Source organism: Pseudoxanthomonas mexicana (genome assembly GCF_010093385.1).
Taxonomy (GTDB): domain Bacteria; phylum Pseudomonadota; class Gammaproteobacteria; order Xanthomonadales; family Xanthomonadaceae; genus Pseudoxanthomonas_A; species Pseudoxanthomonas_A mexicana.
In genome coordinates this window covers 1-56,698 of sequence record NZ_PDWV01000010.1, presented here as the reverse complement: position 1 = coordinate 56,698, position 56,698 = coordinate 1, and the positions used below count along the sequence as shown (strand labels likewise).

The following is a 56,698-nucleotide window of genomic DNA, read 5'->3' as shown; positions in this document are numbered from 1 at the left end:
CGGTGGGCTGCATGGCGAAGTGGAACTCGATTTCCGCGCGGCGCGACGCCGCCGGCACGTCGGCCAGGCGCACGCCTTCCGGCAGCGTGGTGCACAGCGTCTGTCCCACCAGCGGCACCAGCACCGCGAGGCCGTCGTCGACGTCGGCCTCGGCGTAGCCGCCTTCGCGCAGGGCCCGCACGATGACATCGGCCTGGCCGTCGGGCGCGGGATCGCCCGGCTGCCAGTCGCGCCATGCAGCGAAGTCCGCGTTCTCCAGTGCGGCGTGCATCACCACGCCGAAACGGCTGCCGGCGAAACGCGGATCGGCCTGCACCAAAGGCGTGACGGCCGCATCGGGCAGTACGTCGGCATCGGACGCGGGCGCTTCGTCTTCACCACCGGGATCGGCCTGGGTGGCGGCAGCCAGCGGATCGGCGCCTTCGGCATGCGCGAGCTGGGTGAAGCTGTAGACCCACCAGTCGGCGGCAGCGCGGCCGCGGGCGGGGCGGGCCGGCGCGACGACGGTCGCACCGTCCTGCGCCAAGCGCGGCGGCGGCGGCTCGGCAGGGCCGTCGACGATGCGCACGTCGGCCTGCGCACGCAGGCCGGCGATGCCGGCAAGCAATGGCGCAAGGCGGCTCCTGTCGAAATCCTTCACATCGCCCGCCGCGATCCACAGCGCATGCGCCGCGCGGGTCAGGCCGACATAGAGCAGCCGCGCATCCTCGGCGATGGCATCGCGCCTGGCCGCCTCACCGGCCGCTTTCCATGCGGCATCCTCCTTGTCGATCTTCCACTGCAGCACGCGGCGGCCATCGTCGTCGTGCACGATGCGGTGACGGCTGGTGTCGGGACGGTGGGTGCCCAGCCCGGCGAACGGCAGGTAGACCAGCGGATATTCCAGGCCCTTGCTCTTGTGCAGAGTGACGATCTGCACACGCAGCGCATCGCTTTCCAGCCGCAGCAGCTGCGCTTCATCGCCGGGATCGGCACGGGCGATGCGCATCTGCAGCCAGTCGAGCAGACCCTGCAGGCCCAGCGTGCGGGAGGCGGCCTCCTGCAGGTGCTCGCCCAGTTGCAGGTAGTTCGTCAGCCGCCGCTCGCCGTCCAGCAGGCCGAGCAGCCGCGTGGCCTGTTCGGCGCACAGTTCGGACACCAGTGCGAACGGGCCGCTGCGCTGCCAGCGTTCGCGCCAGTGCAGCAGCTTCGCCTGGTGGTCGCGCTGCGCATCGCCTCCGTCTTCCAGGGCGGCGATGGCGGCGGCGTCCTGGCCGAACAGCACCGTGGACAGTGCCGCACGCAGCCGGCCGCTGTCGGAGGGGTGCAGCAGAGCGAGCAGCAGGGTGCGCAGCTCGCCGGCCTCGGCGGTCTCGAACAGGCTCTGCCTGCCCGCAGCGACCGCCGGCACGCCGGCGCGCGCCAGGGCGTGCTGCACACGCGTGGCGTCCTTGTGGTTGCGCACCAGCACGGCGATGTCGCCGGGCTGCACGCGCCGACCCCTGATCAGGGCGCGATCCTCGCGGGCCGCGGAGAGGACGGCGTGGATGTCCGCCACGCAGGCGGCGACGGCGGCTTCCCGCGAGGCGTCGGCGTCGAGGGGTCCAGCATCACCGCGCAGCAGCCGCAGCGTCAGTGCCGGTGCGGGCGTGCCATCGCGCAGGTAATGGTCGTCGCGCTGCGCCCCCCCGGGCTCGACCGCCTCGAAGTGGATGCCGGGATGCGCGAAGGCCTCCTGGCCCGCCGCCGCCGCGCCGGTGTACAGCGCCTGCACCGCGCGCAGCACGGCAGGTCGCGAGCGGAAGTTGTGGGTCAGCGGATCGGCGTGGACGGTGGCGGGATGGTGCTTGGCGGACAGGTACGTGGCGACATCACCGCCCCGGAAGCCGTAGATGGCCTGCTTCGGATCTCCGATCAGGAACAGGGCGGGCACGTCGCCGATCGCACGGACGGCGTCGGAATCGCCGAACACGCGGGCGAAGATCTGCCACTGGCGCTCGTCCGTGTCCTGGAACTCGTCGACCAGTGCGATCCGGTACTGCGCGCGCAGGCGGGACACCAGCGTCAGCGTGTCCGGACCGCCAGCCAGGGCGTCGGCGACGCGGTCGATCAGGTCGTCGTAGGTCTGCACGCGCCGCGTGCGCTTGAGCAGCTGCAGGCGCTGGCGCGCTTCGTCGCGCAGGCGGTGGAGCAGGGCGGCACGCCGGGCGAGTTGCATCTGCTGCCAGGCATCGTCGGCCTCGCACCAGTCGCGCAAGGCGTCGAACAGCGGCGATACCGGCACGCGCGCCTCCTGCCCTTCCTTGCAGTAGCCCAGCAGGGCATCCGGCAGCAGCTTCTGCAGGTGCGTCTTGTCGGTGCGCGGCCAATCGGCGAGGACGGCACCGGCCTGCAGTTCGTGGAACGCCTTGTCGAAGCTCGGTCGGCGCGCGCGGCGGCCATCGAACACCTTGGCGTCGAACGCCGTCGCGATCACGGCGCGCGCCTCCGCCAGGTACAGGCCGATCGCCTCGACCAGGTGCGCGGCACGTCCCGCCCGCGTCGCATCGACGGCGACCTGCCGTTCCTCGTCCCCTTCCGCCGGCGCCACCGGATACAACGGCAATGGCTTGCACAGTGCGGGCAGGTCTTCGGCCAGGGTGTCGGGATCCTTCCACACGCCGATGAGCGCGTCGGCGGTCTCCGGATCGGCGGCATGCACGCGCCAGAGGTCGGCGGCGACCTCGGCATACAGGTCGCGCGCGTTGCCGAGCAGTTCGACGGCGGCCAGGCCCTGCCCCGCTTCCAGCGCATGTTCGCGCAGCACGCGAGCGCAGAAGCCGTGGATGGTGAAGATGGCGGCGAGGTCGGTTTCCTCCACCGCGGTGCGCAGGCGGCGCGCCAGCTGCGCCGGCGTCTCGGTGCCGCCGGCGAGATGGCGGTCCAGGATGAAGCGCGTCAGCGCGATCTCATGGTCCTCGTCGTCTCGCACCGGCATGCCGATCACGTTCGTCGCCAGCGCCAGCCGCTCCCGGATGCGCTTGCGCAGCTCCTGGGTGGCGGCTTCGGTATAGGTCACCGCCAGCACCTGGCCCATGCGCAGCCGCTGTTCGACGATCAGGCGGGTGAACAGCGTCGCCAGCGTGTAGGTCTTGCCGGTACCGGCACTGGCCTCGATCAGTTGCACGCCGTCCAGGGCGCGCGCCAGATAAGGCTCCTCCGCCAGGTCGGGGGCACTCATGCCGCACCTCCGGCGTGGCGCGTACGGCCGTGGCGAAGCAGGTCGTAGACGTCCAGGCTGGTGCGCTCGAGTTCGGCATAGTCGTCGTCGCGCGCAAAGGGATCGCGACCGCGCAGGGCGAGCCGGATCGCCTCGCCCTCGCCTTCCGCCCAACCGCCGTTGCCATCGCCGTGCCAGCGCTTCCAGCCGGCGGCGCGGCGCTTTCCGGGCTCGGCGTTCCAGATATCCCAGCCGGTGGAGGGGGCGAACAGCAGTGGCGCCTGCAGGCCTCGCGCGTGCAGAGCCAGCAGGCAGCGCAATGCCGTGCGCGCCTGCTCCGGCGCCAGCGCCTCGGTCAGGTGCGGCCCCGGGTGGTCGCCGTCGTGGAACTGCACCAGTGGCAGGCGCGCACCCGCCGCATTGGCCAGCAGCCAGTCCAATCCCCAGCGCAGCGCTGCGCTGCCGTTGAGTGCGTCCGCGCGCAGGCGCACCAGCCCGCGCGCGGTCACGTCGGCGACGCGGCCGTGCAGGCGGCGGCCATCGAGCTCGATGGCATAGGCCGCAGAGGCCGCCGTCTCGCCCGCCAGCCACGCGCGACGCGCCCGCGCGAACGGAGACGCCTGCGCCAGCATGGCCTCGAACTGGCGGGTGCCGAGCGCACCCGATGGCAGCAGCGCGCGTGCACGCAGGCGCTCGCGCAGGCCGGCTTCCTGGCCGGCATCCATCGCGTCGATCAACGCCTGTTGCAGCCGCGCGCGTTCAAGCCCGCGACCGGGGACGACCAGCGGCTCGACATCCTCGCCCTGGTCGACCGGCTCGGGCAGGCGCAGACCCAGGCGCTGTTGCAGGAAGCGTCCCTGGGGATCTGCGAAGAAGCGCCGCAGCGCATCGAGCGACAGGTCGGTCGTGCCCGCGTCCTCCGGCGGCAGCGGCTGCAACAGCCAGGGCGCCAGGGCGTGTCGTGCTTCGCCCAGACGCTGGCTAGCCTCGCGCCAGCGCGCACGGTAGCTGAAGCGGCGCGGTTCATCGCCGCTGCCGAATGCCTCCGGCGCGAACGGCTGCAGCGTGTGGCGCACGACCAGTCGCGTCCTCGCGCCGGGATCGGCGTGGTAGCGCGCGGCGACGTCGAGCAGTTCGCTGACCAGCACCGACGGCTCGCGCACGCTGCCGTCGCGCGGGTCGTTGCCGAGGTGGCTGAGGTAGAACACCTCCTGCGCGGCGGCGAACAGCTGCAGGAACAGGAAACGGTCGTCCTCCCGCGTCGAACGGTCGCCGGGCAGGCGCCGTCCCGCATGCAGTTCGGCGGTCAGCTTGTTGAGGCCGGCGGCGGGATCACGCCGGGGGAAGTCGCCGTCGTTCATGCCCAGCAGGCAGATGACCCGGAATGGCAGCAGGCGCATCGGTACCATGCGGCCCACGCTGATGCCGCCGGTCAGCAGCGGTGCGCGCGTGTCCGCCTGGGACAGCAGGTCGGCGAAGTGCGCACGCACCACCTCCGGCGGCACGGTACCGCCATAGCCGGCGGTCTCCGCGTCGCGGGCGAAGCGGTCGATGAGGGTGCGCAGGCGGTCCAGCGCGCGGTGCGCGCGTGGGGCGGCCGGCCGGTCCGGCAACAACGCGTCGAGCAGGGGCAGCAGGCGCTCGCGCCATCGCGCAGGCGTCTGTGCTTCGCCGAGCACGCGCCGCTGGCGGGCAAGTTCGCGCAGCAGGCGCACCAGCGTATCGAGCGCGTCCAGGCCGCTGCCTTCCAGCTCCGGCCAGGGCGCGACACCGGCGATCTCGTCTTCGCTGCCGCTCGCGTGGCCCAGCAGCAGACGGTCCAGCGCGAACTGCCAGGTGTAGGCGTCGTCGGCCGGCGCGTCCGAGGCGACGCGGTGCGCGGCATCCAGGCCCCAACGCGCGCCTGCCTGGCGCAGCCAGCATGCAGGCGGTCGATGGCGTCGCTGTCCAGCCCGGAGGCTTCGGCCATGGGCGCGCTGGCCAGCAGGTCGAGCACCTCATCCAGGCCGAAGCGCGACACCGGCAGGTCCAGCAGGCGCAGGAACACCTCGGCCAACGGTTCGCTCGCCAGCGGGCTGGTATCGGCCAGCGCCCAGGGCAGCGCATCGTCGTGGCCGGTGCCGCCGAACACCGCATCCAGGTAGGGCACGTACGGATCGATGTCCGGCGCCAGCACCGCGATCTCGCGCGGCTGCAGCGGCGGATCGAAGCGCGGGTCGTCCAGCAGGGCGCGCAGCTGGTCGTGCAGCACCTGCAGCTCGCGCAGGCGGGTGTGACAGGCGTGGACCTGCAGGCTGGCATCGGCCAGGTCGAGCACGGTGCGCGGCGGCGGCACGGCCGGCGCGCGACGGTGGAACAGGTCCGACTGCAGGCGCCGCAGCAGCGTGTCGGGGCCCTGCGTGGACAGCGGATCGGCGTAGACGTCGATCTCGGCGCGCGGGTGCACCACTTCGTAGTCCCCCAGCAGCGCCATGAAGTCGCGGCCGGCGGCGCCCCAGGCCTGCAGCAACGGGTTCTCCTGCACGTCGTCGGCGAACAGCGCGCTGTCGCCACTGCGGCGGCGCTCGCGCAGCGTCTGCAGGTCTCCCCAGTAGCCGCGCGCCGGCGTGGGCAGGTAGAAATGCAGCGTGCCCACGCGCGCCTGGGTGGCCAGCACGCGGAGCACGTCGGGCGAGATGTTGAGGGTGGCGAACACCAGGAGGCGCTTCGGCAGGCCCTGCGGGAGCGGGCCGTCGTCGCGGCCGAAGCGCGCGAGGTAGTCATGGATGCGGCGTGCACGGTAGTCGCGCCCGGCGGCGACCGCGCGCCACAGTCGCGCCTGGGCGTCGTCCGGGTCGGCGCCCGCTTCCCAGCGCAGCAGCCAGTCGCGGCGCCAGGCCTGGTACTTCTCGTACACGCCGGCCAGTTCGCCGGCCAGCGCCCAGGGCTTCAGCGGGTCGCCATCGCCCAGCCAGGCATCCATCGATGCCATCGCGGGCGTGCCGCGCAGCGTCGGATCGCCCAGCGCGCCGTACAGGCGCCACTGCAGGGCCGCCATGTCCAGGTCATCGGTGCTCGGACCGAGATTGGCGTCCAGCGCGCGGGCGACGAACTCGCCGGGGGTGAGAAATTCCAGGTTGGCGGCCACACCGTACCGGGTCGCCAGCGTGGCCTGCAGCCAACGTCGCATCGCCACTTGAGGGATCAGCACGACATCCGGCGCAAGCGGCGACTGGCCCGGCACCGGATTGCGCAGCTCCTCGGCCAGCAACGCCGCCAGCAACTCCAGTGCGTTGGAGGGATACAGGCGGAAGTCGGGCGCGGCGTCGGCGGTCATCGTCACCGTCATTGTGCCGGATGGCGGTCGCAGCACCGGAGACCGGACGGTTTGGGCCACAGCATCCCGCACGGCCGTGCGCGCGGGCGCTGCCCGGGTGCCACAATAATCAAACTGCGCGGTACGGTTTATGTTCAGCCGCTGGCCGCGAAGCTACGCCGTTGTTTTTCCGTTAACCCGTTGACCCCGGTCCACGGACCCGCTCGCCGACGACGCCCATGACGCCTGCCGACGCCCCTGCCGTGCACCTGTCCGGCCTCCGCCTTGACCGCGGCGGCCGCACCATCCTGCGCGGCATCGACCTGACGGTGCCGCGCGGCAGCATTACTGCCGTCCTTGGCCCGTCCGGCAGCGGCAAATCGACGCTGCTGGCCGCGCTGACCGGTGAGCTGCCGCCTGCCGCGGGTACGGTGGAGGTGTTCGGCCAGCCCGTGCCGCACGGCAGTCGCGCGCTGCTGGAGATGCGCAAGGGCATCGGCGTGCTGCTGCAGGGCAACGGCCTGCTGACGGACCTGACCACGGCGGAGAACGTGGCGCTGCCGCTGCGCACGCATACCAAGCTGCCCGAGGCACTGATCCGCCGGCTGGTGGACCTGAAGTTGAACGCGGTCGGCCTGCGTGCCGCCGCCGACGCCTACCCGCGCGAGTTGTCCGGCGGCATGGCGCGCCGTGTGGCGCTGGCGCGCGCGCTGGCGCTGGACCCGCCGCTGATGCTCTACGACGAGCCGCTGACCGGCCTGGACCCCATCGCCTCGGGCGTGATCATGAGCCTGATCCAGCGCCTCAACGACACGTTGGGCCTGACCAGCATCATCGTCAGCCACCACGTGCACGAGACCCTGCCGATCGCCGACCAGGCGGTGGTGATCGCCAATGGTGGCCTGGTGTTCTCGGGCACCCCCGCCGAACTCGACGCCACGTCGGACCCGCTGGTGAAGCAGTTCCTGCGTGGCGAGCCGGACGGTCCGATCGCGTTCGACACGGTCAAGCGCGGGGAGGCCGCCTGATGGCCTTCGCCGCCGCCATCCGGTCGCTGGGCCGCGCCGGCCTGTTCTCGCTGTCGGTGTTCCGCGCGTCCACGCCGACCCGCGACTTCCTGGCCGAACTGACCCGCGAGATCTACAAGATCGGCGGCCGTTCCCTGCCGATCATCGCCGTCGGCGGCGCGTTCGTGGGCCTGGTGCTGACGCTGCAGGGCTATCGCACGCTGACCACGTTCGGCGCCAGCGACGCGCTGTCCACGCTGCTGGGCCTGTCGCTGTACCGCGAACTGGGCCCGGTGCTGACCGCGTTGCTGTTCATCGGCCGCGCCGGCAGCTCCATCGCCGCCGAACTGGGCCTGATGCGCGCCACCGACCAGATCAAGGCGCTGGAACTGATGGCGATCGACCCGGTGGCCAAGGCCGTGGCGCCGCGCTTCTGGGCGGCGGTGCTGACGGTGCCGCTGCTGACCGGCTTCTTCTGCTCGCTGGCGATCAGCGCCAGCTACTTCGAGGCCGTGCACGTGCTCGGCCTGGACAACGGCACGTTCTGGTCGGCGCTGCAGAACAGCGTAGATTTCTGGGACGACTTCGGCGTGGCGCTGCTGAAGTCCGCCGTGTTCGGCGGCACCGCCGCGCTGGTGGCCGCCTACGTGGGCTTCCACGCCGAGCCGACCATCGAGGGCACCTCCGTGGCCACCACCCGTGCGGTGGTGAACGCCTCGCTGCTGGTGCTGATGTTCAATTTCGTCATGTCTGCATTGCTGTTCAGGAGCTGACCCATGTCCATCCGTGGACCCCGACTCGAATTCGCCGTCGGCGCCTTCCTGCTGCTGGCCCTGGCCTCGCTGCTGGTGCTGGCACTGGCTTCCACCAACAAGCGTTTCGGCGTGGGCGGCGGCAGCTACGAGCTGACCGCGCGCTTCTCCAACCTGGGCCAGCTGCGAAAGCAGGCGCCGGTGAAGATCGGCGGCGTGGTGATCGGCCAGGTGGCCGACATTCAGCTGGATCAGGTCAAGTTCGACTCCATCGTCACCCTGTCCATCGACAGCCGCTACAAGGACCTGCCGGCCGATACCGCGGCGGGCATCTTCACCAGCGGCCTGCTGGGCGAGAACTACATCGGCCTGTCGCCTGGCGGCGATCCCGAGCCGCTGAAGGACGGCGACGAGATCGCTTTCACCCAGCCTGCGGTGGACCTGCTGCAGCTGGCCGGCAAGTACATGTTCAGCGGCGGCGCCAACAATGCCGGCGCAGGCTCCGGGGAAACCCCGGCCAGCGGCGAGACCGCGCCCCCCGTTACGGAAGAACCCACGCCATGAAGACCCTGACCAAGCATTCCCTTCTGTCCATCGCCCTGTCGGCGGCCCTGCTGGCGGCCGCGCCGGCCACCGTGTCCGCGCAGGGCGCCGTCCCGGCCGCCGCCGCGAAGGAGAACAGCGCCAGCCAGGTGGTACTGGGCAGCAGCACGCGCATCCTGGCCACGCTCGACCAGCGCCGCGCCGAGTTCAAGGCGAACCCGGCCGCGCTGCGCCAGTACGTCACCAGCGAGTTCAACACGCTGTTCGATGGCGACTATTCGGCCCGTCTGGTGCTGGGCGTGCATGGCCGTGGCGCCTCCGACGCCGACGTGAAGCTGTTCGGCCAGGCCCTGACCGAGCGCCTGCTGTCGGCCTACGGTGCGCGGCTGGCCGACTTCAACGCACGGCTGAAGGTGCGGGTGAAGTCCGAGTCGCCGTTGCCGGGCGGCAAGGGCGTGAAGGTCGAGACCGAGTTCGTGCAGCCCGACCAGACGGTCACCCCGATCACGTTCTATGCGCGCAACGTCGGGGGCCAGTGGAAGGTGTTCGACGTGCTGCCGGAAGGCGTGTCCTTCGTGCAGACCTTCAAGACCCAGTTCGACACCCCGCTGCGCCAGAAGTCCATCGCGCAGGTGGCCTCGGACCTGAAGTCCGGCAAGCTGCAGGTCAATGGCAGTGCCAGCGGCAAGTGACGCCCACATCAGGCGGGACGGCGACGCGCTGGTGTTCGCCGGCGCGCTGGACCGCGCCGCGGCCGCGGCGCTGTGGGTGCAGGCCGCGGCGCAGCTGGCAGGCGTGCAACGCTTCGTCCTGACCAACGTCACTACCGTCGCCAGCGCCGGACTGGCACTGTTGGCGGAACTGGCCGCGCGCGCGCGCGCCGCCGGCGCGGTACCCCGCGTCGAAGGCCAGCCCGCCGGCCTGGCCGATCTGCAGGCCGCGTACCGCCTCACGCCGGAGCTGGATTTCCCGGCGTAACCCCCACCCGCAGTTTCCAGGAATCAGGATGAATCTGTTCCGCCTCAGTACCGTGGTCCTGCTGGCCGCCCTGGCGAGCGCCTGCGCGTCGGCACCCAAGCCGTCGGCGGCCGCGCCGGCTGAGGCCACGGTGATCGACAGCACCGCCACGGCGGCGGCTCCGTTGCCCCCCGAGCCGCCGATCGACCCCGCCAGTATCGATGCACCCGCACCGATGGCGGACAACGCCACGGCGTCTGAAGGCGAGGACGATTTCGCCGCCATCTACGGCCAGAGCGCCACCTACGACCCGGTCGCCGATCCCACCCTGCCCGCGCCGGTGCAGGCGCCGGTCGCGTACGACCCGTGGGAGAAGTTCAATCGCCAGGTCCCCCGCTTCAACAACGCCGTCGACCGCACCGTCGCCCGCCCGCTCGCCCGTGCCTACGTGGCGGCGGTGCCGCGCCCGGTTCGGCTGGGCGTGGGCAACTTCTTCGACAACCTGCGCCAGCCGCTGACCATGGTGAACCAGCTGCTGCAGGGCCGCCCGCGCGATGCCACACAGACGTTCGGGCGCTTCGTGGTGAATTCCACGCTGGGCATCGGCGGCCTGTTCGACCCGGCCAGCGACCTGAAGATGAAGCGCCGCAGCGAGGATTTCGGGCAGACGCTGGGCACGTGGGGTTGGCGCCGTTCGCGCTACATCGAACTGCCATTCTTCGGCCCGCGCACGGTCCGCGATGTGCTGGGGATGGCCGGCGACATGCCGCTCAGTCCGGTGCGCCAGATCGAGGACGACAAGACCCGCATTTTCCTGCAGGGCCTGAACCTGGTGGACACGCGCGCGCAGCTGCTCTCGCTGGACAGCCTGCGCGAGGGCGCGGTGGACGACTACGCGCTGGTCCGCGACTCGTGGCTGCAGCGCCGCAACTACCAGATCGAAAGCCACCGCACCCCGCAGCAACCGTCCGAAGGCGAGTTGCCGGAGTACATGCAGGACGAGACCGACCCCACCGTGCCGGTCGACGCCATGCCGATGCCGGAGATCAATGGCGGCGGTTGAGGATTACTTCCCGGTCCGGACAGCGAAACGGCGCCCCAGGGCGCCGTTTCGTTTTTCTGCGGAAGCGAGCTCACTCCGCCTCGTCGCCGCCCAACAGCTTTGTGGGTTCGCCGCCGCTGGGCAGCGATTCGACCTCGCGCAGGCTGCGCTCGATGGCGCGCGTGCGCACGCCGGTCTGGTCGATCTGCTTGCTGGCCTGCTCGCGCTTGGTCTTCACCGAATCCATCACGTCGCCGAACTTGCCGAACTCGCGCTTGGCGTTCGCCAGGATGTTCCACACCTCCGCCGATCGCTTCTCGATCGCCACCGTGCGGAATCCGACCTGCAGGCTGGTCAGCAGCGCCAGCAGAGTGGTCGGCCCGGCAATGGTGATGCGCTGGTCGCGCTGGATCGCTTCGAACAACCCGGGCCGGCGGAGCACTTCGGCATACAGGCCCTCGGTCGGCAGGAACATGATCGCGAATTCGGTGGTGTGCGGCACTGCGATGTACTTGCGGATCTCCTGGGCCTGCTTGCGCACGGCGCGCTCCAATGCATCGCCCGCCTGCTTGACCGACTCGGCGTCCGCACGCTCCTGCGCGTCGAGCAGGCGTTCGTAGTCCTCACGCGGGAACTTGGCATCGATCGGCAGCCATACCACGGCATCGTTGGAGGAGCCGGGGAAGCGCACCGCAAACTCCACACGCTCGCCACTGCCCGGCACCGTGGCCACGTTGCCGGCGTACTGGTCGGGTGCGAACACCTGCTCCAGCAATCCCGCCAACTGCACTTCACCGAATACGCCCCGGCTCTTCACGTTGGTCAACACGCGCTGCAGGCCCCCGACATCGGCTGCCAGCTTGTTCATGTCGCCCAGGCCCTGGTGCACCTGCGCGAGCATGCGCGTGACGTTGCCGAAACTCTCGGTCAGGCGGGTTTCCAGCGTGGTGTGCAGCTTCTCGTCCACCGTCGCGCGCATCTGCTCCAGCTTCTGCGCGTTGTCGGCCTGCAGTTCCTTCAGGCGGCCTTCCAGCGTGGCGCGCATCTCGCCGATGCGCTGCTCGTTGCGCTGGGTGAGCTCGTTGAGGCGTTGGCCGAGCGCATCGGCGAAGCGCTGCTGCGATTCCGCGGATTCCAACCGGCCCTTGCGCGCGTCTTCGCTGAGCGTGTCGCGCAGCACGTCCAGGCGCTGGTCGGTGCGGGTGCTCAGGTCGGCCAGGCTGCGCGCGAAGCCGTCGATGCGGACTTCCTGCGCGCGCGACAGGCCCTCCAGCTGCTCACGCAGCTCGCTGCGCCCCTCGCGCTGTTCATCGCGCAGCGCGCGCTCCAGCAGGTCGCCGATCCGGGCTTCGGGGCGGCGCAGCACCAGCACCGCCAGCAGCACGACGGCGATGGCGACGAGAATCAACAGCAGGACGAGCAGGGTCTGGGAATCCATGCCGACAGTGTAGCCGCTGGCGTCTCAGCGCCTGAGCCGGGCGCAGCGCGAACCGCCTCGCACGGGAAGCGCGCGCCACGTCACGGGACGCGGATGCGCGGCTTGACCCCCGGGGGGCGGCAACGCACAGTCGCGGCGCACTGACCGCTTGGGGAAGGCCGGCATGCTGCAACGTCTCCGCACACTGATGGGCGCCGCGCCCGATCCCGCGCCTGCGCTGGCGGCCGCGCGCGACGCCGCCCTGCTGGCGGCATTGGGCGAACCCGAGCGCATCGACCGCGACGGCGACCGGCGCCATCGAGTGGACGTGCACGTGTACGCCCGCGATTTCGCCGCGGATCGCGCCTCGGGGCGGGACGAGGGCTGCGTCCTGGTCACCAGCGGCATGAGCGACCGGCTGATGGCGATGCCCGAGGGTTACGACGGCGACGAGTCCGCTGCGCGGGAGCTGCTGTGGTACGTGCGCGCACCGCATCCAGCCTTCATCGAACGGCTGCGCTGGCTGGCCAAGCTGCCGTTCGCCGAAGGCAGCTGGCTGGGCTACGGCCACTCCGTGCCGCTGCCGGACCCTCCGCTGGCGGGCTCGCCGTTCTCCACTTTCCTGCTGCTGCCGCCGGTCGTGGCGGCCGACCGCCACCTGTTCGACAACCTGCACCTGCATGGCCAGGGCGTGGAGCCACTGGCGGTGCACCTGGTATCCGATGCCGAATATGACCTGGTGCGTTCGGACGAGGGCCTGGACGTATTCCTCGACCTGCTGGACGTGCACCGCTACCCGCTGGTGTTCGACCCGGCGCGACCCTCGTATCTCTGAAGCACCCCGCGTCGTGCGACGTGGTGCACCGCCGATTGCCAGCCGCGCCGCGCGCGCATAGGCTGCTGGCGGCCCCCCGGGGCGGGGAGCGCCCGCGGGTCATGCCCCCTCACCTTTCCATGCCGACCTGTCGCCGGCATGCCGCCCCATTGACGCATTCGAGGAGTTCCCATGACCTGGCTACGGCGCAAATCCATCGACCGGATCACCCAGCATGAAGAAGGGCGCCGGCTGGTGCCCACGCTGAGCTGGCCGCACCTGGTCGCGCTGGGCATCGGCGCCATCGTGGGCACGGGCATCTACACGCTGATCGGCGTGGGCGCGGACAAGGCCGGTCCCGCCGTGCTGCTGTCCTTCGTCATCGCCGGCGTTGTCTGCGCCTGCGCAGCACTGGCCTATGCGGAACTTTCGACGATGATGCCGGCCGCCGGCAGCGCCTACACCTACAGCTACGGCGTGCTGGGCGAGTCCATCGCCTGGATCGTCGGTTGGAGCCTGATCCTGGAGTATTCACTGGTGGTCAGCACCGTGGCCGTGGGCTGGTCCGGCTACTTCGTCGGGTTCCTGCAATGGGTGCAGCAGAACTTCGGCTGGAACGTCCCCTGCCCGCCGCCCTTGCCGCAGGTCCGCACGCCGGCGGCGTCATCAATCTCCCGGCCATCGTCATCACGTTCATGGTCGCCGGTCTGCTGATGGCCGGCACGCGCGGGAGCGCCACGCTCAACGCGATCCTGGGGGTGTTCAAGCTGATCGCCCTGGCGGTGTTCATCGCCGTCGCGCTGCCGGCGTTCAATCCGGACAACCTGCAGCCGTTCATGCCGTTCGGCTTCCCGAAATCGCTGGATGCGGCCGGCGTCGAGCGCGGCGTGATGGCGGCCGCGGCGATCATCTTCTTCGCCTTCTACGGCTTCGACGCGATCTCCACCGCGGCGGAGGAGACCAAGAACCCCGGCCGCGACCTGTCGATCGGCTTCATCGGCTCGATGATCGGCTGCACGCTGATCTACCTGCTGGTGGCGCTGGCCGCGGTGGGCGCGATGAGCTACACGGTGTTCGGCAAGAGCGCCGAACCGCTGGCGCTGATCATGCGCGAACTGGGCCACGGCACCGCCGCGCTGGTGATCGGCATCGTGGCGATCATCGCCCTGCCCACCGTGCTGCTGGCGTTCTTCTACGGACAAAGCCGCATCTTCTTCGTGATGTCGCGCGACGGCCTGCTGCCGCGCGGCCTTTCGAAGGTCAACGCGCGCACCGGCCCCCCGGTGGCCATCACCGTGTTCACCGCCATCCTGGTGGCGGCGCTGGCCGGCGTGGCGCGGCTGGACGAGATTGCCGCCCTGGCGAATGCGGGCACGCTGGCCGCCTTCGTCGCGGTCGGCGTCTGCCTGCTGGTGCTGCGCAGCCGCGAACCGGAGCGCCCGCGCGTGTTCCGCACGCCGCTGGCATGGATCGTCGGCCCCGTCGCCATCCTCGGCTGTCTGTACCTGTTCTGGAGCCTGCCGCAGAGGACGCAGCTGTGGTTCCTGGTGTGGAACGCTGTCGGCTTCGTCGTCTACCTGGCCTACAGCCGGCGCAACAGCGTGCTGGCGAAAGGCGGCGATGCGTGATGGCAGCTCGGCATGCATGACGACAAGGCGGGCTTCGGCCCGCCTTTTCTTTGTCCACGCGCCGGCCATGGCGCCATCCCATACGCCGGCGTGTGCATGCACAGCGCTTCATTCCCGGCGCCTGCGGCACTAAGATGCCGCGCAGGCACACCATCCCCCGGGTTACGACGTTGATCATCCATCCCAAAGTCCGCGGCTTCATCTGCACCACCACCCATCCGCTCGGCTGCGAGCTCAACGTGCGTGACCAGATCGCCGCCACGCGCGCGCAGGGCGTGCGCAACGACGGACCGAAGAAGGTGCTGGTGATCGGTGCATCCAGCGGCTACGGCCTGGCGGCGCGGATCAGCGCGGCGTTCGGTTTCGGCGCGGACACGCTGGGCGTGTTCTTCGAGAAGCCCGGCAGCGAGAAGAAGGCCGGCACCGCGGGCTGGTACAACTCGGCCGCGTTCGACAAGTTCGCGAAGGAAGCCGGCCTGTACAGCAAGTCGATCAACGGCGATGCGTTCTCCGACGAGGCGCGCGCCAAGGTGATCGAGCTGATCAAGACGGAAATGGGCGGCCAGGTGGACCTGGTGGTCTATTCGCTGGCCTCGCCGGTACGCAAGCTGCCCACCACGGGCGAAGTGAAGCGCTCGGCGCTGAAGCCGATCGGCGCGCCGTACACCTCCACCGCGATCGACACCAACAAGGACGCCATCGTCCAGGCCACCATCGAGCCGGCGACCGAGCAGGAGATCGAAGACACCGTCACCGTGATGGGCGGGCAGGACTGGGAGCTGTGGATCGATGCGCTGGACCAGGCCGGCGTGCTGGCCGACGGTGCGCGCACGGTGGCGTTCAGCTACATCGGCACCGACATCACCTGGCCGATCTACTGGCACGGCGCGCTGGGGCGCGCCAAGGTGGACCTGGACCAGACCGCGCAGCGCCTGGACGCGCGCCTGCAGAAGACAGGCGGCACCGCGAATGTGGCGGTGCTGAAATCGGTGGTGACGCAGGCCAGTTCGGCCATCCCGGTGATGCCGCTGTACATCAGCATCGTGTTCAAGGTGATGAAGGAACTGGGCCTGCATGAAGGCACCATCGAGCAGCTGGACCGCCTGTTCCGCGACCGCATGTACCGCACCGACGGCGCTCCGGCCGCGACCGACGACGAGAACCGCCTGCGCCTGGACGATTGGGAGCTGAAGCCCGAGGTACAGACGCAGGCCAAGGCGCTGTGGCCGCAGGTGACCAGCGAGAACCTCTTCCAGCTGACCGACTACGCGAACTACAAGCACGAGTTCCTGAAACTGTTCGGCTTCGAGCGCGACGACGTGGACTACGACGCCGACGTGAACCCGGACGTGCAGTTCGACTGCATCGAGCTGTCGCCGGAGGGCTGATCGCCGCGCATGGCGCATGAAGAGGCGGGCTTCAGCCCGCCTTTTTTTGTTCTTTCTGTAGGAGCGACGTCAGTCGCGACCGGACGGCCGGACAGCAGCGGCACCATCAACAAGCGCAGATTCGCCGGGATGCATCATCCGGCGCCATCGACATCTGTCAGCGCGCGGTCGCGACTGACGTCGCTCCTACAGTGAAGCCGGCTTGCAATCCTTCCGCAGCGCGCGGATCCGCATGCCACGCAGGTACACGGCGTTGCCATGGTCCTGCAGCGCGAGATGGCCGCGGCGCGCCGTCGCGAAGTCCGCCTGCCCGGCGAACTTGCTGGCGGCGACGCGACGTTTCCAGTCATCGCTGTCGAGGTCGTAGGTCGCCACGCGCACGCCATTGAGCCAGTGCTCCGCGTGCGGTCCGCAGGCGACGATGCGCGCGTGGTTATATGCATCGATGGGACGAAGCGCGTCCTGTCCCGGCGCGATCAGGTCGTACACCGCACCGGCGCGATGGCTCGGCACGATGCGGTCTTCGGCTTCGCGGTCGTCCAGCAGCTGGTACTCGGCCGCACGTGCCCACACGGGCGAGGCATCGACGGCGCGATAGAACACACCGCTGTTGCCGCCCGCAGGCAGGCGCCATTCGAATTCGAGTTCGAAGTCGTCATAAGCAGCGACACTGATGATGTCGCCACCCCCCGCAGCCGTCAGCGCGAGTTCGCCATCGCTGGCCTGCCAGCGCGGATCCAGTGCGGACTCACCGACGCTGCGCCACTGCGCGACATCGGCCAGCGACTGCCACGGTACGGCCGGTGTGGACGCGCAGCCGGCTGCCAGTGCGGCGAGCAGGATCGGAACGATCCGCGCACCGTGCATGCTCAGTCGACCACCCGGCAGAACACCGCTTTCAGGTAGCGCGATTCCTGCACGTGCGCCATGAAGGGATGGTCGGGGCCGGCGCCGGCGACCTTCAGGATCTGGATCGTGCGGCCTGAGAAATACGCGGCGCGGCGCAGCATGTCGAGGAACTGCTCCTCGCTGACCAGGCCGGTGCACGAGAACGTCGCGAACAGGCCGCCGGGCTTCACCACGCCGAGCGCCAGCTTGTTCATGTCCAGGTACTTCTTCAGCGCGGCGATCACCTGCTCGCGGTCGCGCGTCATCTTGGCCGGGTCCAGGATCACCACGTCGTACTGTTCGCCGCGGTTCGCCGCGTCGCGCAGGTACGGGAAGATGTCGGCCTGCACGAACTTGGGCCGCACGTTGTTGAGCCGGGCGTTGCCCTTGGCGATCTGGATGACGTCCTGGTCGATGTCCACGCCGACGACCTCACTGGCGCCGCGAGCCGCCGCGTACACCGCGAAGCCGCCGGTGTTGCAGCACAAGTCCAGCACGGTCTTGCCGTCCACCTGGCGGCTGAGCCATTCGCGGTTCTCGCGCTGGTCGGCGAAGAAGCCGGTCTTGTGCGCGCCGGCGGGATCGGCGCGGAACTTCACGCCGTACTCGGTGATGACGGCCGCTTCGGTGGTGGTGTTGCCGTGGAAGTCGAAGCTCTCCTGCTTCTGCACGTGTTCGTCGGCGAAGCTGTGGAAGCGGCAGCCGGGGAACTGATCGCGCAGGGCCTCGTAGATCCATTCGCGGTGGCGGAACATGCCGGCGGCGAAGAACTCCACCACGATCAGGTCGCCGTAACGGTCCACCACCAGGCCGGACAGCCCGTCGCCCTCGCTGTGCACCACGCGCCAGGCATCGCTGACGGCATCCAGCTTCAGTACGTCCCGGCGCAGGGAGACCGCATCGGCGATCTTGCGCGAGAACCAGCCGGCATCCACCGGAATGTCGGGGTGGGTTTCGAGGATGCGCACGGCGATGCGCGAATGGCCGTTGTAGAAGCCGCGGCCGATCCACTCCCCGTCCACGCCGACCACCTCGACGAGGGTGCCGGACTTGGGCTTGGCGGCGGGCTTCTCGACCAGCTTCTGGAAGATCCACGGGTGGCTGGAACGCCAGGCGTTCTTCAGGCGTACGGTCGGGTTGGGCGTATTCATGAACGGCATTTTACCTGCCCCGTTGACCTGGCCGGGCGCCATCCGGACAATCCGCGCCAGAAGGGGAGTAGCTCCCAACGTGTCGGCCGTCATTTCGAGCAGCGATGCTCCGGTCCCACGGCAGCCCACCGGGCTGTGAGCGAGACCTTCGCCGCGATGGCGAAGGCACCCCCGGATCCCCCGTTTCCCGGTTCCGAGTTGTCCGCGCCTGCGGCCGTCCTCCACTTTTTTCGGGAATCTCGATGGAAACGATTGGCAACCCCTGGTTGTGGGCCGGCTTCGGCGGCCTGGTGGTGATCGCGCTGCTGGTCGACCTGGTGCTGATGCGCCACGGCGGCGCGCACAAGGTGACGTTCAAGGAAGCGGCCTGGTGGAGCCTGGGCTGGATCGCCCTGGCGATGATCTTCAACGGCGCCCTGTGGTGGTATGTCGGCCAGACCTCGGGTGCGGCCGAAGCCAACCGCGTGGGCCTGGAATTCCTGACCGGCTACCTGGTCGAGAAGGCGCTGGCGGTCGACAACATCTTCGTGTTCCTGATGCTGTTCACCTACTTCGCCGTACCCGAAGAGCAGCGCCAGCGCGTGCTGGTGATTGGCATCCTGGGCGCCATCGTCCTGCGCGCGATCCTGATCTTCGTGGGCGCCGCGCTGCTGGCCAAGTTCCACTGGCTGCTGTACCTGTTCGGTGCGTTCCTGCTGCTGACCGGCATCAAGATGTGGTTCGCCGCCGGCAAGGAGCCCGACCTGGACAAGAATCCGGTGCTGCGCTGGATCACCGGCCACCTGCCGTTGATCAACCGCTATTACGGGGCGGCGCTGTGGCTGGGCCGCGGCAAGCGCCGTCGTTACACGCCGCTGTTCGTGGTGCTGGTGATGATCGCGGTGACCGACGTGATCTTCGCCGTGGACAGCATCCCGGCGATCTTCGCCATCACCTCGGACCCGTTCATCGTGCTGACCTCTAACGTGTTCGCGGTGCTGGGCCTGCGCGCCATGTTCTTCCTGCTGGCCGGCATGGCGGACCGCTTCCACCTGCTGCCCTACGGCCTGGCCGTGGTGCTGGCCTTCATCGGCAGCAAGATGCTGCTGGTGGATGTGTACAAGATCCCGGTGCTGTGGTCGCTGGGCACGGTGGCGATGATCCTGGCCGTGACCGTGGCGCTGAGCCTGGCGCGGCCGCAGAAGGCCGACACGGCGGCCTGACGGCGATCCCGGCAGACCATCCCGTGCGCGGGATGGTCTGTCCAGGGTGGGCGGGCCTTGCATTCGTCTGCCCCGTCGCCAGAACTGGACCATGGACCTGCATCCCGACGATCCGGCCTTCGATCCGGAAACCCAACGACTCCACGACCGCCGCCGCCTGTTCCGCGCCCTCAATCTGAGCCTGGCCTTCGTGCTGCTGCTGGCGATGGTGTATTCGGCGCAGGGCAGCTTCGACGTGCGGCCCTTCACCATCGCGCCGCTGTCGGCGGACGGCCTGCTCGGCATCCTCACCGCACCGCTGCTGCACGGCTCGCTGGAGCACATCGCCGCCAACGCGTCGGCACTGCTGATCCTCGGCACGCTGGCCGGTGCGGTCTATCCGCGGGCCACGCTGTGGGCGATCCCACTGGTGTGGCTGGGGGCCGGGCTGGGGCCGTGGCTGCTGGCCGATCCCGGCACGCATACGCTGGGTGCCAGCGGCCTGACCCACGGGCTGATGTTCATGGTCTTCATGCTGGGCCTGCTGCGTCGCGACCGCGCCGCGATCGCCGCCGGCATGATCGCGTTCCTGTTCTACGGCGGCATGGTGCTGACCGTGCTGCCGCGCGAGGCCGGCGTGTCGTGGCAGGCGCACATGGGCGGCGCAGTGGCGGGCCTGGTCGCCGCGTTCCTGTTCCGGCGCCTGGACCCCGAACTGCCGAAGAAGAAATACAGCTGGGAGATCGAGGAAGAGGAAGCCGCCGCGCGTGGCGACGACGAGCTCGAACTGCCGGCTCCCCGCGAGGTGCCGCTGCTGTGGGTGCGCCCGGAGCATCCGGAAGAGGAGCCGCGTGGGGTGGTGCTGCGTTTCCCGCCCCGGGAGCCGCCGACGTCCTGACGCTGCCTATGGGAGCGATGTGAGTCGCGATCCCAAGCTGCGTTGTCGACGGCAGAAAAGAAAAAGGCAGACCGTTCCGGTCTGCCTTTCCTTCTTCCGGACAAGGATTCGGCGTCCTTTCGCGACTCACGTCGCTCCCACGAAGGACGCCCTGTGCATCAGAACTTCGCGCTGAATTCCACGCCCACCGTGCGCGGCTCGTTGATGAAGCCGGTCAGGTTGTTGAAGTCGATGCCGCCGACGATGCGCGTCTGGTCGGTGATGTTGCGGCCGAACAGCGCCACTTCGTAGTCGCCGTAGTTCCACGCGTAGCCGATGCGCAGGCCGCCTTCCAGCGACGACTTGCCGCGGAACTCCAGCGACTCGTACAGGAAGAAGTTCACTTCGCTGCGGTAGGCCCAGTCGGTGTAGATGTACAGCTCGGCGCCTTCGCCCATGCCGATGCCGTAGCGCGCGGTCAGGTTGTGCACCCACTTCGGCGCCTGCGGCAGCGGATTGCCGTCGATCGAGTAGCCCGTCGGCGTGAGCGGATCGGTCACGGTGCAGCCGCCGCCGCATCCCGGCACGGTCAGGTTGGCGTCCTTGATCTCGGTGTCGTTGTAGCTGCTGCCCAGGGTGACCAGCAGGCTGTCGGTCAGGTAGGCCTCCAGGTCCAGCTCGAAACCCTGGCCCACGCTCTTGTCGGCGTTGAGCAGGGTCGCGATGTTGGAGCCGCCGCCGACGGCGATGATCTGCTGGTTGTCCACGTTGTAGCGGAACACGTTGAAACCCAGGCGCGCACGCTTGTCCCACAGGTCGGCCTTCACGCCGATCTCGTAGGAGATGACTTCTTCCGAGTCGGCCGTGGACACGCCGCCGTTGGGTGCGGTCGGTGCGGCGAACAGCAGGCGACCCTGCACCGACGGCGCGCGGAAACCCTTGGCCACGCGGCCGTAGAAGTTCACGTCGTCATTGAGCGCGTACACGGCGCTCAGGTCCCAGCTGACGTCGTTGACGTCGGTGCTGACGCGGTACGGGCCACCGACCGGGGCACCGAACGGCGCGGCTTCCAGCACGCTGGCGCTGAAGTCCTTCTTGTCCTGCGTATAGCGCACGCCGCCGCGCAGCTTGAGCTGTTCGGTCACGTCGTACTCGCCCGACGCGAACGCGGCCCATGCGGTGTTCTCCTGCTCCTGCACGGCATGGCCGGCGCGCGGGTTGCCCGGCGCCAGCGAGTCGTAGTTGAAGCTGTCGATGGTGATGTCTTCCTTGAAATAGAACACGCCCGCCTGCCAGTTGAACTTGCCGGCGTAGTCGGACTCCAGGCGGAACTCCTGGGTGATCTGCTTGTGGTCGGGCAGGCCGTCGGCCGACTCGGACGCGAACGGGATCACGCCCGGGCCGGAATCCGGCAGGAACACGGCACCGTAGCCACCGTCGATGTCGCCGCGGTTGAGCGACTCGGCGGTCTCGTAGCCGGTGATCGAGTACAGGCTGAGATCGCCGAAATCCCAGCGCAGGCGCGCGCTGCCGCCCCAGGTGTCCAGCCAGGAGAAGTTCTGGCCGTCGACCGACACCTCGTCCTTGTCGAAGCCCGGCACGAAGTTGTTGCTGCCCGGATCGATGATGTTGGCGCGGAACAGGCGCGCGGTGCCGTTGAGGTGGCGCTTGTGCAGGTTGAACAGTCCCTCGAACGCCTCGCCTTCGTAAAGGAACTGCACGCGGGCGGCGGACTCGTCGTAGCCCTCGAAGCCGTCGCTGGTGCCGGCGGCGTAGGTGTTGGTCACCCAGTCGTCCTTGCGCTGGTACAGCGCGGACACGCGGGCCGACCAGCGCTCGCTCAGCGGGCCGCCGACCGCGCCCTCGAAGTTCCACATGTTGTCGGTGCCGTAAGCGAGCTGGGCGTAGCCGCTCAGTTCACGGGTCGGCTTGGCCGATTCGAACTTCACCACGCCCGCCGGCGTGTTGCGGCCGAACAGGGTGCCCTGCGGGCCGCGCAGCACTTCGATGCGTTCCAGGTCGAACACCGGGAAGCCCTTCAGCAGCGGGCTTTCCTGCACGACTTCGTCGTAGATCAGCGAGACCGGCTGCGACGCGTTGAGGTCGAAGTCGGTATTGCCCAGGCCGCGGATGTAGAAACGCGGGAAGGCGCGGCCATAGGAGGATTCGATGTTCAGGCTCGGCACGCGGCCGGAGAGGAAGCGCACGTCGTTGCCGCCCGAACCCAGTACGTCCAGCTTCTCGGCGCTGACGCTGGAAATCGAGACCGGCACATCCTGGATGTTCTCCACCTTGCGCTGCGCCGTGACTTCCACGGTGTCGAGGGTGGCGGCTTCCTTTTCCGCCGTCGTCGTGGCGGCATCCTGGGCGAAGGCGGTGCCGAACGGCAGCAGGGCGGCGATGGCAAAGGCAAGGCGATGCGGCCGGACGACGGCCGGGCAGAGTCGGGACATGGCGGTGGGCTTCCGGGTGGGTGGTGGCGGGGCGCGCCGGGGCGCTAGCACGCGAATGTTGCATTACAGCAACAAGGGGGGCAATGGCCGGAAGTCCCATTCCGGCGAAGGTAATCGCCGTTGCCGTACGCCCGCGCCGGCGCCCGTACGTTCAGCCTGCCGGTGTGACGGCTGGCAGGTGACGGCGCGCCCGGTCCGCGGGCTAGACTCGGCGCCCTTCCCCGCCGCCGGATCGCCGCCATGAGCCAATGGTTCTTCCATACCCCTGCCGACAACCAGCGCCATGGCCCCCTGGATGAGGCCGCCGCGCAGGCCTTCGCCCAGCGGACCCCGGGCGCGCTGGCCTGGCGCGAGGGCATGCGCGAATGGAAGCCCGTGCGCGAGTTGCCCGAACTGGCCGGCGCCGCCACACCCCCACCGCACCTGCCGCCGCTGCCGGGCGCCGGTGGCCGCCGCGGCGCGGACGAGATCGATTTCCGCATCGTCGGCCACGAAATGCAGTTCGTCGAAGTGGAACTGGACCCCGGCGAGAGCGCCATCGCCGAAGCCGGCGCGCTGATGTTCAAGGACAGCGCCGTGCAGATGGATACGGTGTTCGGCGACGGCTCGCACAGCGGCCAGGGCGGCGGCCTGATGGACAAGCTGTTCTCGGCCGGCAAGCGCGTGCTGACCGGCGAAAGCCTGTTCACCACCATGTACACGCATACCGGCCAGGGCAAGGCCAAGGTCGCCTTCGCCGCGCCTTACCCCGGTACCGTGCTGGCGATGAAGCTGGACGAACACGGCGGACGCCTGATCTGCCAGAAGGACAGCTTCCTGGCCGGCGCACGGGGCGTGACCGTGGGCATCCACCTGCAGCGCAAGATCCTGACCGGCCTGTTCGGCGGCGAGGGTTTCATCATGCAGAAGCTGGAAGGCGACGGCTGGGTGTTCGTGCATGCCGGCGGCTGCGTGGTCGAGCGCGAACTCAAGGCCGGCGAGCGCATCGATGTGGATACCGGCTGCGTGGTGGCCTACCACGCCAGCGTCAACATGGAGGTGCGCCCGGTCAGCGGCATCAAGAGCATGTTCTTCGGCGGCGAAGGCGTGTTCCTGGCCACGCTGACCGGCCCCGGCAAGGTGTGGCTGCAGTCGCTGCCGTTCTCGCGCCTGGCCGGCCGCATGCTGCAGGCCGCGCCGCAGGGCGGCGGCCAGGCCCGCGGCGAGGGTTCGGTGCTGGGCGGCCTGGGCCGCATCCTGGACGGCGACAACAGCTTCTGAGGACGCGAGGCGGTTGGCGTCCATTGCGGCGGCGCACGCTATGCTCCGCCGCTGATCGCCCCCCATCCTGCCCCGCCCCATGCACCTGATCCCGCGTCCCCTGCTGCTCGCCGCCTGCGTCACCCTGCTTGCCGCGTGCGGCGGCGACAACGTCAAGCCCACGCCACCGCCGGCGGCGGTGAAGCCGACGCCCGCCGCGCCGAAAGTGAAGGTGGGCATCGCGCTGGGCGGCGGCGCGGCGAAGGGGTTCGCCCACATCGGCGTGATCAAGATGCTCGAGGCAAACGGCATCGAGCCGCAGGTCGTGTCCGGCACCAGCGCCGGCAGCGTGGTCGGCGCGCTGTACGCCAGCGGCATGGACCCCTTCCGGATGCAGACCCAGGCGTTCGCGCTGGACGAAGCGAAGATCCGCGACGTGCGCCTGTTCTCCGGCGGACTGGTGCAGGGCCAGAAGCTGCAGGATTACGTCAACGATCTGGTCGGCAAGCGCACCATCCAGCAGTTGAAGAAGCCCTTCGCGGCCGTATCCACGCAGCTGGAGAACGGCGAGCGGACGGTGTTCGTGCGCGGCAACACGGGCCAGGCGGTGCGCGCGTCCAGCAGTATCCCGGGCGTGTTCGAACCGGTGGTGATCGGCAAGGCCAGCTACGTCGACGGCGGCGTGGTCAGTCCGGTGCCTGTGGACGCGGCGCGCCAGCTGGGCGCGGACTTCGTCATCGCCGTGGACATCTCCACCAAGGCGCCGGGCACCAAGCCCGGCAGCATGCTGGGCATCGTCAACCAGTCCATCAGCATCATGGGCCAGCGCCTGGGCGAACAGGAACTGGCGCGCGCCGACATCGTCATCCGGCCCAAGGTCAACGACATCGGCCCGGCCGATTTCGAACAGAAGAACACCGCCATCCTGGAAGGCGAACGTGCCGCGCTGGCGGCGATGCCGCAGATCAAGGCCAAGCTCGCCGAACTGCAGCGCACCCGCAACGCCGCACACGCGGCGCGCCACGCGCCGCCGAAGCCCGACCCGCGCTGCCTGGAAGAGCCCTCGCGACTGGGCCGCCTGTTCGGCCGTGACGTGAAATGCGACGCCGCCGGTCAGCCCGTGAAACAGTAGCGCGGCGCTCGCTCCGCTGCGCCTGTCCCCAGTACTTCGCGATGCCTGACATCGTGGTGGAGCCGGGTAAGCCCGGCGCTACGCTTCGGTAACGCGGCGCAGGTTGTCGCGCGCCCTCGCCTCCAGCCTGTCGTGGAAATGCGGCGTGCTGTAGATCGCGGGCCGGTCGAGGAAACCCTTGAGGATCTCGCGGCGCTTGCGGCGGAACAGGAAGCCGGGCACGTACGCATATTCCCTGCGGATCTGCTGCTCGTACTCGCCGAAGCGAGCCCGCTCTGCACCCAGGATGGACAGGTCGATGTCGACCAGCAGCCGTTCGTCCTGTCCCGACGGCACCGCGGTATGCCTTGTCGCCATCACCAGGTCATGCACGCGCTGCGCCGATCCGGTGTCGACGCCCGCATCGCGAAGCGCATCGCGTGCCCAGTCCGCGCTGCGTTGCTCGTTGTGGTGGCCCTTGATGTCGTAGACCGCGTCATGGAACCACAGCGCGATTTCGACTTCGGCGGGGTGCTCGGCCAACGCACACGCGCCGTCGAATGCCGACAGACATTCGCCGAGGTGTTGCTGCGTGTGGTAGTGGCGCTGCGGTTCGGCGTAGGCCGCCATCAGCCGCGCGAACAGCGCACCGCCCTCGCCTGCCGCGCCGATGCCGGCCCAGGCGCGTTGCCAGGAGTGGGAGAACAGGTCCATGCGGCAGTCTAGATCGAACGCGTCGGTTCGAGTGGATCGTGGGAGCGACGTCAGTCGCGATGACAGATCAGCGGCACATCATCGCGACTGACGTCGCTCCCACATCGGTGCTCCATGGCTCACCGCGGAGACAGCAACCCCTGCCCACACACCGGCACCGTTTCGATGTGGTGGTCGAATCCCGCGATCAGCGGCCGCGCCTTCGCGATCGCCTGCTGCACCGCCGGCAGCGAGAGCGAGGCGGTGTGGCTGGCCGCATCGGTCCAGACTTCGGTAATCCAGATCGCGTCCGCCTCGGCGGGATCCTGCGCGATGACGTAACTCAGGCAGCCGGGCATGGCCTCGGTGCCTTCCAGCAGGATCGCGAGCAACGCGTCGCGCTGGCCGGGCGTGGCGCGCATCTTGCCGATCAGTCCGTACATGGCATGTCCTCATGGAAACTGCGCGCGTTGTAGCACGCGTCGCGGACAGGCGATGTCCTCGTCAGGCGCCGGGCAGCGGCAGCCCGCCGTCGGTCTTCACCGCGCGCAGGACGAAGCTGGAGTTCACGTCGGCCACGCCACTGGCGTTGAGCAGGTTGTCGAGCAGGAAGCGGGAGAAGTGCTCCAGGTCCTGCACCACCACGTGCAGCAGGTAATCCATGTCGCCGGTCAGCGCATAGCAGGCGACCACCTCGTCCCAGGCCTGCACGCGGTCGCCGAACTGCTGGACGCTGGCCGGGTCATGCCGTTCCAGCTGTACGCGTACGAACGCCTGCAGGCCCAGCCCCACTGCCTTGGGGTCGACGCGGGCCGCGTAGCCGGCGATCACCCCGGTGGCCTCCAGCCGCTGGATGCGGCGCAGGCAGGCCGAGGGCGACAGGTTCACTTGGGCGGCGATGTCGGCATTGGTCGCCCGGCCGTTGCGCTGCAGCAGGGCCAGCAGGCGCAGGTCGGTACGGTCGAGAACGGGTGATTCGGTCATTTGATGCAAAGAATAGCCTGTTCACGCTGGATGATTGCGCCGCGGGTCGGATCTAGCGCAACTTTGCAAGCCTGTTGCGCGGCTCTGCCGCTAGCATCGTCCCATCACCCGCCTATCGAAGGGAATCGCCATGAACGAGCCGCGCCGCGTCGAGCACCAGCAGACCGACAAGGGCTACGTGCCGGTCTACACGACCGCCGTCGTGGACCAGCCGGCGGACTATCCCGCCGACGACCATGCCACCTGGGGCGCGCTGTACGAGCGCCAGCGGGCGCTGCTGGTAGGACGCGCGTGCGACGAGTTCCTGCAGGCCCAGGACGCCATGGGCATGACGCCGGACCGCATCCCGCGCTTCGATGAATTGAACGACGTCCTGCGTGCCACTACCGGCTGGCAGCTGGTTGGCGTGGAAGGCCTGCTGCCGGAGCTGGAGTTCTTCGACCATCTGGCCAACCGCCGCTTCCCGGTGACCTGGTGGATCCGCCGCCCGGACCAGATCGACTACATCGCCGAACCCGACCTGTTCCACGACCTGTTCGGCCATGTGCCGCTACTCATGAACCCCGTGTTCGCCGACTACATGGAGGCGTACGGCAAGGGCGGCGTGAAGGCGCATGGGATCGGCCCGGATGCGCTGCAGCACCTGACACGGCTTTACTGGTACACGGTGGAGTTCGGCCTGATCGACACGAAGGACGGCCTGCGCATCTACGGCGCGGGCATCGTGTCGTCGAAGGGCGAGTCGCTGTATTCGCTGGAATCGGACGCGCCCAACCGCATCGGCTTCGACCTGGAGCGGATCATGCGCACGCGCTACCGCATCGATACGTTCCAGAAGACCTACTTCGTCATCGACAGCTTCGAGCAGCTGATGGACGCCACCGCGCCGGACTTCACCCCAATCTACGCGCGGCTGGAGGCGCAGGACGCGATCCCGGCCGGCGATGTGCGCGACGGCGACCGCGTGTTCCACCGCGGCACGGGCGAGGGCTGGGCGGACGGCGGCGACGTCTGACCCGCACCGTACAATCGCGGGCATCCCCTCCGGTCCGGATGCCCCATGCTGCAACGCCTGTTACCGCTGATCGTCCTCTGCGCGCTGGGGTGCGCCTCCAGCGCCGCCTTCGCCCGCAACTGCGCGATCACGGTGGAAGCCACGGACATGATGACCTTCAACCTGAAGACCCTCCGCGTGCCCGGCGACTGCGCCCAGCTGCGGGTCACGCTGAAGCACGTGGGCCGCATGCCGGCCCAGGCGATGGGGCACAACTGGGTGCTGACCGAGACGCGCCACCACCGCGACGTGGGCCTGGCGGGTGGCCGCATGAAGCTCTCCGACGACTACCTGCCGCGCAACGATGCGCGGGTGATCGCGCATACGCCGGTGATCGGCGGCGGCCAGTCCACCGAGGTGGTGTTCCCCACCTCGCGGTTGCGCAAGGGTGGGGCGTACACGTTCTTCTGCTCGTTTCCGGGTCACTGGAACATGATGAAGGGCACGCTGGTCTTCGGATGAGGTAAGCGGGCCGCCTCGGGGCGCCGTGCCGCTCCGCCGCCATTGGTATGATGCGCGCCGGTTCCGTGACGGAGTTCTCACGATGGCCTCTGCCGAAGCGTTGTGGCGCTGGCTGCGCCAATGGCGGCGCGAACACCTGCAGGTCGATCGGGCCGCGGTGTTGCGCAACGTCGACGAGGGTGGACAGCTGGGGCCGCGCTATGCCTTCATGACCGTGATGGCCTGCGGCATCGCCACGCTGGGCCTGCTGCAGAATTCGGTCGCGGTCATCATCGGCGCGATGCTGATCTCCCCGCTGATGGGTCCGATCGTCGAACTGGGCATGTCCCTGGCCACCTTCGACTTCCGCAGCCTGCGCGAGTCGCTCAAGACACTGGCGGTCGGTACCGCGGTGGCACTGACCACCGCCACCGCGATCGTCCTGGTTTCCCCCCTGCAGGAAGCGACGCCGGAAATCCTGGCCCGCACCGAACCCACGCTGTTCGACCTTCTGGTGGCCGTGTTCTCCGGCCTGGCCGGCGCCTACGCCACCATTACCCGCAAGGGCGAGACCATCGTCGGCGTCGCCATCGCGACGGCCTTGATGCCGCCGCTGGCCGTGGTGGGCTTCGGCATTGCGACGTTGAACGCGGGCATCGCCGGCGGTGCGCTGTTCCTGTTCATGACCAACCTGCTGGCGATCGCACTGTCGGTCACCATCATGGCCCGCTGGTACCAGTTCGGCGGGGACGATACGCCCAAGCAGACCGCCTGGCAGGCCACCATGATTGTCGGCACGTTCCTGCTGCTGTCGATCCCGCTGGGGCTGGCCCTGCGCGATATCGCGGCGCGCGGCTTGGCCGACCGCACCATCCGCAACGTGATGGACGAAACCGCGCGCAGCAATGGCGGGCAGGTCACCTCCCTGCGCGTGGACCGCAACGGCAACACGCTGAACATCGATGCGGTGATGCTGCTTCCCCGGCACAAGCCACAGCTGGATCGCGAGATCGAGCACCGGCTGGAGTCGGCGCTGTCGCGGCCGGTGGTGGTGTCGCTGCGCGAACTGCTGACAGCGGACGAACAGGCACAGGCCAGCGAACAGGCATCGCTGGCGCAGCTGCGCGAGAGCGTGCTGCGCCTGCAGAACGTGGCCGAGCGGGATGCGCAGGCGCGGTCCGCCGGCACCCGGGCCGCGGAAGCCCTGCACCAGCGTGTGCTGGCGCACTTCGGCCAGCTGGACATGCTGGAAGGCGGCCAGCAGGCTCGGTGGCGGCTCAATGGCCGATCCGGCCTGGACATCGCCGCGGCCCGCCGGCTCGAACAGTCGCTCTCCACGAACGGAGAGGGGTTGAAGGTGCAGGTGGTACCGGCCATGCAGGCCTTGCCGGCGATCGCGTTCGGCGACGACGATGCCACACTGACGGAAGACCAGGCATCCCGCCTGGAGACCATGGCGTGGGCGCTGCAGCGATGGGGCGTGGAACGCGTGCAGGTGGATGGGTATGCCGGCAACGATACGGAACTGGCCCAGGCACGCGCCCAGGTGGTCGCCGATGCGTTGGCACGCCACGGTATCCGCGACATCACGGCCCATGCCGTAGACGGTGCGGCCGCACGGGCAACGGCAACCGCCGAGGGCAGGCCAGTGCTTCGCGAAGCGCGCGTGCGGTTCGCCAGCCCGTGAGCGCAACGGCCGGCGCAGGTTGATGATGTCCGTCAACGCATCGCCGGTTTCTTTCCGACGACAGGCCGTCGTCTCCCGTCGATAACGTGCCCCTCCGGTAGCATAGGGAAACGCGCCCGGCCTGCGCCGCGCGCGCTTCGTTCACAGCAGACGGCACGCCATGAATACCGAATTCCGCACCTCGCTCCCGGGCACCGCGCTCGACTATTTCGACGCGCGCGCCGCGGTCGATGCCCTGCAGCCCGGCGCCTGGGCCACGCTGCCGTACACCGCGCGCGTGCATGCCGAGAACATCGTGCGCCGTGCCGATCCCGCACGCCGCGACGACTACCTGCGGCAGCTGGTCGAACGCCGTCGCGACCTGGATTTCCCGTGGTTTCCCGTGCGCGTGGTCTGCCATGACATCCTGGGCCAGACCGCACTGGTGGACCTGGCCGGGCTGCGCGATGCGATCGCCGACATGGGCGGCGACCCGGCGCAGGTGAACCCGGTGGTGCCGGTGCAGCTGATCGTCGACCACTCGCTGGCGGTGGAATGCGGCGGCTACGATCCGGATGCGTTCGCGAAGAACCGGTCCATCGAGGACCGCCGCAACGAGGACCGCTTCCACTTCATCGACTGGACGAAGCAGGCGTTCAAGAACGTCGACGTGATCCCGCCCGGCAACGGGATCATGCACCAGATCAACCTGGAGAAGATGTCGCCGGTCGTCTATGTCCAGGACGGCGTCGCGTTTCCCGACACCTGCGTGGGCACCGACAGCCACACCCCGCACGTCGATGCGCTGGGCGTGATCGCCGTCGGCGTGGGCGGACTGGAGGCGGAGAACGTCATGCTCGGCCGCGCCTCGTGGATGCGCACGCCGGACATCGTCGGCGTCGAACTGCAGGGCAGGCCGGCGCCCGGCATCACCGCGACCGACGTGGTGCTGGCGCTGACCGAATTCCTGCGCAAGGAAAAGGTCGTCGGCGCCTACCTGGAGTTCCGGGGCGAAGGCGCCGCGGCGCTGACCATCGGCGACCGCGCGACGATTTCCAACATGGCGCCCGAGTACGGCGCGACCGCCGCGATGTTCTTCATCGACGACAACACGCTGGACTACCTGCGCCTGACCGGCCGCAGCGACGAACAGGTGGCGCTGGTCGAGACCTACGCGAAGACGGCAGGCCTGTGGGCCGACGACCTGAAGACCGCGCAGTACGAACGCACGCTGCACTTCGACCTGTCCACCGTCGTGCGCAACATGGCCGGCCCGTCCAATCCGCACAGGCGCCTGCCGACCAGCGCGCTGGCCGAGCGCGGCATCGCCGACGAGGGCAAGCTGCAGGCGGGCAGGGCAGAGGAGGCGCAGGGCCTGATGCCCGATGGCGCGGTCATCATCGCCGCCATCACCTCGTGCACCAATACCTCCAATCCGCGCAACGTCATCGCGGCGGCGCTGCTGGCGCGCAATGCCAACGCGAAGGGACTGGTGCGCAAGCCCTGGGTGAAGAGTTCGCTGGCACCCGGCTCCAAGGCCGTGCAGCTTTACCTGGAGGAATCCGGCCTGCTGCCCGACCTCGAGAAACTCGGCTTCGGCATCGTCGCCTTCGCCTGCACCACCTGCAATGGCATGAGCGGCGCGCTGGATCCGAAGATCCAGCAGGAAATCATCGACCGCGACCTCTACGCCACCGCCGTGCTGTCGGGCAACCGCAATTTCGACGGGCGCATCCATCCCTACGCCAAGCAGGCCTTCCTCGCCTCGCCGCCGCTGGTGATCGCCTATGCCATCGCCGGCACGGTGCGCTTCGACATCGAGAAGGACGCGCTGGGCTTCGACGCCGACGGCAACCCGATTACGTTGAAGGACATCTGGCCCAGCGATGCGGAGATCGACGCGGTGGTGAAGGCCAGCGTGAAGCCTGACCAGTTCCGCAAGGTCTACGAGCCGATGTTCAACGTGCGCGTCGAGCACGGCGGCCGCGTCGAGCCGCTCTACGCCTGGCGCCCGCAGAGCACCTACATCCGTCGTCCGCCCTACTGGGAAGGCGCTTTGGCCGGCGAACGCACGCTGCGCGGCATGCGCCCACTGGCGGTGCTGGGCGACAACATCACCACCGACCACCTGTCGCCGTCGAACGCGATCCTCGCCTCGAGTGCGGCGGGCGAGTACCTGGCGAAGATGGGCCTGCCGGAAGAGGACTTCAATTCCTACGCCACCCACCGCGGCGACCACCTCACCGCGCAGCGCGCGACCTTCGCCAATCCGCAGCTGGTCAACGAGATGGCGGTGGTCGATGGCGAGGTAAAGAAGGGCTCGCTGGCACGCATCGAACCGGACGGGCAGGTGGTGCGCATGTGGGAAGCCATCGAGACCTACATGGGCCGCAAGCAGCCGCTGGTCATCATTGCCGGCGCCGACTACGGCCAGGGCAGCTCGCGCGACTGGGCGGCGAAAGGCGTGCGTCTGGCTGGCGTGGAAGCGATCGTGGCCGAGGGCTTCGAGCGCATCCACCGCACCAACCTGATCGGCATGGGCGTGCTACCGCTGGAGTTCCAACCGGGCCAGACGCGCAAGACCTGGGGCATCGACGGCACTGAAACGTTCGATGTGGTGGGCGAGCGCCGGCCGCGCGCGACGTTGACGCTGGTGATCCACCGCGCGAACGGCGAGACCGTGCGGGTGCCGGTGACCTGCCGACTGGACTCGGACGAGGAAGTCTCGATCTACGAGGCGGGTGGGGTGCTGCAGCGGTTCGCCCAGGATTTCCTGGACGCGTCGAAAGCGGCCTGACCCGTTCGTCGTATGGGTACACCCACCGCACAGGAGTCCGATCATGTCCGACAACGCCACCCCCGGTACCGTCCGCCTGCACCGCGTACTGCGCGCGCCGCCGTCGCGCGTCTACCGCGCCTTCCTCGATCCGGACGCGATGGTGAAGTGGCTGCCGCCGCACGGTTTCACCGGCAGGGTCCATGCGATGGACGCCCGCGTGGGAGGTGGCTACACGATGTCGTTCACCAACTTCGGCACCGGGTCCAGTCATTCCTTCGGTGGCACCTATGTGGAACTGGTCGAGGGCGAACTGCTGCGCTACACCGACCAGTTCGACAACCCCGGCCTGCCGGGCCAGATGCAGGTCACGGTGACGCTGAAGAAGAGCGTCATTGGCACCGAGCTCAACGTCGTGCAGGAAGGCATTCCCGCCGCGATTCCGGTCGATTTTTGCTACCAGGGCTGGCAGGAATCGCTGGAGATGCTGGCGAAGCTGGTCGAACCCGAGATTCCCGACGGCGCGTGAGCCGTCACCATAACGGATACCCTTTCCATGGCCCACGTTCCCCAGATCCGCATCCCCGCCACCTACATGCGCGGCGGCACGTCGAAAGGCGTGTTCTTCCGCCTGCAGGACCTGCCCGAACGGGCGCAGGTGCCGGGACCGGCGCGTGACGCGTTGCTGTGCCGCGTGATCGGTTCGCCCGATCCGTATGGCAAGCACACCGACGGCATGGGCGGGGCCACGTCGAGCACCAGCAAGGTGGTGATCATTTCGCCGAGCACGCAGCCCGGGCATGACGTGGATTACCTGTACGGACAGGTCCCGATCGAAGGCGCCTTCATCGACTGGAGCGGCAACTGCGGCAACCTGTCGTCGGCGGTGGGACCCTTCGCCATCGCGAACGGAATGATCGACCCGGCACGCGTGCCGCGCGACGGCCTGTGCACCGTGCGGATCTGGCAGGCCAACATCCAGAAGACCATCGTGGCGCATGTGCAGGTGACGGATGGCGAGGTGCAGGAAACGGGCGACTTCGAGCTGGATGGTGTGACGTTCCCGGCCGCGGAAGTGCAATTGGAGTTCATCGACCCCGCGGATGAGGGCGATGGCGACGGCGGTGGCGCGATGTTTCCCACCGGCCACCTCGTCGACGACCTGGACGTGCCCGGCGTGGGCATGTTCAAGGCCACCATGATCAACGCCGGCGTGCCGATGGTGTTCGTCGAAGCCGCCGCACTGGGCTACGACGGCACCGAACTGCAGGGTGCGATCAACGAGGACAAGGTCGCCCTGGCGAAGCTCGAGGCGATCCGCGCGCAGGGCGCGGTGCGCATGGGGCTGGTCGCCGATGTCGCGGCCGCGGCGAAGCGCCCGCTGACGCCGAAGGTCGCCTTCGTCGCACCGCCGAAGGACTACGTGTCGTCCAGCGGCAAGCCGGTGAAGGCCGCCGACATTGACCTCCTGGCGCGCGCCATGTCCATGGGCAAGCTGCACCACGCGATGATGGGCACGGCCTCGGTCGCCATCGCCACCGCGGCCGCCGTGCCGGGCACGGTGGTGAATGCGGCGGCCGGCGGCGGCACGCGCGAGGTGCTGGTGTTCGGCCATCCGTCGGGCACGCTGCGCGTCGGTGCCGACGTCAAGCAGGTGGACGGCGCCTGGGTGGTGACGAAGGCGGTGATGAGCCGCAGCGCGCGCGTGCTGATGGAAGGCGCGGTGCGCGTGCCGGGCGACGCGTTCTGACGGATCGACGCTGACCTGCCGGAAGTCACCACTTGCGCCGGGGCCATTGCCCCGGCGCGAGGCAGGCGACAGCATGGGCGCATGTGGACCGCCCTGACCCGATTTCGCGAACCCATGACCCTGGCCGGCGTGTTCACGCTGGCGGCCGTGTCGTTGGGCCTGCGCTTCCTGCCGGCGGAGGTGCTGCCAGCCGCGGCCGCCGCGCTGGCGGCTTACGCGCTGGGATTCCTCCTGTTCGCCCTGGCACCGGACACCTGGGAATGGCCGCGTCGGATCGCCCTGGTGGCGATGGCCTGCCTGGCGCTGCTGCTGGCCTGGCTGACGCCGCGCGTGGGTACCGCGCAGGTGCTGCTGGTGGTCTGGGTGGCGTGCGCGGTGAACGTGCTGTCGCCACGTGGGGTCGTGGGCGCCGCGCTGGTGTTGAACGTGGCGTTCTACCTGCTGATGGTGCATCACCGGTTCGGCGCGCCCCTGACGATGACGCTGATCAACATCGGCTTCCAGGCGCTCGCCGGCCTGTGCGTGTATTACGCCCGCCGCGCAGAGGATTCCCGCGACCAGTTGGCGTTGGTGAATGCGGACCTGCTGGCCACGCGTGCCCTGCTGGCCGACAGCGCGCGCGATGCCGAACGCCTGCGCGTGGCGCGTGAGCTGCATGATGTCGCCGGCCACAAACTCACCGCGATGAAGCTCAACCTGCGCGCGCTCGCCGGCGACCCTGTGTTCGCCGCGCGCGACGAGGTCCGCATCGCGCAGCAGTTGTCCGCCGAACTGCTGGACGACATCCGCAGCGTGGTGCAGGCCCTGCGCGATGCGCGCGGGCTGGACCTGCAGACGGCGATCCGTGCGCTGGCGGCCCCACTGCCCAGACCCGCGCTGCGGCTGGCCATCGCCGACGGCGTGAAGGTCGACGACCCCGCGGTGGCCGAATCGCTGCTGCGCATCGTGCAGGAGTGCCTGACCAATGCCGCCCGCCACGCGAACGCGGACACGCTGACGGTTTCACTCAAGAACGAGGACGCGGGCATGCACCTGCACATCGAAGACGACGGCAGGCTCAAGGGCCGCATCCACGAGGGCAACGGTCTGTCGGGGATCCGCGAGCGTGTCGCCGCACTCGGCGGCGAGATGCAGTTGGGGAGCAGCGCGAGCGGTGGCCTGCGCCTGGACGTGAGGCTGCCGGCATGACAGTGCGTGTTGCCCTGGCCGACGATCAGGCCCTGGTGCGCGCCGGGCTGCGCGCCCTGCTGAAGGCGCAGCAGGTGGAGGTGGTGTTCGAAGCCGACGACGGCGCCGACCTGCTGGCGAAGCTGGAAATGCAGCCCGTCGACGTGGTGCTGAGCGACATCCGCATGCCGGGCGTGGACGGGATCGAGGCCTTGATCAAGCTGCGCGAACGCGGCGACCGCACGCCGGTGCTGCTGCTCACCACCTTCGACGACAGCGACCTGCTGCTGCGCGCGACCGATGCCGGTGCACAGGGCTTCCTGCTGAAGGACGCCGCACCGGAGGACCTGCACGATGCCATCCGCCGCGTGGCGGGCGGCGAGACGCTGCTGCAGCCGGTCAGCACCGATCCGGTGCGCGCGCGCTTCCGCTTCCGCGACGAGGTCCCACCCAGCGACACCTTCAGCGAGCGCGAGGTCGCGATCCTGCGCCTGCTGGCCGGCGGCTATTCCAACAAGGAAATCGCGCGCACGCTGTTCCTCGCCGAGGGCACGGTGAAGAACTACGTGTCCACCATCCTCGACAAGCTGGGCACCCGCGACCGCACCCGCGCCGTGTTGAAGGCGATCACGCTGCGGATCATCTGAGTCTGGGTCCCTCTGTAGGAGCGACGTGAGTCGCGACCGCATGCTTCGCCCGTACGTACTCCGTGCCACGCGAGTGATCCATCTGCGTGAGTCTTCAGGCGCAAGGGCATGTTGATTCCGTGGTCGCGACTCACGTCGCTCCTACAGAAGAGCCGCTTCAGAACGCCACCACCATCGCCGCCCCCGCCGCCAGCGCCGCCATCAGCCCCGCCGACACCCGCCAGCCATAGGCCGCCCCGCCGCTGACCCAGGCGATCACCGACTTCGCGATCAGGCTGGCGGCCAGCAGCGCCAGCATCCACCCGCGCGCCTCGGTGGCTTCCAGGCCGCCCCGTGCGAACTGGTTGGCCAGCGTGGCCACGGCCGCGTGCAGTTCGGCCACGGCCGACAGCGCGGCGGCAGCCATCGCACCGCGCGGGCCGATCCAGGCGGCCAGTGCGGCGGCGACGAAGGTCAATGCCGCGACCAGCAACGCGAAGCCCAGCGCCTGCCCGAAGCGAAACATGCGGCTCTCCGACGTCGGCGGTTTCACCGCATCGTCCTCGCCGCGATGCAGGCCCAGCAGGCCGCCGGCCAGCAGGACCGCGCCGATGACGCCCAGCTCCGGCAGCAGGCCGCGCACCAGCGGCGGCGACACGGCCCACAGGATGGGCACGCACAGGCTCAGCGACGCGAGGTTGGACAGCAGCGCGGCAGCCACCGCGGAGCGCAGCAGCGACGGGGTTTCCTTCGCCCGCTGGCCGAAGCCGATGGTCGCCGCGGTGGACGACACGTAGCCGGCGAAGAAGCCCGCCGCCGCCAGGCCCCAGCGATTGCCGATCACGCGCAGGACCACGTGGCCCAGTGCGCTCACCGCCATCACCAGCACCACCAGCTTCCAGATGGTGGCCAGGTTGATCGCCTGGTAGGGGCCGATGGGTCGGTCCGGCAGGATCGGCAGGATGACCAGGGCGGATGCCAGCAGCAGCAGGCCATCGAACACCTCGCGCTCGCTGAAGGTCTCGCGGGTCAGCTCGTGCAGCGGCTCCTTGGCGTACAGCAGCACCGCTACCACCACCGCCAGCCCCGTGGCCAGTGCGGGCGTGCGCATGGCCATCGCGCCCAGCAGGAAAGTCAGCACCAGCGTCACTTCGCTGGTCAGGCCCGGGTCGTCCGCCGACGTGGCGCGGTAGCCCATGGCGGCGAGCAGGCCGGTCAGCGCCAGCGCCACCAGCAGGACGGGGACACCGAGCGACATGGCGACCGCGGCGGCCAGGGCCACCAGCGCATGCGTGCGCAGGCCGGCGATGGCATGCGCGCGCCCCGGGCGGCGCTCGCGCACCAGCCCGATCAGCAGGCCCAGGCCCAGCGCCGAGGACAGCGCCAGCCAGGTTTCCGGAGTTGTTTCGTCCATCGCGCCGTTCCTGTCGCCGACCGTGAGCATAGCGAATGGTCTTGCATTGGTCTCTTCAACCCGGACAATGCGCGCACCTTCGCCGTGGACTCCATCATGCCCGCTTCCGCTCCGTCCGCCGTCTCGCTGAGCCGTTACCTGATCGAAGAACAGCGCGCGGGCCGCATCAGCGCCGACCTGCGCCAGCTGATCGCGGTGGTGGCCCGCGCCTGCACCAGCATCTCCATCGCGGTCAGCAAGGGCGCGCTGGGCGGCGTGCTGGGCGATGCCGGCACCGGCAACGTGCAGGGCGAGGCGCAGAAGAAGCTCGACGTGCTGAGCAACGACATCCTGCTGGAGGCCAATGCCTGGGGCGGCCACCTGGCCGCGTGCGCCTCGGAGGAAATGGACCACAGCCAGCCGATCCCGGACGCCTACCCGCGCGGAGGCTTCCTGCTGCTGTTCGACCCGCTGGACGGCAGCTCGAACATCGACGTCAACGTCTCGGTCGGTACCATCTTCTCGGTGCTGCGCTGCCCGGACGGCGTGACCACGCCGGGCGACGCGCATTTCCTGCAGCCGGGTCGGGAACAGGTGGCCGCCGGCTACTGCATCTACGGCCCGAGCACGATGCTGGTGCTGACCACCGGCAACGGCACGCACGCCTTCACCCTGGACCGCGAGCAGGGTGCGTTCGTGATGACCCAGCGCGACATGCGCATTCCCGAGGAAACGAAGGAATTCGCCATCAACATGTCGAACCAGCGCCACTGGGAAGCGCCGATGCAGGCCTATGTCACCGACCTGCTCGCCGGTCGCGAAGGTCCGCGCGGCAAGGACTTCAACATGCGCTGGATCGCCAGCATGGTGGCCGACGTGCACCGCATCCTGACCCGCGGCGGCATCTTCATCTATCCCTGGGACCGCAAGGACCCGGGCAAGGCCGGCAAACTGCGCCTGATGTATGAGGCCAATCCGATGGCCATGCTGGTGGAGCAGGCCGGCGGCGCCGCCAGCACCGGGCGCGAGGACATCCTGTCGCTGCGCCCGACCCAGCTGCACCAGCGCGTGCCGGTGTTCCTCGGATCGAAGAAGGAAGTCGAGGCGGCCGTCGGTTATCACCGGGCCCACGACACCGCCGCCGCCTGACCGCGACACGGGCGGCTAGAATCCGGCCATGACACCGCATCCGCATCCTGCCGACTTCATCGAGGTCTACCACGACGCGCTGGACGCGGCGACCTGCCGCGCCATCGTGGCGCGCTTCGACGCCAGCCGGCAGGACCGGCCGGGACAGGTCGGGGGTGGCCACCATCCGGAGCTCAAGCACAGCCGCGACATCAGCATCAGCGGGCAGGCCGACTGGCGCGACGTGGAACAGCGCCTCAACCTAGCCGTGCTCGCCGGGCTGAAGCAGTACCTGCGCACCTATCCCTTCAGCCTGATCGCACCGCTGATGCTGCAGCAGCCGGGCGAGGACGGGCAGTTGCGCCGCCTCGGTTACGAGGACGTCGCCGGCATGGACGACGATGCACTGATGCGACTGATCATGGCGGTGTTCGTGCCGGGCCGGATCAACCTGCAGCGTTATCCGGCCGGCGAAGGCGGTTATCCCTACTGGCATTGCGAGCTGTTCCCCAAGGGCGCCGATGCGGAGCCGCTGCACCGCCACGTGTTGTGGACGCTCTACCTCAACGATGGCTTCGAGGCGGGCGAAACCGAATTCTTCCACCAGCAGCGCAAGATCGCACCACGCACCGGCAGCCTGCTGATCGCCCCGACCGCGTTCACCCACACGCACCGCGGCAACCGCCCCGTGGGCGGCGACAAGTACATCGCGACCAGCTGGATCCTGTTCCAGCGTGCCGAACGGCTGTACGGCGGCCGCTGACGCGGCTCAGGCGACCCTGTGCCGAGCGTCGAGGTCGCGACGCAGGCGCTGCAATGCCGCTTCGGCATCGCCCACCACCATCACGCAGGGCACGGCGAGCATCAGGTTGAGCGGCAGGCCGAACTCCTCCAGCTGCCAGCCCTGCATGTCGTTGCCGGCGTCTTCGCCCAGGTATTCCGGGCAGCGCCGGCGGATGCGTTCGGCCAGGCTGCCGCCTTCGGGCACGTACCCGTAGACCGGCTTGCCGCGGGCGATCGCGTAACCCACTTCGAAGCAGGTGCCACTGTCCGGTTCGGCACCGCGGAAGAAATCCAGGTTCGCCAGCACTGCATCGGCCGCGTCGAGCAGGCCGATGTCGGCACGGTAGATCCAGCGCGCGGTCTCCAGCGGATCGCCGGTGGCGTGGCCGGCCACCTGGGCATCCAGGGGAAACAGGCCCTCGAAACCATGGCGCGCGCACAACGCCTTGAGCTGCTCGCCGCGGGCGGCGGCATCGGGACGGAAGATGTCGGGACCGGCAAGGTAGAGCGACTGGATCATCGGCAGGAGGCGCAGGACGGGGAGAGTGGATTGTCCCTGCCCGTCGGCGGGCCGCCGCGTGACCGATCGTCGCAGCCGATCCGTGCCGTGCGTCAGAACAGTTCGCCCTGCGGCGATGGCGCACGCGGCGGCGCGAAGCGGGTGCAGTCGAACGGAGGATGGCGCCGTCCTTCGAAGCCGAAGCGCTTCAACGCCAGCGCGAACCGCCGCGCCAGCAGGTCGGCGTACACGCCCTCGCCGCGCAGGCGGGTGCCGAAGCGGCTGTCGTAATCCCGGCCGCCGCGCAGCTGCTGCACGGTGCTCATCACGTGCGCGGCACGATCGGGCAGGTGGGTCTGCAGCCAGTCGCGGAACAGCGGCGCGACTTCGTGCGGCAGGCGCAGCAGCACGTAGCCCGCCGCCGTGGCGCCGGCATCGCGCGATGCTTCGAGCACTGCTTCCAGTTCGTGGTCGTTCACCCAGGGAATCACCGGGGCGAACATCACACCCACCGGCACGCCCGCCTCGCTGAGCCGCGCCACCGTCTTCAAGCGGCTGTGCGGCGCGGACGCACGCGGCTCCAGCCGCGAGGACAGGCCGTTGTCGAGCGTGGTGATCGACAGGTAGACATGCACGAGGTTCTCCCGTGCCATCGGCGCCAACAGGTCCAGGTCGCGTTCGATCAACGCATTCTTGGTGATCAGCGAAACCGGATGCTTCGTCTCCGCCAGCACTTCCAGGATGCGGCGGGTCAGTTGCAGCTTGCGTTCGGTCGGCTGGTAGGCATCGGTATTGATGCCCAGCGAGATCGGGCTGGGCCGGTAGCCCCGCTTCGACAGCTCCTGGCGCAGGATCTGGGGCGCGTTGGTCTTGGCGAAGATCCGGGTTTCGAAATCCAGGCCGGGCGACAGGTCGAGATAGGCATGCGACGGACGCGCGAAGCAGTAGCTGCACCCGTGCTCGCAGCCCCGGTAGGGGTTGAGCGACTGCTCGAACGGGATGTCGGGCGACGAGTTGCGGGTGATGACGCTGCGCGCGACTTCCTCGTGCAGCACGGTATGGGGAGACGATGACGGGTCGCCCTCGGTGTCGGCGTCGTGCCAGCCATCGTCGACCGCGTCCGCCTTGGTCACGGCGAAGCGGCCCGGCAGGTAGCCGGTGGAACCGCGTCCCTTGATGCCCGGTCGAGTGCGCGTCGTCATCGGCGCAGCTTACGCCGCCCGCGTCGCAAGCCCGGCGACCGCATAGAATCGGCGTATGCACGATGCCCTCGGTACCCTCCGCGACGTCCTCGGTTCGCTGCCGCACCTGCAGTGGTGGATCACCGGCGCGTGGCTGCTCTACCTGGTGCCGCTGTGCGCCTGGATCGTCCTGCAGAAGCGGGAGCCGGTGGCCACCCTCAGCTGGCTGCTGTCGCTGGCCCTGCTGCCGTACATCGGCTACCTGATCTACTTCCTGCTCGGCCCCCAGCGCATCAAACGTCACCAGCTGCGCCGCACGCGCGCTCGAGCGGGCCTGGACCGCTACGAGGTGTTTGCACCCACCGATGGCAACAGTGCCGAGCTGCCGATGCTCGCGCAGAAGATCACCGGTCTGCCGCCCTCGTCGGCGACGTCGGTGCAGCAGCTGGTGGACGGCTGTGCGACGTATCAGGCCATCCTGGACGCGATCGCGGCGGCCGAGAACCACATCCACCTGGAGTACTACATCTTCAACGGGGACAGGACGGGCCAGCGCGTGCTGGAGGCGCTGACGGCGAAGGCGCGTGAAGGCGTGAAGGTGCGCCTGCTGCTCGACGCGGTGGGCTCCAACCGGTTGAAGAAACGCGCCCTGCGGCCGCTGGTGGATGCCGGCGGCGAGTACGCCTGGTTCCATCCGACCCGGTTCCGGCCCTTCACCCGGCCCTGGCTCAACCTGCGCACGCACCGGAAGATCGTCGTGGTCGACGGCCGCATCGCCTTCACCGGCGGCATCAACGTGACCGACGACGAGGACGAGTCCCTGCGCGGGGACGCCTACCGCGACCTGCACCTGCGGCTGGAGGGCGAGATCGTCCGCAGCATCCAGCAGGTGTTCGTGGAGGACTGGGTGTACGCCACCGGGCAGCAGCGCAAGGACTTCCAGGGCACACGGCTGTGGAGTGCGGCCGACGCCAACATCCGCGGAGGCATCGCCGCCCAGGCATTGGTGTCGGGGCCGGATTCGGCGTGGGAGCCGATCCACCGGATGAAGGTGGCGGCCATCCACGAGGCGAAACAGCGCGTATGGCTGGTCACGCCCTATTTCGTGCCGGGCGAAGCCGCACGCATGGCGCTGACGTCGGCGGCACTGGGCGGACTGGACGTGCGCCTGGTGGTCCCGAAGGTGAGCGATTCGCGCCTGGTGACGCTGGCGGCGCGTTCGTATTTCGACGAGCTCATCGCCGCGGGCGTGAAAGTGTACGAGTACGGCCCGCGCATGATGCACAGCAAGGCGATGCTCTGCGACGACGGGCTGGCCATCATCGGCAGCGCCAACTTCGACCACCGCAGCTTCCGCCTCAACTTCGAGATCTCCATGATGTTCCGCGACCGCGGGGTGGCGGGCACGCTGGCGCAATGGCTGGAGGGCGAGATCGCCGCGTGCGAGCCGGTGGAGGTGCAGCGCGACCGCTCGCTGTGGCGGCACCGCCTGCCCGAGGCATTGGCCCGCCTGCTGTCGCCGTTGCTGTGAAGCACGGCGGTTTTTGGCCTGCGGCCGAGGCGTTAAGATGCCGCCAGCAACCCGGGGGTGGATGATGCACTGGCTCTTCCTGTTGATGGCGGTGGGCGCGCTGTATGTCGGTTTCACGGTCACCTCGACGCCGGTGATGGTGGTCGCCCTGCTGGCGTCGCTGGTGTTGTTCGTGGTGTGGATCATGGGCTGGTATGCGCGTCGCGCCGGCGAGGGCAGCCAGGATCCTTCGATGATGATCGACCCGGCGGAACTGCGCCGGCTGCGCGAGATCGCCGAGGCACGGCGCGCGAGCGCGGCGCCTCCCGCCGAGCCTCCCGCGTCATGACCCAGCTCAGCGTCAACGTCAACAAGATCGCGGTACTGCGCAATTCCCGTGGCGGCAACGAGCCGGATGTCGTGCGCGCGGCGCGGGCCTGCCTGGCGGCCGGCGCACATGGCATCACCGTTCATCCGCGTCCGGACCAACGGCACATCCGCAGCGCCGACGTGCATGCGCTGTCGGCACTGACGCGCGAGCGCGGCGTGGAATTGAACGTGGAGGGCAACCCCTTCGCGCCGCCGCGTGCGGGGTATCCCGGCTTCCTTGCACTGTGCGAGGCAGTACGCCCTGCGCAGGCGACCCTGGTACCGGATGGCGACGGGCAGATCACATCGGACCATGGTTTCGATTTCGCGCGCGACGGCGCGCGCCTACAGCCGCTCGTGGCCCAGCTGAAGGCCATGGGCTGCCGGGTCAGCCTGTTCGTCGACGCCGGCTGCGAAGGCCTGGAGCAGGCGGCACGGATGGGCGCGGACCGGATCGAGCTTTATACCGGCCCCTTTGCCGAAGCCGCCGCCCGCGGTGACGCGGCCACCGAGCTGGCCCGCTGTGCCGCGACCGCACGCCAGGTGCAAGCCCTGGGATTGGGCGTCAACGCGGGGCACGACCTCAGCCAGGACAACCTGGGCATGTTCGTGGCCAACGTCCCGGGGGTACTCGAAGTGTCCATCGGCCACGCCCTGATCGGCGAAGCCCTGTACGCCGGACTCGATGCGACCGTGAAGGCCTACCTGCAGATCCTGCGCGGGACGCAGGCGGGCGGTGGCCGCGGCTGAGTATCTCCCGCGGCCGGTGCCGGTCAGTCCCTCATCACGATGTGCCCGATGCCGCTGGCGTGCGCCTGTGCCAGTGCGCTGACCAGTTGCTGGTAGTCGGCGCCGGCGGAGGCCTCCACCTGCAGGACCGTCTCCGGATCGGCGATGCGTGCGTCTTCCAGACGAACGCGCAGTTCGGCCAGCGAGACGGGGCGGTCGTCCAGCGTGTAGTCGCCGGCCAGCCCGAGCTTGAGGACCAGGTCGTTCGGAGGTACGCGCTGTGCATCCGGGACGGGTTGTGGCAGCTGCGCGTCGATGGGGCGGGACAGCAGCGGCGCGGTGACCATGAAGATCACCAGCAGGACCAGCATCACGTCCACCAGGGGCGTGATGTTGATCTCGGCCAGTTCACGACGGCTTGCGGGAGCGGAGAACGCCATGGCACACCTCCTCTGTCGGACCGTACCCCCGACGCTACGCCCGTCCCCGCGCCCCCGCAAGAGGGTGGGGCTGCCCAATAAAAAACGCCGCCCGGGTGGGCGGCGTTCAAAGGTAAGTTGCGCGTCAGGGTTACTGCACGAAACCGATCTTCATCATCTGCGCGTTCTTGGCGGCGGCCAGGACCTTGGCCATCACTTCGTAATGCGCTTCCGAGTTCGCTTCGATGCGCAGCTCCGGCTGGTTGGTCGGATCGCGCTGCACTTCGTCTTCCATCTTCCGCTGGAGGTCGGCCACGTTCACGGGGCTGTTGTTCCAGTACACGGTACCGTCCGCGTTGATCCGCAGGTCGATCGGCGGCGGCGGCTCGCGCACCTGCGGCGGCGGGTTGATCACGCGCTGCGGCAGGGCCACTTCGATCGGGTACGTCATGATCGGAGCGGTCACGATGAAGATGATCAGGAGCACCAGCATCACGTCCACCAGGGGCGTGACGTTGATGTCGGCCATGGGACCCTTGCTTCCACCACTGCTGAATGCCATGGCTTACTGCCCCTTCTCTTTCGTGGCCACGTAGCCGATGTCCAGCATGCCCTGGCTCTGGGCAATCTTGGTGACCTCGGCGATGGTGCCCATCTTGGTCGTCTTGTCGCCGCGCAGGTTCAGCTTCGGCTGCGGTTGCAGCTGGGCCGCACTGGACAGGCGCGATTCCAGGATTTCCTTGCTGACCGGCTCGTCGCCCCAGAACAGGTCGCCATTCTCCTTCACGGAGATGGTGATCGGCGGGGTCTTGGGCGCTTCCTTGTCCTTGTCCTGGACCAGGTTCGCCTCGGGCAGTTCGATCTTCACCTTGTGCGACATCAGCGGCGCCGTGATGATGAAGATGATCAGCAGCACCAACATCACGTCCACGAGGGGCGTGACGTTGATCTCGGCCATCGGGCCACCGCTATTACCACTACTGAAAGCCATGACGGGCTCCGTCTAAACGTTGCGTTGACTGCTTGTACCGCCGGCTCAGCGAACGCGCGAGCCGGTGGCGAAGAAGTCGTGCAGGTCGTGCGCGAACGTATCGAACTTGGCGATGACGGCCGCGTTCGTCTTGCTGAAGAAGTTGTAGGCGAACACGGCCGGGATGGCGACGAACAGACCGATGGCGGTCATGATCAGCGCTTCACCCACCGGGCCGGCAACGGCGTCGATCGAGGCCTGGCCGGTCGCACCGATGCGGATCAGGGCGCCGTAGATGCCCCACACCGTACCCAGCAGACCCACGAACGGCGCGGTCGCACCGACGGTGGCCAGCAGCGTCATGCCGCCCTGCAGGTTGGTGCTCTCGCGGGTCACGGCCTGGCGCAGTGCGCGGTCCACGAACTCCGAGCGGCTCAGGGTTTCACCCATGCCCTGGCCCGAACCTTCGGCGCGCTGGTGGTGCGCGGCGGCCTGGGCGGCGTCGAGGGCGATCTTGGAGAACGGCTCGTTCTTCGGCTGTTCTTCCATCAGGCGGATGGCGTCCTGCGCGTTCGGGGTTTCCCAGAAGGCGCTGGTCACGCGGTCGGCCTGGCCCTTCAGGCGGGTGCTGCGCAGCACGTTGATGACGGTCCAGTACCAGGACATCGCGGACATGATCACCAGGGTCAACAGCACGACCCAGGAGACGATGAATTCGCCGGGCTTGTTGATCATTTCGCTGATCATGTGCTCGAAGCCCATCTGCGACAGGGCATTCGCGGCGTTGGTGCCCCCGGCGGCGGCGGCGAAAAGGGTTTCCTGCAGCATGACGCTTACCTTTATATAAGTGTTGATTGAGAGTGTTGCGGGTTACGAACTAAACGGGAAGAGGGCGGAAGCCGCACTCACCCCATGTTGAAATCGACCGGCACGCGGACACGGCCTGCGGCCTTCTGCCCGTTGACCACCGACGGATTGAAGCGCCACTTGCGGGCGGCTTCCATCGCGGCGCGGTCCAGATCGCGGTTGCGGCTGGACTTTTCCACCGCCACGTTGGTCACGTTGCCGTTGGCATCCACGTCGATGATCAGGATGACCGTGCCTTCGATACCGGCGCGCGCAGCGGCGGGCGGGTAACGCGGCGGGTTCATGTTCTTCGACGAGATGTCCACCGTGGCGGCGACGTCGGCGATCGGCGCCGGCGGAGCCGGGGGCGAGGGCGGCGTCACGATGTCGGTGGGACGCGGTTCGGCGACGTCGACCGGCGGTGCTTCCGGCGGCGGCGGCAGCGGCGTGGTCTTGGGCGGCGCCAGGGTCTTGACCGGCGGCGGCGGCGCATCGACGATGACGACCGAAGTGCGGCGCTCCTGCTCCTTTTCCGCCGGGGGAGCGACGGCCGGGATCAACAGCGCAAGCAGGGCGGCTGCATGCAACGCGATCACGAAGGCAATACCGATGATACGGGGCCAGTTGAGGCTGGTGTCCTCTTCTTCTTCCCGGTACCTGTTGATGACCAGTTGTTCAGCCATGCGCCAATTAACTCAAGGTTGATACGGGCGCCTAGACGCCTCGTTGATTCTGGGCCCTGCCGGTGAGGTTTTCACCGGCGGAACCCTCAGCTTATACCAATCCGACGCTCCGGTGCCATCATCCGTACGGATTTTTGGCCTTCGGTGTCACGGAATCGCGTTACGGCAGCGCGATGATCTTCTTGGCGTCGTCGGGCTTCTTCAGACCCTTGTCCAGCGCGGCGCGGGCGGCCACCTTGGCTTCCGGGATGCGGCCTTCCTGCCACAGGACGCGGGCGAGGTTGAGGTAGGTTTCGCCGTCCTTGGACAGCGGCGCCGCCTTCTGCCAAGCCTCGATCGCCTGCGGAATCTGTTCTGAGTAGTAGTACGCCTGCGCCAGGGCCAAGTAGGTCTGGTAGTCCGGCTTCACGACGCCCTTCTGCAGACCCTCGTTGACCACGGAGATGACGTCCTTCTCCTTGCCTTCCATGTTGGCGTAGGTCAGGTAGAGCTGGCGGTAGTCCTTCTCTTCCGTCATCAGGCCGGCGGCGCGCAGCTTCTCCAGCACGGCGGCCGCCTTGGCCTCCTGCTCGGAATTCAGATAGATGCTGGCAAGGTTCATCTGCGCGCGCTTGTCGTTGGGCGACTTGGCGGCGAGCTGTTCGGCCACCTTGACCGCTTCGGCCAGCTGTCCGGCTTCCTGGTAGCAGACCATGAGGATCTGCGTCCAGTTGTCGACCTTGTCTTCCGGATTGGTCGAGGTCTCGATGGCCTGCTTCAACGGCGGGATGCACTCGGCGAAACGGTCGGCCTGGTAGAGGTACTGGCCCTTGAAGGCGAAATCGGCCGGGCGCTTGCTCTTGGATTCGGCCAGGTACTTGTCCAGCGTGGCGAAACCATTGGTGTAGTCGTCCTTCTGCAGCTGCAGCTGGGCCAGCTGCAGCATCAGCTGGAAGTGCTGGTTGTTGCCCAGGGCGTTGGCATCGATGGCCTGCTTGAGGTAGCCCTCGGCAGCGGCTTCATCGTCGGTGTTCAGCGCGGCCTGCGAGGCGATCTGGGCCGCGAGCGCCTTGTCGTAAGCGTTCGCCGAACCGTTGGCGATGATCTCGTCCGCCAGCGTGCGGGCGGTGGTGTAGCCGGCGGTGGCCTTGGCTTCGTCTTCCTGGTCGAGCGCCTTGTTGTAGGCCTCGATCAGCTTGTTGAGCTTGGTCAGTACCTTGGGTGAGCCCTTGGCCTCGGGTTCCTGCCGCGTCGTGTCCGGGAACAGGACTTCCTCCTTCTTCTGCTCGCCGCGGCGGGCCGCGTTCGCATCGAGGACAGCGCCACCGCAGAACGCGGCCACCAGGGCCAGGCTGAGCAGGGTGGTCTTGGAATTACGGAGCTTCATGTCTAAACCTCATGGGCCATGCGGGAGATGACAAGGCATCCCGCCGACGTGCGGGGCCGGCAAAGCTAACAGAAACCGAGGATGGGCGGATACCGTTTCGAGTGCTGCTTAGCAGCAATACCGAGCCGTGTGTCAGCCGCATTTCGGCACGTTTCCGGCCTTCCTGGCCGCCTCGTACGTGGGCACGAGGGAGGGAGCATCGCGTTGCAGCTCGCGGATCCGGTTGGCGGGATCCGGATGCGTGGACAACCACTGCGGCGGCCGATTCGCGCTGGCGGCCATCATGTTCTGCCAGAGTCCGACGGCCTGGCGGGGATCGAAGCCCGCCTGCGCCATCAGCCGCTGGCCGACGACATCGGCCTCGCTTTCCTGCGTACGCGAGCCCGGCAGCAGGAAGGCGGCCTGCGCGGTCATTCCGCCCAGCTGGTTGACCGTGTTGGCCGCACCTTCGCCATAGCGCGCACCGGCCAGCGCACCCAGTACGCCAAGACCTGCCTGCGCACCCATCTGGCGGGTGATGCGTTCTTCGTGATGCCGTGCGATCACGTGGCCGATTTCATGGCCCAGGACGGCGGCCAGCTGGTCCTGGTTCGTGGCGACCGTGAAGATCCCCGTGTTGACACCGACCTTGCCGCCCGGCAACGCGAACGCATTGGGCTCGTTGTCGGCGAAGACGGCGGTTTCCCAGGCGACGCGGCGCTGTTCGGGCGGCAGCTGGCGCACCAGCGCGTTCACTACGCAGGTGACGTAGCCGTTCTGGCGTGCATCGCGGTTGAGGGTTTCCTTCGCCTTGGTTTCGGCGAACGCCTGCGCGCCCAGCTGGTCCAGTTGCGCCTGGGAGACGCCGCCGACCATCTGCGTGCGGCCGGTGGGCGAGGTGGTGGTGGCGCATGCGGTCAGCGCCAGCGCCATGGCCGTTCCGAGAATCCGGTGTTTCATGCTCGCCCCCTGCGATATTGCGTGGGGCCAGAGTCTGGGCAAGCGTGTCTTAAACTTTCGTCAATCACATTAGACCGGCGCACTGCCGTAAACCTGCAGGACAGCCAGCGCTATCGCATTGTTCAGGATGTGGGCCGCAATCGGTGCCCAGAGGGTTCCCGTGCGGCGGTACACCCAGGCGAAGATCGCCCCCATGCCGGCGTAGACGAGGATCAGGAAGGCCGTGCTGCCGGCCGGCTTGCCGTTGAGCCCCGGCATTTCGTGGACCAGCGCGAAGATCACGCTGCTCAGCGCCATGCCCAGTACCGGCCATCCCGCATGCCATAGCCGTCCGAACAGGACGCGCCGGAACAGCAGCTCTTCGTACAGCGGCGCCAGCACCACGGCGAACAGCGCCAGGAACACGGGGAATCGCGCGAAGCCTTCGCGGATCAGGTCCAGGTTGCTGGCCTGCAGGTCCAGTCCGAGCGCGCGACCGCCGGCGCTCATGAGCGAACTGAAGAGGAAGGTCGCCAGTCCCGCACCTGCCGCCCAAAGCCAGGTGGCAGGCCGGCGCAGCCGCTCAGCGGATCCTCGCCGTTCGGCCGCTGTCGCGCGGCGGCGCCACAGGTACAGCACCAGGGCAGTGCCCCCCGTGCTGAGCAACGTCATCACGATCAGGAACAGTACCGGCGGCGCGCCCAGCGTGGACTGCAGCGCGGTCGCACCCGGCGCGCCCTCCGCGGCTTGCGCCAGCTGGATGCCACGCCATGCCGCCCATCCGAACAGGCCCGCCATCATGATGGAAACGGCCAGCGCCATGGCGATGCCGACGTCCAGGCCGAACGCCGGCAGTACGCTGCGCAGCGGCAACGGCACCGTCGCGGCCTCCGGTGTGCGGACCTGGCTCATGGCGGCGTCAGACGTCGAGGTTGGACACTTTCAGCGCGTTGTCCTCGATGAACTCGCGTCGCGGCTCGACCACATCGCCCATCAGGGTGCTGAAGATCTGGTCGGCGGCTACCGCGTCCTCGATGCGGACCTGCAGCAGGCGGCGTGTGTCCGGGTTCACCGTGGTATCCCACAGCTGCTCGGGATTCATTTCGCCCAGGCCCTTGAAGCGCTGGATGCTGCGCCCCTTCTTGGCTTCTTCCATCAGCCAGGCCTGCGCCTCGGCGAAGGTGGCCACCGGCTGCGCCTTGTTGCCGCGCAGGACCTGCGCACCTTCGCGCACCAGACCGTGCAGCAGCGCAGCGGCTTCGCGCAGCGGACGCAGTTCGCCGCTCTCGAACGCCGACAGCGACAGCACCTGCACCAGCTCCTCGCCCATGTGGCGGCGCGTGGCGAGCAGTGCGGCGGGGCGCTGCTCGGTGGCCGACTGCAGCGTCAGCGAATAGCGCGCACTGCCCAGGCTGCCGCGGTTGAGCTTGGCTTCGAGAGCATCGAGTTCATGCCGCTCGTCGATGTTCTGCTGCAGGTGTTCGGCATCGAGCGGAGTGAAATCGATCAACGACTCCAGCAGCACCGGATCGTAGCGGTGCGCGTTGCGTGCGATAGCGTCGCGCGCGGTCGTGAAGACGAGCAGCAGTTTCTCCAGCGCTTCGCCTGAGATCGGCGGCTCGCCGTCGGCGGGAATCAGAGACGCGCCTTCCACCGCGTTGTTCGCCAGGTAGACGTTCAAAGCCGCGTCGTCCTTCAGGTACAGCTCCTGCTTGCCCTGCTTGAGCTTGTACAGCGGCGGCAGGCCGATGTAGACGTGACCACGCTCGATCAACTCCGGCATCTGCCGGTAGAAGAACGTCAGCAGCAGCGTGCGGATGTGCGACCCGTCGACGTCGGCGTCGGTCATGATGATGATGCGGTGGTAGCGCAGCTTGTCCGGGTTGTACTCGTCCTTGCCGATGCCGGTGCCGAGCGCGGTGATCAGCGTGCCGACTTCGGCACTGGCCAGCATGCGGTCGAAGCGCGCGCGCTCCACGTTGAGGATCTTGCCGCGCAGCGGCAGCACCGCCTGATTCTTGCGGTTGCGACCCTGCTTGGCGGAACCACCGGCCGAGTCACCCTCGACGATGAAGAGCTCGGACAGCGCCGGATCCTTCTCCTGGCAGTCGGCCAGCTTGCCGGGCAGGCCGGCGATATCCAGCGCGCCCTTGCGGCGGGTCAGGTCGCGCGCCTTGCGCGCCGCCTCGCGGGCGCGGGCGGCGTCGACGATCTTGCCGGCGATGGCGCGGGCCTCGTGCGGGTGTTCCTGCAGGAACTCCTCCAAACGTGCGCCGAACGTGCTTTCAACGACCGGCCTCACGTCGGAACTGACCAATTTCTCCTTGGTCTGCGACGAGAAGCTCGGATCCGGGACCTTCACCGACAACACGGCGATCATGCCTTCGCGCATGTCGTCGCCGGACAGATTGACTTTGGCCTGCTTGGCGATCCCGTTCTGTTCGATGTAATTGGTCAGCGTGCGCGTCAGCGCGGCACGGAAGCCGATCAGGTGGGTACCGCCATCCTTCTGCGGGATGTTGTTGGTGAAGCAGAACATCGTTTCCTGGTAGGCGTCGGTCCACTGCAGGGCGACTTCCACCGTGATGCCGTTCTGCTCACCACTGACCGCGATGACGTTGGGGTGCAGCGGCGTCTTCAGGTGCGCCAGATGCTCCACGAAGCTGCGGATGCCGCCTTCGTAGTGGAAATCGTCATGACGACCCTCGCCACGCTCGTCGACCAGCACGATCTTGACGCCGGAATTGAGGAACGACAGTTCGCGCAGGCGGCGGGCCAGGATGTCGTAATGGAATTCGACGTTGCCGTGGAACGCCGTCACCGATGGCCAGAAGCGCAGGGTGGTACCGCGCTTGGTGGTGCTTTCGACCTGGCTCAACGGCCCCAGCGCGGCGCCGTTGCTGTATTCCTGTCGGTAGTGGAACCCGCCCTGGAAGATGTCCAGCTGCAGCTTCTCGGAGAGCGCGTTGACCACGCTGACGCCGACGCCGTGCAGGCCGCCGGAAACCTTGTAACTGTTGTCGTCGAACTTGCCGCCGGCATGCAGGACCGTCATGACGACTTCGGCCGCAGACACCTCGCGCCCCAGCTTGGCGCTCATCTGCGCATGCTTGCCGACCGGAATGCCGCGGCCATTGTCGGATACCGACACCGAGCCATCGGCGTGGATCGTCACGGCGACGTGGTCGGCATGGCCCGCCAGGGCTTCGTCGATGGAGGTGTCGACGACTTCGAACACCATGTGGTGCAGGCCCGTGCCGTCGTGCACGTCGCCGATGTACATGCCGGGGCGCTTGCGGACCGCTTCCAGACCTTCCAGTGCGGTGATGCTGTTGGCGTCGTACGTATTGCCGTTCGGTGCAGAAGAGGTCGTTTCGTCGGTCATTCGCTTCGTGTCGGCTGCAAGGCGGGCGTCGCGTCACCGGGTCGGTGGGCGCGCTACGCAGGCCAAGGGATCAAAGCGGAATTATAGCACTGGTGCGCACTTAGCCCCGGCGACCGGGTTATCCGAGACGCTGCACAGCGCCGTGTTCCACGTGAAACAGCGTTGGTGCGACGCCGGTGCCGGCCAGCCCTGCCGGCGGTTCCGTCCCGGTGATGAAAACCTGGGCCCCGCTCGCCAGCAGGCGCTCCAGGGTGCGCCGCTGGTGGTGGCGGTCCAGCTCCGAGGCCAGGTCATCCAGGGCCACGATCGGCCACTCGCCGCGCCGACGGGCGAAATCCTGGGCCTGCGCCAGCAGGCAAGCCAGCGCCGTCAGCTTCGCCTGGCCACGCGACAGCGTTTCACGTTGGGGCAGGGCGGAATAGTCGATCCGCCAATCGGCCCGGTGCGGACCGACCGTGGTGTAGCCGGCCGCACGGTCACGGTCACGGGCCAGCAGCAGGGCGTCCCCCAGCGCCAGTTCATGGCGCCGCCAGCCCGGCTGGAAGGCCAGGGTAGCCGCACCCAATGAGGGCGCCAGATCGGACACGACAGCGGTGAGGTCCTGCTGCAGGGCATCCAGGTAGCGCTGGCGATGGTCGGTAAGCGGTTCACCGGCGTCAGCCAGTTCGTGGTCCCAGGCATCGAGTTGCCCGCCGCCGATGCCGGCCTTCAACAGGGCATTGCGTTGCTTCAAGGCACGCGCATAGCGTCGCCAGAGAGGCAGGAAGCCCGCCTCCCGCCCCTGTTCCCCGTGGAACAAGCCCCAATCCACGAAGCGGCGGCGCGGTTCCCCGCCGCCCGTCACCAGGGCATGGCTGCCGGGCTCGAAGCTCACGACCGCCAGGGCTGCGCAAAGATCGCCAAGCTGGGCCACCTTCTCGCCATCCAGCCGCCCGGTCCAGGCCTGTCCCGTATGCCGGAGGCCGCCACGGCGAGGCCGGAGTTGGCCGCCTTCGCACCATTCCACGAAGACTTCCACGGCCTCGGACTGCGTCCTGACGAGACCATCGCGCACCCGGCCGCGAAAGCTGCGGCCGTACGCCATCAGGTGCAATGCCTCCAGCAGGCTGGTCTTGCCCGCACCGTTGTCGCCGGTGATCAGGTTGAGTCCGGGTTCCGGTGCCAGCGCCACGCGCTCGAAACGCCTGAGGCCGCTGGCCTCCAGTCGGATTACCTGCACAGACCCGCCCCGTCATGCGCGGCCACCCGGCCCTCACCGCGTAGGCGCGAAATATGTGTGGTCAGGGAGGGGAAACGTGCGGGCATGATGGATTGTAGCGTGCGGGGCCGGGACGGCCGCGAGGGGCAGGGAACGCGGACGGAGGCCAGACACGACGCCTCACTCCGGGCGAAATCCCGGATGCGCCGCAAACGGATCGCCTCTTGCGCCCCTAAACCGGATCGCCCGGCACAAGGCCGGGCGATCTGATGTGTTTCACGTGGAACAGGACCGTCAGAGGCGCAGCGGCATCACCACATGGCGTGACTTCTCGCTGCTGGCCTCGCGGACCAGGGCAGAGGAATTGGCGTCCCGCAGCTGCAGCACGACATGTTCGTCGCGCAGAGCCGACAGGGCATCCAACAGGTAGTTGACGTTGAAGCCGATAGCCAGGCCATCCACCTTGGTGTCGGCCTCGATTTCTTCCTGCGCTTCTTCCTGCTCGGGATTGTGAGCGCTGATCTTCAGCTGCCCGGGCGACACCTCGACGCGAACGCCCCGGTACTTTTCGTTGGACAGGATGGCGGCGCGCTGCAGGGCAGCCCGCAATACCTCCCGGTCCAGCAACACCTCGCGGTCCGCCCCGATCGGGATCACCGCGGCGTAATCGGGGAAGCGGCCGTCGATCAGCTTGGAGGTGAAGGTCACATCGTCGCGCTTCACGCGAATGTGGCTGCGGCCGACTTCCAGCTCGAGGCTGCGATCACCGCCTTCCAGCAGGCGCTGCAGCTCGGTCACGCCCTTGCGCGGGACGATGATCTGGCGCTTGCCCACCGGCGCGCCTTCCAGCTGCGACTCGCACATGGCCAGCCGGTGACCATCGGTCGCCACACAGCGCAGCGTCCGTTCGCTCAGGTCGAAGAGCAGGCCGTTGAGGTAGTAGCGCACGTCCTGCTGGGCCATGGCGAACGAGGTGCGTTCGATCAGTTCCTTCAGCGTCGCTTCCGGCACCTCGATCCGCTCGGTCGCCTCGACCTCATCCACCGAGGGGAAATCGTTGGCCGGCAGCGTCGCCAGGGTGAACCGGCTGCGGCCCGCCTGCACGGTGACCTTGTCCCCGGACTGGCTGACGGTCACCTTGCTGCCATCGGGAAGGGCGCGAATGATGTCGAACAGCTTGCGCGCGGGAATCGTGGTTTCGCCATCCTGCGCGTCGTCGACGGCGCTGCGCGAAATCATCTCCACTTCCAGATCGGTACCGGTCAGCGACAGCTGGCCGTTCTGTACCTGAACCAGGAAGTTCGCCAGTACCGGCAGCGTCTGCCGGCGTTCGACCACGTTGACCACCTGGGCCAAGGGCTTGAGGAAAGCTTCGCGCTGCAGACTGAAACGCATGAGTGTTGGAGCCCCTTCGCTTTGGATTTTGAAGACTAAAAGCTTAAAAGCTGGTGGTGATGGTAGGCCCCGAAATCCGGGAAAACCCACATAACCTTATGAATTTGTTTGATTTATTCTTTCTTCAACCCGGTGGACAGGGTCGGGTGTGCCTATGCAGAAACCTGTGGACAACTTTCCGGCCCGAATCCACGCACATCTTATCCACAGAAGGCAGGCCTGCTTGTCCCCGATGTTATGCGTTGCCGCGGTTCACCGGCTTGCCTACAGTGTCGCCACGGGTACGGTGGCGGACTGAGGCAACAATCTCGAAGAGGAAAACGACACGTCAGGCGACGTGGACGACCACTCGACCCGCGCGCACGGAGCACCCCCTCACTTGCCGTATAACGTGAAGCGCTGGCCCGGATACCGCGTGAACGCGAAGGTCGCCTCAGGACGACCCACGCTTACTCGCTGAGTTTCCGGATCAGCTTGTCCCAGTCCTCACGCAGCTTGCCGTCCGCCTCCATCAGGGTGCGGATCTGTCGGCAGGCGTGCAGCACGGTCGTGTGGTCGCGACCGGCGAACGCGTCGCCGATTTCCGGCAGGCTGTGTTCGGTCAGTTCCTTGGCCAAGGCCATCGCCACCTGCCGCGGGCGCGCCAACGAGCGCGTGCGCCGCTTGGACAGCAGGTCCTTGACTTGCAGACCGTAGTAGTCTGCCACGGTCTTCTGAATATTGGGGATGCTGATGGCCTGCTGCTGCGCGCGTAGCAGGTCGCGCAGGGTTTCCTGGGCGAACTCGGTGGTGATGGCGCGCCCGGTGAAGTTGGCGCGGGCCGCCAGCGTATTGAGCGCACCCTCCAGATCGCGCACGTTGCTGCGCATCTTCTTGGCCAGCAGGAAGGCCACGTCGTCGGGAATCTGTGCGCCGCGCTCGCGTGCCTTGGCCAGGACGATCGCCGCACGCGTCTCGAAGTCCGGCGGGTCGATCGCCACACTCAGGCCCCACGCCAGTCGCGACTTCAGGCGCGGTTCCAGGCCTTCCACTTCGCGCGGATAGCGGTCGCAGGTCAGGATGATCTGCTGGCGGCCGTCGAACAGCGCATTGAAGGTGTGGAAGAACTCTTCCTGCGTGCGGTCCTTGCCGGCGAAGAACTGGATGTCGTCGATCAGCAGCGCGTCCACCTGCTGGAAGCGGCGCTTGAACTGGTCCATCGACTTTTCGATCAGCGCCTTGGTCATGGCGCTGAAGAACTGCTCGCTGCGCAGGTACAGCACGCGGGCATTCGGGTTCTGCCGGCGCATCTCGTTGCCGGCGGCGAACATCAGGTGCGTCTTGCCCAGGCCGGTGCCGCCATACAGCAGCAGCGGGTTGTGCGCACGGTCGCCGGGTTTCTGCGCGGCCTGCCACGCCGCGGCGCGGCCGAGCTGGTTGCTGCGACCCTCGACGAAGTTGTCGAAGGTGTAGTGCAGGTCCATGTTGCCGGCGAACGGCTCCGCAGGTGCGGCCGTGCCCGCGCCCGCAGGGGCCGTGGCGCTGGTCGAAGGCTCCGCCGCCCTGCTGCGCGACCCGATTTCGAGGGACACGTCATCGTGGCCGGCGAAGTAATCCAGCAGCTCGCGGATGCGGCCCAGGTAGCGCTCGCGCACCTGTTCGACGATGAACGCATTGGGTGCGTACAGCACCATCGCGTCGCTGCGCTGCTCGGCCTGCAGCGGCTTCAGCCAAGTGTGTACATCCTCGGCCGGCAATTCGGCTTCCAGGCGTTCGAGGCAACGGGGCCAGGCATCCATCAGGTGGAACAACTCGCAAGTGGGGGCGGAACGGGGGCATCCCGCATTGCCGGCCGAGGATGTACACACT

General features: G+C 68.3%; 48 protein-coding genes and 2 pseudogenes (1 of these 50 cut by a window edge). 26 read left to right on the top strand and 24 right to left on the bottom strand.

Translation table 11 applies throughout. The features are described from left to right. Window positions 1–3,199: the 5' portion of a UvrD-helicase domain-containing protein gene (locus CSC76_RS05735; RefSeq protein WP_162109085.1), read on the bottom strand. Its footprint begins 446 nt before the window's first position; 3,199 of the gene's 3,645 nt are visible here — the first part of the coding sequence; the start codon lies at window positions 3,197–3,199; the stop codon falls past the left edge of the window. Next, window positions 3,196–6,494, bottom strand: a pseudogene (gene recC / locus CSC76_RS05730) (exodeoxyribonuclease V subunit gamma). Before recC ends, CSC76_RS05735 begins: the two are co-directional and overlap by 4 nt. A 218-nt stretch (window positions 6,495–6,712) precedes the next feature. Between recC and CSC76_RS05725 the strand changes: the two are divergent. Genes CSC76_RS05725 through CSC76_RS05700 form a run of 6 tightly spaced genes read left to right on the top strand, consistent with a single transcriptional unit; the run spans window position 6,713 to window position 10,795 of the window. Beyond that, window positions 6,713–7,501: an ABC transporter ATP-binding protein gene (locus CSC76_RS05725; RefSeq protein ID WP_162109083.1), complete on the top strand. Its 789-nt coding sequence runs from the start codon at window positions 6,713–6,715 to the stop codon at window positions 7,499–7,501. Continuing rightward, complete coding sequence (locus CSC76_RS05720) at window positions 7,501–8,253, top strand: MlaE family lipid ABC transporter permease subunit (protein ID WP_162109082.1); 753 nt, start codon at window positions 7,501–7,503, stop codon at window positions 8,251–8,253. Before CSC76_RS05725 ends, CSC76_RS05720 begins: the two co-directional genes overlap by 1 nt. A gap of 3 nt (window positions 8,254–8,256) precedes the next feature. After that, window positions 8,257–8,796, top strand: a complete 540-nt coding sequence (gene mlaD, locus CSC76_RS05715) for an outer membrane lipid asymmetry maintenance protein MlaD (protein ID WP_162109081.1) — start codon at window positions 8,257–8,259, stop codon at window positions 8,794–8,796. Continuing rightward, entirely contained in the window at window positions 8,793–9,467 is a 675-nt protein-coding gene (locus CSC76_RS05710) for an MlaC/ttg2D family ABC transporter substrate-binding protein (RefSeq protein ID WP_162109079.1), read from the top strand. The genes mlaD and CSC76_RS05710 overlap by 4 nt, the downstream gene beginning before the upstream one ends. After that, window positions 9,451–9,753, top strand: coding sequence for an STAS domain-containing protein (locus CSC76_RS05705; protein WP_238394886.1), 303 nt, complete (start codon window positions 9,451–9,453; stop codon window positions 9,751–9,753). Before CSC76_RS05710 ends, CSC76_RS05705 begins: the two co-directional genes overlap by 17 nt. 28 nt (window positions 9,754–9,781) lie before the next feature. Beyond that, window positions 9,782–10,795, top strand: coding sequence for an MlaA family lipoprotein (locus tag CSC76_RS05700; protein ID WP_162109076.1), 1,014 nt, complete (start codon window positions 9,782–9,784; stop codon window positions 10,793–10,795). A gap of 70 nt (window positions 10,796–10,865) precedes the next feature. Here CSC76_RS05700 and CSC76_RS05695 read toward each other — a convergent pair whose 3' ends face one another. Next, on the bottom strand, window positions 10,866–12,212 hold the full coding sequence (locus tag CSC76_RS05695; protein ID WP_162109074.1) for a DNA recombination protein RmuC: 1,347 nt from the start codon (window positions 12,210–12,212) through the stop codon (window positions 10,866–10,868). Window positions 12,213–12,375: 163 nt separating this feature from the next. Between CSC76_RS05695 and CSC76_RS05690 the strand changes: the two genes are divergently transcribed. From CSC76_RS05690 to fabV, 3 genes and pseudogenes are all read left to right on the top strand, one after another. Next, a complete protein-coding gene (locus CSC76_RS05690; protein ID WP_162109073.1) occupies window positions 12,376–13,026 on the top strand; it encodes a suppressor of fused domain protein in 651 nt (216 codons plus the stop codon). 171 nt (window positions 13,027–13,197) lie between these two features. Continuing rightward, window positions 13,198–14,633: pseudogene (locus CSC76_RS05685) on the top strand (amino acid permease). Between the two features lie 170 nt (window positions 14,634–14,803). Then, the gene (gene fabV / locus CSC76_RS05680; protein ID WP_162109071.1) at window positions 14,804–16,021 is read left to right on the top strand and encodes an enoyl-ACP reductase FabV; all 1,218 of its coding nucleotides are present in this window, start codon (window positions 14,804–14,806) and stop codon (window positions 16,019–16,021) included. A 186-nt stretch (window positions 16,022–16,207) separates the two neighbouring features. Here fabV and CSC76_RS05675 read toward each other — a convergent pair whose 3' ends face one another. After that, window positions 16,208–16,888, bottom strand: a complete 681-nt coding sequence (locus tag CSC76_RS05675) for a 3-keto-disaccharide hydrolase (protein WP_162109069.1) — start codon at window positions 16,886–16,888, stop codon at window positions 16,208–16,210. A gap of 2 nt (window positions 16,889–16,890) precedes the next feature. Next, window positions 16,891–18,060, bottom strand: a complete 1,170-nt coding sequence (locus tag CSC76_RS05670) for a class I SAM-dependent rRNA methyltransferase (RefSeq protein WP_162109068.1) — start codon at window positions 18,058–18,060, stop codon at window positions 16,891–16,893. Between the two features lie 242 nt (window positions 18,061–18,302). On the opposite strand from CSC76_RS05670, the gene CSC76_RS05665 reads away from it, so the two are divergent. Together CSC76_RS05665 and CSC76_RS05660 are read left to right on the top strand one after the other, a co-directional pair. Beyond that, complete coding sequence (locus CSC76_RS05665) at window positions 18,303–19,262, top strand: TerC family protein (RefSeq protein ID WP_162109067.1); 960 nt, start codon at window positions 18,303–18,305, stop codon at window positions 19,260–19,262. Window positions 19,263–19,353: 91 nt separating this feature from the next. Next, a complete protein-coding gene (locus CSC76_RS05660; RefSeq protein ID WP_162109065.1) occupies window positions 19,354–20,139 on the top strand; it encodes a rhomboid family intramembrane serine protease in 786 nt (261 codons plus the stop codon). A 158-nt stretch (window positions 20,140–20,297) separates the two neighbouring features. On the opposite strand, the gene CSC76_RS05655 is transcribed toward CSC76_RS05660, so the two are convergent. Beyond that, a complete protein-coding gene (locus CSC76_RS05655) occupies window positions 20,298–22,571 on the bottom strand; it encodes a TonB-dependent receptor (RefSeq protein WP_162109064.1) in 2,274 nt (757 codons plus the stop codon). 240 nt (window positions 22,572–22,811) lie between these two features. Between CSC76_RS05655 and CSC76_RS05650 the strand changes: the two genes are divergently transcribed. Together CSC76_RS05650 and CSC76_RS05645 are read left to right on the top strand one after the other, a co-directional pair. Then, complete coding sequence (locus tag CSC76_RS05650) at window positions 22,812–23,831, top strand: TIGR00266 family protein (RefSeq protein WP_162109062.1); 1,020 nt, start codon at window positions 22,812–22,814, stop codon at window positions 23,829–23,831. A gap of 79 nt (window positions 23,832–23,910) precedes the next feature. Next, window positions 23,911–24,942: a patatin-like phospholipase family protein gene (locus CSC76_RS05645; RefSeq protein ID WP_162109060.1), complete on the top strand. Its 1,032-nt coding sequence runs from the start codon at window positions 23,911–23,913 to the stop codon at window positions 24,940–24,942. Between the two features lie 78 nt (window positions 24,943–25,020). On the opposite strand, the gene CSC76_RS05640 is transcribed toward CSC76_RS05645, so the two are convergent. The 3 genes from CSC76_RS05640 to CSC76_RS05630 all read right to left on the bottom strand — a co-directional run bounded on the left by CSC76_RS05640 (window position 25,021) and on the right by CSC76_RS05630 (window position 26,598). Continuing rightward, a complete protein-coding gene (locus CSC76_RS05640) occupies window positions 25,021–25,635 on the bottom strand; it encodes an HD domain-containing protein (RefSeq protein WP_162109059.1) in 615 nt (204 codons plus the stop codon). Window positions 25,636–25,754: 119 nt separating this feature from the next. Further along, window positions 25,755–26,057 (bottom strand): putative quinol monooxygenase, encoded by a 303-nt coding sequence (locus tag CSC76_RS05635; RefSeq protein ID WP_162109058.1) that lies wholly within the window; start codon window positions 26,055–26,057, stop codon window positions 25,755–25,757. 61 nt (window positions 26,058–26,118) lie between these two features. Next, on the bottom strand, window positions 26,119–26,598 hold the full coding sequence (locus tag CSC76_RS05630; protein ID WP_162109057.1) for an Lrp/AsnC family transcriptional regulator: 480 nt from the start codon (window positions 26,596–26,598) through the stop codon (window positions 26,119–26,121). Window positions 26,599–26,728: 130 nt separating this feature from the next. Between CSC76_RS05630 and phhA the strand changes: the two genes are divergently transcribed. The 8 genes from phhA to CSC76_RS05590 all read left to right on the top strand — a co-directional run bounded on the left by phhA (window position 26,729) and on the right by CSC76_RS05590 (window position 36,099). Continuing rightward, the gene (gene phhA, locus CSC76_RS05625; RefSeq protein ID WP_162109056.1) at window positions 26,729–27,613 is read left to right on the top strand and encodes a phenylalanine 4-monooxygenase; all 885 of its coding nucleotides are present in this window, start codon (window positions 26,729–26,731) and stop codon (window positions 27,611–27,613) included. A 45-nt stretch (window positions 27,614–27,658) separates the two neighbouring features. After that, the gene (gene azu / locus CSC76_RS05620) at window positions 27,659–28,114 is read left to right on the top strand and encodes an azurin (RefSeq protein WP_162109055.1); all 456 of its coding nucleotides are present in this window, start codon (window positions 27,659–27,661) and stop codon (window positions 28,112–28,114) included. Between the two features lie 82 nt (window positions 28,115–28,196). Next, window positions 28,197–29,780 carry a TIGR00341 family protein gene (locus tag CSC76_RS05615; RefSeq protein ID WP_162109054.1) on the top strand — a complete coding sequence of 528 codons (1,584 nt, stop codon included), beginning with the start codon at window positions 28,197–28,199 and terminating at the stop codon, window positions 29,778–29,780. A gap of 160 nt (window positions 29,781–29,940) precedes the next feature. Beyond that, window positions 29,941–32,556 carry a Fe/S-dependent 2-methylisocitrate dehydratase AcnD gene (gene acnD / locus CSC76_RS05610; protein ID WP_162109053.1) on the top strand — a complete coding sequence of 872 codons (2,616 nt, stop codon included), beginning with the start codon at window positions 29,941–29,943 and terminating at the stop codon, window positions 32,554–32,556. 43 nt (window positions 32,557–32,599) lie between these two features. After that, window positions 32,600–33,064 carry an SRPBCC family protein gene (locus CSC76_RS05605; RefSeq protein WP_162109052.1) on the top strand — a complete coding sequence of 155 codons (465 nt, stop codon included), beginning with the start codon at window positions 32,600–32,602 and terminating at the stop codon, window positions 33,062–33,064. Window positions 33,065–33,091: 27 nt separating this feature from the next. Further along, the gene (prpF, locus tag CSC76_RS05600) at window positions 33,092–34,285 is read left to right on the top strand and encodes a 2-methylaconitate cis-trans isomerase PrpF (RefSeq protein ID WP_162109051.1); all 1,194 of its coding nucleotides are present in this window, start codon (window positions 33,092–33,094) and stop codon (window positions 34,283–34,285) included. Between the two features lie 81 nt (window positions 34,286–34,366). Then, on the top strand, window positions 34,367–35,473 hold the full coding sequence (locus CSC76_RS05595) for a sensor histidine kinase (RefSeq protein WP_162109050.1): 1,107 nt from the start codon (window positions 34,367–34,369) through the stop codon (window positions 35,471–35,473). Further along, window positions 35,470–36,099 carry a response regulator transcription factor gene (locus CSC76_RS05590; protein WP_162109049.1) on the top strand — a complete coding sequence of 210 codons (630 nt, stop codon included), beginning with the start codon at window positions 35,470–35,472 and terminating at the stop codon, window positions 36,097–36,099. The genes CSC76_RS05595 and CSC76_RS05590 overlap by 4 nt, the downstream gene beginning before the upstream one ends. 157 nt (window positions 36,100–36,256) lie before the next feature. On the opposite strand, the gene CSC76_RS05585 is transcribed toward CSC76_RS05590, so the two are convergent. Next, window positions 36,257–37,492 carry an MgtC/SapB family protein gene (locus CSC76_RS05585; RefSeq protein WP_162109048.1) on the bottom strand — a complete coding sequence of 412 codons (1,236 nt, stop codon included), beginning with the start codon at window positions 37,490–37,492 and terminating at the stop codon, window positions 36,257–36,259. Window positions 37,493–37,588: 96 nt separating this feature from the next. On the opposite strand from CSC76_RS05585, the gene CSC76_RS05580 reads away from it, so the two are divergent. Both CSC76_RS05580 and CSC76_RS05575 read left to right on the top strand, forming a co-directional pair. After that, a complete protein-coding gene (locus CSC76_RS05580; protein ID WP_162109047.1) occupies window positions 37,589–38,620 on the top strand; it encodes a class 1 fructose-bisphosphatase in 1,032 nt (343 codons plus the stop codon). Window positions 38,621–38,648: 28 nt separating this feature from the next. Beyond that, complete coding sequence (locus CSC76_RS05575; protein WP_162109046.1) at window positions 38,649–39,362, top strand: 2OG-Fe(II) oxygenase; 714 nt, start codon at window positions 38,649–38,651, stop codon at window positions 39,360–39,362. 6 nt (window positions 39,363–39,368) lie between these two features. Here the strand turns inward: CSC76_RS05575 and CSC76_RS05570 are convergent, their stop codons facing one another. Further along, window positions 39,369–39,902 (bottom strand): nucleoside 2-deoxyribosyltransferase, encoded by a 534-nt coding sequence (locus CSC76_RS05570; RefSeq protein ID WP_162109045.1) that lies wholly within the window; start codon window positions 39,900–39,902, stop codon window positions 39,369–39,371. A gap of 92 nt (window positions 39,903–39,994) precedes the next feature. Continuing rightward, window positions 39,995–41,083 (bottom strand): PA0069 family radical SAM protein, encoded by a 1,089-nt coding sequence (locus CSC76_RS05565; protein WP_162109044.1) that lies wholly within the window; start codon window positions 41,081–41,083, stop codon window positions 39,995–39,997. 55 nt (window positions 41,084–41,138) lie between these two features. Between CSC76_RS05565 and cls the strand changes: the two genes are divergently transcribed. From cls to CSC76_RS05550, 3 genes are all read left to right on the top strand, one after another. Then, window positions 41,139–42,593 (top strand): cardiolipin synthase, encoded by a 1,455-nt coding sequence (gene cls, locus CSC76_RS05560; protein ID WP_162109043.1) that lies wholly within the window; start codon window positions 41,139–41,141, stop codon window positions 42,591–42,593. 64 nt (window positions 42,594–42,657) lie between these two features. Next, on the top strand, window positions 42,658–42,921 hold the full coding sequence (locus tag CSC76_RS05555) for a hypothetical protein (protein ID WP_162109122.1): 264 nt from the start codon (window positions 42,658–42,660) through the stop codon (window positions 42,919–42,921). Beyond that, window positions 42,918–43,691 carry a pyridoxine 5'-phosphate synthase gene (locus tag CSC76_RS05550; RefSeq protein ID WP_162109042.1) on the top strand — a complete coding sequence of 258 codons (774 nt, stop codon included), beginning with the start codon at window positions 42,918–42,920 and terminating at the stop codon, window positions 43,689–43,691. Before CSC76_RS05555 ends, CSC76_RS05550 begins: the two co-directional genes overlap by 4 nt. 23 nt (window positions 43,692–43,714) lie before the next feature. On the opposite strand, the gene CSC76_RS05545 is transcribed toward CSC76_RS05550, so the two are convergent. The 12 genes from CSC76_RS05545 to dnaA form a co-directional block, all read right to left on the bottom strand. Then, window positions 43,715–44,110 (bottom strand): ExbD/TolR family protein, encoded by a 396-nt coding sequence (locus CSC76_RS05545; protein WP_162109041.1) that lies wholly within the window; start codon window positions 44,108–44,110, stop codon window positions 43,715–43,717. A gap of 130 nt (window positions 44,111–44,240) precedes the next feature. Continuing rightward, a complete protein-coding gene (locus tag CSC76_RS05540) occupies window positions 44,241–44,651 on the bottom strand; it encodes an ExbD/TolR family protein (protein WP_162109040.1) in 411 nt (136 codons plus the stop codon). 3 nt (window positions 44,652–44,654) lie between these two features. Continuing rightward, window positions 44,655–45,080 (bottom strand): ExbD/TolR family protein, encoded by a 426-nt coding sequence (locus tag CSC76_RS05535; RefSeq protein WP_162109039.1) that lies wholly within the window; start codon window positions 45,078–45,080, stop codon window positions 44,655–44,657. A 45-nt stretch (window positions 45,081–45,125) separates the two neighbouring features. Beyond that, a complete protein-coding gene (gene exbB / locus CSC76_RS05530; RefSeq protein ID WP_162109038.1) occupies window positions 45,126–45,887 on the bottom strand; it encodes a TonB-system energizer ExbB in 762 nt (253 codons plus the stop codon). A gap of 77 nt (window positions 45,888–45,964) precedes the next feature. Beyond that, on the bottom strand, window positions 45,965–46,588 hold the full coding sequence (locus tag CSC76_RS05525; RefSeq protein ID WP_162109037.1) for an energy transducer TonB: 624 nt from the start codon (window positions 46,586–46,588) through the stop codon (window positions 45,965–45,967). 160 nt (window positions 46,589–46,748) lie between these two features. Then, window positions 46,749–47,954, bottom strand: coding sequence for a tetratricopeptide repeat protein (locus CSC76_RS05520; protein WP_162109036.1), 1,206 nt, complete (start codon window positions 47,952–47,954; stop codon window positions 46,749–46,751). Window positions 47,955–48,086: 132 nt separating this feature from the next. Then, window positions 48,087–48,893 carry a M48 family metallopeptidase gene (locus CSC76_RS05515; RefSeq protein WP_162109035.1) on the bottom strand — a complete coding sequence of 269 codons (807 nt, stop codon included), beginning with the start codon at window positions 48,891–48,893 and terminating at the stop codon, window positions 48,087–48,089. Window positions 48,894–48,962: 69 nt separating this feature from the next. After that, the gene (locus CSC76_RS05510; RefSeq protein WP_162109034.1) at window positions 48,963–49,784 is read right to left on the bottom strand and encodes a CPBP family intramembrane glutamic endopeptidase; all 822 of its coding nucleotides are present in this window, start codon (window positions 49,782–49,784) and stop codon (window positions 48,963–48,965) included. 7 nt (window positions 49,785–49,791) lie between these two features. Next, window positions 49,792–52,257 (bottom strand): DNA topoisomerase (ATP-hydrolyzing) subunit B, encoded by a 2,466-nt coding sequence (gene gyrB, locus CSC76_RS05505; protein ID WP_162109033.1) that lies wholly within the window; start codon window positions 52,255–52,257, stop codon window positions 49,792–49,794. Between the two features lie 118 nt (window positions 52,258–52,375). After that, on the bottom strand, window positions 52,376–53,476 hold the full coding sequence (gene recF, locus CSC76_RS05500; protein WP_162109032.1) for a DNA replication/repair protein RecF: 1,101 nt from the start codon (window positions 53,474–53,476) through the stop codon (window positions 52,376–52,378). Between the two features lie 273 nt (window positions 53,477–53,749). After that, window positions 53,750–54,850 (bottom strand): DNA polymerase III subunit beta, encoded by a 1,101-nt coding sequence (gene dnaN / locus CSC76_RS05495; protein WP_162109031.1) that lies wholly within the window; start codon window positions 54,848–54,850, stop codon window positions 53,750–53,752. Between the two features lie 449 nt (window positions 54,851–55,299). Next, a complete protein-coding gene (gene dnaA, locus CSC76_RS05490) occupies window positions 55,300–56,628 on the bottom strand; it encodes a chromosomal replication initiator protein DnaA (protein ID WP_162109030.1) in 1,329 nt (442 codons plus the stop codon). Window positions 56,629–56,698: the final 70 nt, after the last annotated feature.

Bases quoted from the DNA above. Each gene is read 5' to 3' on its own strand.
- CSC76_RS05700 (WP_162109076.1), top strand. From the start codon at position 9,782: ATGAATCTGTTCCGCCTCAGTACCGTGGTCCTGCTGGCCGCCCTGGCG.
- CSC76_RS05630 (WP_162109057.1), bottom strand. From the start codon at position 26,598: ATGACCGAATCACCCGTTCTCGACCGTACCGACCTGCGCCTGCTGGCC.
- CSC76_RS05695 (WP_162109074.1), bottom strand. From the start codon at position 12,212: ATGGATTCCCAGACCCTGCTCGTCCTGCTGTTGATTCTCGTCGCCATC.
- CSC76_RS05640 (WP_162109059.1), bottom strand. From the start codon at position 25,635: ATGGACCTGTTCTCCCACTCCTGGCAACGCGCCTGGGCCGGCATCGGC.
- CSC76_RS05515 (WP_162109035.1), bottom strand. From the start codon at position 48,893: ATGAAACACCGGATTCTCGGAACGGCCATGGCGCTGGCGCTGACCGCA.
- CSC76_RS05585 (WP_162109048.1), bottom strand. From the start codon at position 37,492: ATGGACGAAACAACTCCGGAAACCTGGCTGGCGCTGTCCTCGGCGCTG.
- CSC76_RS05645 (WP_162109060.1), top strand. From the start codon at position 23,911: ATGCACCTGATCCCGCGTCCCCTGCTGCTCGCCGCCTGCGTCACCCTG.
- CSC76_RS05720 (WP_162109082.1), top strand. From the start codon at position 7,501: ATGGCCTTCGCCGCCGCCATCCGGTCGCTGGGCCGCGCCGGCCTGTTC.
- acnD (WP_162109053.1), top strand. From the start codon at position 29,941: ATGAATACCGAATTCCGCACCTCGCTCCCGGGCACCGCGCTCGACTAT.
- dnaA (WP_162109030.1), bottom strand. From the start codon at position 56,628: ATGGATGCCTGGCCCCGTTGCCTCGAACGCCTGGAAGCCGAATTGCCG.
- CSC76_RS05670 (WP_162109068.1), bottom strand. From the start codon at position 18,060: ATGAATACGCCCAACCCGACCGTACGCCTGAAGAACGCCTGGCGTTCC.
- mlaD (WP_162109081.1), top strand. From the start codon at position 8,257: ATGTCCATCCGTGGACCCCGACTCGAATTCGCCGTCGGCGCCTTCCTG.
- CSC76_RS05650 (WP_162109062.1), top strand. From the start codon at position 22,812: ATGAGCCAATGGTTCTTCCATACCCCTGCCGACAACCAGCGCCATGGC.
- cls (WP_162109043.1), top strand. From the start codon at position 41,139: ATGCACGATGCCCTCGGTACCCTCCGCGACGTCCTCGGTTCGCTGCCG.
- gyrB (WP_162109033.1), bottom strand. From the start codon at position 52,257: ATGACCGACGAAACGACCTCTTCTGCACCGAACGGCAATACGTACGAC.
- azu (WP_162109055.1), top strand. From the start codon at position 27,659: ATGCTGCAACGCCTGTTACCGCTGATCGTCCTCTGCGCGCTGGGGTGC.
- exbB (WP_162109038.1), bottom strand. From the start codon at position 45,887: ATGCTGCAGGAAACCCTTTTCGCCGCCGCCGCCGGGGGCACCAACGCC.
- CSC76_RS05540 (WP_162109040.1), bottom strand. From the start codon at position 44,651: ATGGCATTCAGCAGTGGTGGAAGCAAGGGTCCCATGGCCGACATCAAC.
- CSC76_RS05590 (WP_162109049.1), top strand. From the start codon at position 35,470: ATGACAGTGCGTGTTGCCCTGGCCGACGATCAGGCCCTGGTGCGCGCC.
- CSC76_RS05570 (WP_162109045.1), bottom strand. From the start codon at position 39,902: ATGATCCAGTCGCTCTACCTTGCCGGTCCCGACATCTTCCGTCCCGAT.
- CSC76_RS05635 (WP_162109058.1), bottom strand. From the start codon at position 26,057: ATGTACGGACTGATCGGCAAGATGCGCGCCACGCCCGGCCAGCGCGAC.
- CSC76_RS05575 (WP_162109046.1), top strand. From the start codon at position 38,649: ATGACACCGCATCCGCATCCTGCCGACTTCATCGAGGTCTACCACGAC.
- CSC76_RS05555 (WP_162109122.1), top strand. From the start codon at position 42,658: ATGCACTGGCTCTTCCTGTTGATGGCGGTGGGCGCGCTGTATGTCGGT.
- CSC76_RS05580 (WP_162109047.1), top strand. From the start codon at position 37,589: ATGCCCGCTTCCGCTCCGTCCGCCGTCTCGCTGAGCCGTTACCTGATC.
- CSC76_RS05660 (WP_162109065.1), top strand. From the start codon at position 19,354: ATGGACCTGCATCCCGACGATCCGGCCTTCGATCCGGAAACCCAACGA.
- CSC76_RS05690 (WP_162109073.1), top strand. From the start codon at position 12,376: ATGCTGCAACGTCTCCGCACACTGATGGGCGCCGCGCCCGATCCCGCG.
- CSC76_RS05725 (WP_162109083.1), top strand. From the start codon at position 6,713: ATGACGCCTGCCGACGCCCCTGCCGTGCACCTGTCCGGCCTCCGCCTT.
- CSC76_RS05605 (WP_162109052.1), top strand. From the start codon at position 32,600: ATGTCCGACAACGCCACCCCCGGTACCGTCCGCCTGCACCGCGTACTG.
- CSC76_RS05665 (WP_162109067.1), top strand. From the start codon at position 18,303: ATGGAAACGATTGGCAACCCCTGGTTGTGGGCCGGCTTCGGCGGCCTG.
- dnaN (WP_162109031.1), bottom strand. From the start codon at position 54,850: ATGCGTTTCAGTCTGCAGCGCGAAGCTTTCCTCAAGCCCTTGGCCCAG.
- CSC76_RS05550 (WP_162109042.1), top strand. From the start codon at position 42,918: ATGACCCAGCTCAGCGTCAACGTCAACAAGATCGCGGTACTGCGCAAT.
- CSC76_RS05565 (WP_162109044.1), bottom strand. From the start codon at position 41,083: ATGACGACGCGCACTCGACCGGGCATCAAGGGACGCGGTTCCACCGGC.
- CSC76_RS05655 (WP_162109064.1), bottom strand. From the start codon at position 22,571: ATGTCCCGACTCTGCCCGGCCGTCGTCCGGCCGCATCGCCTTGCCTTT.
- CSC76_RS05595 (WP_162109050.1), top strand. From the start codon at position 34,367: ATGTGGACCGCCCTGACCCGATTTCGCGAACCCATGACCCTGGCCGGC.
- CSC76_RS05675 (WP_162109069.1), bottom strand. From the start codon at position 16,888: ATGCACGGTGCGCGGATCGTTCCGATCCTGCTCGCCGCACTGGCAGCC.
- CSC76_RS05525 (WP_162109037.1), bottom strand. From the start codon at position 46,588: ATGGCTGAACAACTGGTCATCAACAGGTACCGGGAAGAAGAAGAGGAC.
- CSC76_RS05510 (WP_162109034.1), bottom strand. From the start codon at position 49,784: ATGAGCCAGGTCCGCACACCGGAGGCCGCGACGGTGCCGTTGCCGCTG.
- CSC76_RS05615 (WP_162109054.1), top strand. From the start codon at position 28,197: ATGGCCTCTGCCGAAGCGTTGTGGCGCTGGCTGCGCCAATGGCGGCGC.
- phhA (WP_162109056.1), top strand. From the start codon at position 26,729: ATGAACGAGCCGCGCCGCGTCGAGCACCAGCAGACCGACAAGGGCTAC.
- CSC76_RS05710 (WP_162109079.1), top strand. From the start codon at position 8,793: ATGAAGACCCTGACCAAGCATTCCCTTCTGTCCATCGCCCTGTCGGCG.
- CSC76_RS05545 (WP_162109041.1), bottom strand. From the start codon at position 44,110: ATGGCGTTCTCCGCTCCCGCAAGCCGTCGTGAACTGGCCGAGATCAAC.
- CSC76_RS05535 (WP_162109039.1), bottom strand. From the start codon at position 45,080: ATGGCTTTCAGTAGTGGTAATAGCGGTGGCCCGATGGCCGAGATCAAC.
- prpF (WP_162109051.1), top strand. From the start codon at position 33,092: ATGGCCCACGTTCCCCAGATCCGCATCCCCGCCACCTACATGCGCGGC.
- CSC76_RS05520 (WP_162109036.1), bottom strand. From the start codon at position 47,954: ATGAAGCTCCGTAATTCCAAGACCACCCTGCTCAGCCTGGCCCTGGTG.